Below are 47,595 nucleotides of genomic sequence, written 5' to 3' on the forward strand. Positions count from 1 at the left end.
CTTAACTCCAGTTATCTATCCTGTAGCTGAACTTAAAAACCCAGAACATCCTGAAGCTGCAAAAGCATTCATGGACTTCTTACAAACTAAAGAAGCCAAAGATGTTTTCGTCGAATATGGTTTCACCATCCATGAATAGATTTAGTAATGTATATGTGGTGTGAATAATATAATAACATAAGGAGGTAAAGACATGGCAGTGGATTGGTCACCTATTTTCATTTCAATGAAAACCGCAAGCGTATCAATTTTCATAACCTTTTTCTTAGGTTTGATTGTTGCTTGGGGTCTTGTTAAACTAAAAAATAATTCAATAAAAATAGTACTTGATGGGATTTTTACATTACCTTTGGTATTGCCTCCTACAGTAGTAGGGTTCTTCTTATTGTGGATTTTTGGTATTAGAGGACCTATAGGTAATTTTTTTATAGACTTTTTTGCTGTGAAAATTGTTTTTTCATGGTATGCAACAGTTATTGCTGCAGTAGTCATGTCTTTTCCTTTAATGTATCGTTCCGCTCGAGCTGCATTTGAACAGGTCGACTCTAACTTATTGGATGCCGGCCGTACATTAGGCATGTCAGAGTGGAAGATTTTCTGGAAAATTTTATTTGCAAATGCCTTGCCGGGAATTATTAGTGGTGGAATTCTTGCTTATGCCCGGGGGTTAGGTGAATTCGGAGCTACAGCTATGCTTGCAGGTAATATTGCCGGACAGACTAGAACACTGCCTATGGCGGTTTATTCGGAAGTGGCTGCAGGCAATATGGGTGAAGCCTTTAATTATGTAATAGTCATTATCATCATAGCATTTATAGCTATTTTTATCATGGATTATATTTCCATACGTAAGGAAAAGCAATGGAAAAATTAATAATGGAAAACATATTTTTCATATTGAGAGGGAAGGATTATGAATAATAAGTTGTTAAAAGTAAACATCCAAAAAGAACTTAAAGAATTCAATTTGGATGTTGATTTTGAGTTTAAAAAAGGGTGTCTGGGCATTCTTGGTCCTTCCGGTTGCGGTAAAAGTATGACATTGAAATCCATTGCCGGTATTGAAAACCCGGACACTGGTATCGTAAGTTTAACTACAGATGAAGAAACCGTTTATTTTGATTCTAGTAAAAAAATTAATTTAAAGCCTCAAAAAAGGAATGTAGGTTACCTATTTCAGAATTATGCATTGTTTCCAAACATGACTGTTGAAGAGAATATTGCTATTGGGGTTTCTAAAGATCATGGCGAAAAAAGAGTATATGAAATGATTAAGCGCTTTCATTTAGAAGGGTTAGAAGAAAGATATCCTAGACAATTGTCAGGAGGTCAGCAGCAAAGAGTAGCCCTGGCTCGTATATTGGCTTATGGACCGGATGTAATTTTGTTGGATGAACCGTTTAGTGCAATGGATTCTTTCTTAAAAGAGCAGCTCCGTATTGAACTTCTTAATTTACTAAAAGACTTTGATGGATTTTCTATTTTGGTTACTCATGATCGTGATGAGGTATTCCAGTTTTGTGATGAACTTGTAATATTGGATAAAGGTAAAATTATAGCAAAAGGAGATACTCATGATTTATTTGAGAATCCGAAAAAAGTTCAAGTCGCTAGAATAACAGGTTGTAAAAATATTTCCAAAATTGAAGTTATCGATGATTATCATATAAAATCTTTAGATTGGGGAGTTGTATTTGAAGTATCTGAAAAAGTTTCATCCAATATTACTCATATGGGTATAAGGGCGCATGATTTTTTGCCTGCTGAAAAAGATGATGTAAATGTGTTTGATACTTTTAATTCAACAAAATTCGAAAAGCCTTTTGAATGGGAAGTGACCTTGGCAAACGGTTTATGGTGGAAAGCGGATAAACAGATTCATGAGCATGAATTTGTGGTTCCTGAGTATTTAAAAGTGGATCCTAAAAATATTATCCTGTTGGAAGAGTAGATTAATATTTAAAGCAATTTTTCTCATGGTTGTCAATAATCCCAATTGATTCCAAGTAGGAATAGATTATTGTCGAACCTACAAATTTCATCCCACGTTTTTTCAAATCTTTAGATATATCTTTTGATAAGTCAGATTCGGTTAAATATTCAGCTTTAATAATTTTTTCATCATTAAATCCCCAGATGTATTCATCAAAGCTTCCGAATTCTTCTTGAATTTCAATAAAAACTTTAGCGTTATTTATTGCAGAAGTGATTTTTCCCTTGTGGCGAATTATTCCTTCGTTTAAACGGAGTTCTTCAACTTTGTTTTCATCATAATTAGCTACTTTTTCAACATCAAAGTTATCAAATGCTTTTTTGAAGTTTTCACGTTTTTTTAAAATAGTAATCCATGATAACCCTGCCTGAAAGGATTCTAGAACTAACATTTCAAATAGTTCCTGATCGTCGTGAGTTGGAATTCCCCATTCCTCATCGTGATATTTTACATAAATTTCTTCATTTAAATTAACCCATGAGCAACGATTTTGCTTTTCCATAAGAAATACTTATAATGTATAGTATTTAAATATATTAGTTAATGAAGATTAGTCCTAATAGAATTTTATATTTAGATGAGGTTAGAGGTTTAGCTATTATTTTAGTAGTTTTAGGCCACATTATTAGGTCCTATTCTAAGGGATATTTCACATGGTTGCTCAGTTCAGGAATATTTTCTCTAACCCGTATTGGTGTTCCTCTGTTTTTTACTGTCAGTGGAGCATTACTTTTAACAAAAAGGCATAATCTTGACAGATTTTTAGAAAAAAGGTTTAAAAGGGTGGTTTTACCTTTCGCCTTTTGGATTGTCATATACATCATTCTGGGTGTGGTCATATGGAATTGTGAACTGACCTGGAATTATTGTTTGGATATGGCATTGGGAGCTAATGGATTAGCATCTCCATTTTGGTTTATATGGTCTTTAATTGGAATATATCTCTTAATTCCTGTGGTAAGCAGTTTTATTAGGGATTATAAGTTTTATGGATTTAAATACCTGATTTATTTTACAATTTTATTATCGCTACTCTCGACAATAGGTTTTTTCCAAATACCTCAAGCACAGTATGAATTTAGAGTGGTATACAATTTCTTTTCAGTTTTAGGATTTTTCATAACCGGTTCTTATATTCACAATTGTGGATTCAAATGGTCTAATGGTAAAAATTTCTTATTTGGAATACTATTATTTGTAGTGGGCATTATTGGCCATTTTATACAGATTTATTATGCTGGTTTGGGAGGCACAACATTAATGCCGATTGATTATTACAATATATTTGTATATATGGAAACAGTTGGATTATTCACTGTATTCAAATATGCTGATGTGAAAATGATTTCATCCAAACTCAAACCTTTAAAAGAGCAGAAGTTAGGAGAAATAATACTTTTATTCAGTAGCTGCAGTTTCGGAATCTATTTCTCCCATTATATCATTACATTATACTTATTTAAATTCGGATTCATGCATTCATGGACAAGATACTTTAACAACTTTTACTTATCAAGCATAATCATTATAGGGTTCTGCTGGCTGCTGATATGGACTATGAGTAAAATCCCAATTTTAAAAATTGCAAGTGGAGTAAAATAATTGATTGGACTTTCAATTTCTTAAAGCCCATATATTTCAATGTCTTATTGGATATGCAATAATAACCGGTGATATTAGTTATTGGAAATACCTTTCGTTAGAATATTAGGTGGCAAAGGCATTAAGACTTATATGCTTTGTGATGACGATTTCAGGCATATGTAATTTTATTTTTACATTTTTGAAAATTAATATGCTCTCAATAATTAAAGAATAATTTATTATGTATTGCTGATAAAAATAGTAATATTGAGGAAAATTTAGATTTAAAAGATAGTGTTGTTGTATTTCTACAGCATATGCAAGGTGATGTTTTAAAAAGAGAGGGATTTTATATGACAAATTTAGGTTTTGGAATGATGAGGCTTCCAATCTTGGATGAGAATGATTTTACAAGCATTGATTATGAGCAGGTCAATCAAATGGTAGATTTGTACATGGAAAATGGATTCAATTATTTTGATACAGCATATATCTATCATGGGAATATGGGCGAAATTGCATTTAGAAAATGTGTCGCAGAGAGATATCCTCGCGAATCATTTAAAATTGCAACAAAATTGCCTTTGTTTGTAATTACTGAAGAGTCACAATTGGAGCCGATATTTGCCGAACAGCTCGAAAACTGTGGTGTTGACTACTTCGATTATTATATGCTGCATAACGTAAGCGGTTTCACGGAAACCGCTTGGAAGAATGTTGATTTATACTCATTCATTCAAAGAAAAAAAGAAGAGGGCTACATTAAACATATAGGGTTATCCACCCATGGAAATGCCGAATTTTTAGAAGAGATTCTATTTGAGCATCCTGAATTGGAATTTGTGCTTCTTCAGATAAATTATCTTGACTGGGATGATGAAGGAATTGAATCTAGGAAATGCTTTGAAGTTGCAAAAAAATACGATAAGCAGGTAATGGTTATGGAACCTTATAAGGGAGGATTTTTAGCGGATGTTCCTGAAGAAGCTGAAAAAATCATGAAAGAATATAATCCGGATAAGTCTGTAGTTTCCTGGGCTATGAGATTTGTAGCTAATCTTGATGTTTGTGTTGTTTTAACAGGGGCAAGTACTTTAGAACAGCTTGAAAATAATATCTATGAAATAAAAAATGCAGATCCGTTAAATGATGATGAAATTAAAATCCTTGAAGAGGTTTCAGAAATAATAAACAGCAACATTACCGTTGACTGTACAAAATGCAGGTATTGTGTTGATACATGTACTGAAGAAATTGACATTGCTAAGCTATTTGATTTATACAACAAGCATAAAATGCTTGAAAAGGATGACTGGACACAATTTGGAAATGCTTATCTGAACTATTCAAAGCTTCCGGATGTGGGGATAGCTTCTGACTGTATTGAATGTGAAAATTGCCTTGAAGAATGTCCTCAGCAAATAAACATCCCTGAAGTTCTAAAAGATGTGGCTAAGACTTTTGAAACTGAAATTTATGGATTCAACCAATAATCCATTTTCTTTATTTTTTTAATTTAAGTTAATTTTAATAATAATTAATAATAGATTTATAAATAGTTAATTTATTGAAGGTTTTATTTATGATACCTGGTATGAATAAAAAACAAATGAAACAAATGGAAAGACAAATGAAAAAAATGGGAATGAAAATGGAAGACCTTGAAGGTGTCCGTGAAGTAATTATCCGTTTTGATGATAAAGAGTTAATAATTGACGAGCCTAGTGTAAGTTTAATGAATGTTATGGGTAATGAAACCTATCAGATTGATGGTAAAGCTCGTGAAGTTGAAATCGAATATGAAATTGAAATTCCAGATGAAGATGTTGAAATGGTAGCCAACAGTGCTGGCGTATCTGAAGACGAAGCAAGAGCAGCACTTGAAGAGTGCAAAGGAGATCTTGCAGAAGCTATCATGAAATTAAACGAATAGATAAAATGACTTTAATTGCACATATCTCTGATTTGCATGTCAGCAAAGCTGACTTTGATGAAGAAGTTTTCATGCAGGCCGTAAGTGAAATCAATCACTTAAATCCAGATATGGTTGTTCTGACCGGGGACATTACCAATAATGGTTATTATAAAGAGTTTCAGCAAGCAACAAAATATTTGGAATTGTTTGAAGCCCCATTATTTGCAGTTCCAGGAAACCATGACTCTCGTAACTTGGGTTATCAGTCTTTTGAAGAATTGATTGGAGAGCGAAGCTGGAAACTGACTATTGACAAAGATTTCACAGTCATAGGTCTTGATAGCAGTTCCCCTGATGAGAGCAGAGGACACATTGGAAATCCTCAGCATTTATGGTTGGAACATCAATTGGATGAATGTGTAATTAATGAAAATTTTTCAATAGTTGCTTTACACCATCATATAATCTCCATTCCTCAAACCGGTCGTGAACGCAATGTTTTATCGGATGCGGGAGATATTCTAAAAACTTTAACAACACATGAAGTGGACATGGTTTTGTCAGGACACAAGCATGTTCCAAATATCTGGAGGATAAATGACACACTTGTTGTTAATGCAGGTTCTCTTTGTTCCACTAAGCTTAGAGGAAAAAATATGAACTCCTATAATGTTTACAACATCACTGATGAGGATATTGAGATTTTCTTAAATAATGTTGGCGGAGAGAAATTTTTATTTGGAAAATATCCTAGAAATACAATTTAAAATTAAGTTTAAATAATAGAATACAAAAATATATTATACTGAAATTAAATCAAAATTTACTTTAATATATTATTTTAGGTGATATTATGAAAGTGGTCGTAGATGCTTCTAATGTAGCTTTTTATGCTAAAAATCAAAATGGACAACCTCAAATGTCTAATATTCTTGCTGCTGTTAAAGCATTAGAAGAAGGTGAAGTTGGATTTGTAATTATTGCCGATGCATCACTTCGTCACGAAATTGATGATAAAGAAAAATTCTTGAAGTTGTTGGAAAGTGAAAATGTGGAAGAAGTTCCAGCAGGCAATGATGCAGACCATTTTATTTTAGAAATTGCTACCAACGAAAAAGCTAAAATATTATCTAATGATAAATTCAGAGATTATGCTGCTGAATTCAGAAATATATCTTCAATGAGAATCCCATTTGTCATTGAAAATGGCAGACTCACATTTGGAAGACCAAAAAAACCTAAAAAAGATAAAAATATCCTTCAACACATTTGTGAAGATATTATCAAAGAATTAAACTTTAAAAAATGGGAAATTTATACAGGAAAAGAAGGTTTAGAAATTTCTCCTTTGAATATTGCTAAACAAGCTATTATTCGTATTGATAATGAAAATAATGCAGGATCCAAACTTGAAAACATATTTGCTAAAATACCAATGTTTAACAAAATTGTAGAGATGGTTGATGATGTTGAAATAGCCGCTCCATATGTGATTTTTATTTTGGTGCATCCTAAAGATTATAAAGTCGTTGTTAAAAATGCAGGAAATATTTCTGTAACTGTTGCGGATAGATTAGGTCTTGAGAAAAAACCTTTGATTGCTGTTCGTAATGATTTATTCACTAAACCAGGTACTTTTGAATTAAATATTATGCTGGCTGATGAAGTTACAGAATATGCACCATATAATATTTTAGTTCGCGTAAGTGTTCATGATGAAGTGTTCATTAAAAGAAATTCCAGAAATATTGCAAGTACAATTGCTGGAAGACTTGGTTCATGGAAGTTTCCTTTTGTTTCTGTCAAACCAGACATGCTTTTAGAAAAACCTGGTGAGTTTGAGATAGAGCTGGAAAAAGGAGGAGGCTTAGATGGTTAATTTTTTGACCAAGGCAATTATCAAGCTAACCACTAAATTAAATCCTATTGCCGTTGGAACTAAATTTTTTCCAACCAATTCTCTTGAAACAGAGTATGTAGAGTTGTTTAATTACACTCAAACTATTCTTTTCGAACTTGATAAAGCCGAAATTACTTCTGATTCAATATTGCAGAATCTTATTCGTGATGTAGGGGAGGAAAATTTTCCTAAAGATTACAATTTTTATGAATTGACCCCTGCTGAAAATAGGATTGAAGAATATGCATTAGTTAGTAATATTATTATGGGTAGCGACCGTTATTTCTATATTGAGCTCCCACATCCTTCTCGTTTAATCGATATTTTTGAAAAAATCATTCAAAGTGAAAAAGGCGAAGTAGTGGAAAAAACAGCTACAGAACTTGTTGCGAAAATGTTAAGCAAAAATGATGCAATTCGTGTTGCAATTGAGCTTATTGGTATAGGATTGTCTGAAGGGATTCAAGTAATATCTGCTGTTGGAATGACTGGTGCGGCTTCAATTGAACGTGCTATTAATTATACTAAAAATGTAGGTAGTTTTCCAGGTATTGCATTTACAAAGCTTGGTGGAGAATATGCGCTAGTTTTTGATTCTCCATTCTTGTTACGCGAATCCAAACCAGTTGATTTAGAAAATTATCTATTTATTGATTTAATCGATTCCACTAAATTCATTGGAAAACATGGCAGGAATCAGCTTGTAGATCTAATGACTGGAATCAAAAATTTCATTGAAACTGAGTGTGATGGGGAATTAGAAGGATATCGTGAAGGAGGAGACGATTTTATTGCTAAATTCCCATCTAAAGATTTAGCTATTCGTGCTGGTCTTGATGCCGCATGGTTTGCACTTGATAATGGTGCAAAAATCAGGGCCGGTGTTGGAAGAAGTAGGAGAGAAGCTGGTGAAAGAGCACAGCTGGTTGATAGTTTAGATTCAACTTCTCCATTGTCATTAGTTATATTTGAGTTAGCTAATGGATTATATGCATACAATATTCCATCTGAATTTACAAGAACATTAATTAATTTAATTGAAAATGAAAAAGCAAAGTTAATTGGTGTTTTTGCATTTGTATTTATATTTGCATATGTGTTGTCTGTAATAGGATTGGGAGTATTTAGTTTTGTTGGAGTTATATTTGCTCTTGTTTATGCATTTATAGCCTAATAAATTATAAAGAGAAGTAACATGAGACGAAAAAAAGACAATAAGAGGGTGTTAGTTAGTCCACGTGACACTCGTCGTCAAAATCAAAAAAGGCAGATGAGGCGAAATCCCCCTAAACAAAAGAAAAAATCAAGCGGAATCACATTATTTTTAATGATTTTTGCTTTGTTAGCTTTTGTTATAGGTGCAGGAATTGGAATCTCATTGAGTTTTGACGATGGTCATGATGATGGTCCTCATTTTGAAAACGTTACAAAAGAGATGACTACAAATCTAAACGATACTGAGCCTATTTATTATGAAAAAGATGTTGATGATTTAGATTTTAATGATAATCAAACATTGGAGGAATTCAATGTCACTGAGCCTCCAAGCTATTAATTGTTTTTGTGATTTTTATGGATTTTATTAGAGAATTAGATGGCGGATTTTCTGTTATTGAAAATCTTAAAGTATCCGGAGCACGTGAAGGCAAATATGGAGTGAGTATTATTCTTTGTCCGAATAGTACTGCTTCTGCGGTTTTTACATCAAACAAGGTTGTTGCAGCTCCAGTTAAATATACAAAAGACGTCCTTAAAAAAGGAATTATTTCTGCTGTTTTTGTTAATAGTGGTAATGCAAACTGTTTTACCGGTGAGCAAGGTATTAAAGACTGTGAAACTTTAGTGGAATTGGTATCCAAGGATTTAGAAATACCTTCTGATGAAATAGCTATTTCTTCAACTGGAGTAATTGGTCGTGAGATGCCAATTGATATTATTTCTAAAGTTGCTCACGAGTCTATTTCTAAATTAGGAGATGCTCCTGAAAATTCTCTTGCAGCGGCTAAAGCCATCATGACAACCGATACATTTCCAAAGGAATGTGCAGTTGAAGTGACATTAACTAGTGGAGATACAGTTAAAATTGCAGGAATTACAAAAGGAAGTGGAATGATTGCTCCAAATATGGGAACAATGCTTTCATTCATTGTGACAGATGCAGCAATTCCAGCTTCTGAAATTAAAAAAGCATTAAAACAGGCAGCCGATGTCAGTTTTAACATGATTGTTGTTGATGGTGATGAAAGTACCAATGATACATGCTTAATGATGGCCAATGGCGCATCTGGAGTTGAAGTTTTCAAAGATGGAAAATTGGATTCTAATTTTCAGGAAGCTTTAAATTATTTATGCATTGATTTAGCTAAGAAAATGGCCCGTGATGGTGAAGGAGCCACCAAATTTATTGAAGCTAATATTTCTGGTGCAAAAAGCAATGAAGATGCTAAACTTGCCGCAAAATCAATAATCTCCTCAAGCTTGTTTAAATCTGCAGTATTTGGTGGAGATCCTAACTGGGGAAGGATTGTGTCTGCAATTGGTTATTCCGGTTGTGATTTAAATCCAGATATAGTAACAATCGCCATTGCTAGTGGCGATGATGAAGTGGATCTTGTTAGAAATGGTGAAATTTTAGCATTTGAAGACACTCCTTATCTTGAAAGAGCTGAAAAAATAATGCAGACCAAAAATGTGGTTGTCAATATTGATATGCATTTAGGCGATGGTGAAGCTACCGCTTGGGGTTGTGATTTAACATATGATTATGTTAAAATCAATGCAGAATACACAACTTAAAGAAAACTTTAAATATAGATAAGAACAAATATTTTTTTGTTATAGATTTAATTCTAATTATTTTTATTTAACAATTTGAAGGAGGGAAGAAGATGGCAAAAGTTAAAGGAACTAACAGAAGGACCAGACAAAAAAGAAGTTATACTAAACCTGGTAGTAAAAGAGGAAGAGGAGTTAAACAAACTTGGAAAAAATAATCCTCTTATAACTTTTTTTTATTAATTTTAACTATTTTTCACGTGTTATGAAACATTTATCATATGGCAATTATTAAATACTATTTTTTAAAGATTATTATACGGTGATAATATGAATGGGCACAGAGCTCATGGATTTTCAAGTGTACATTTTTTAGATTCTGATGAAATTATCAACGAATTAAACCTTAAAGGTGATGAAACCTTTATGGATGCAGGCTGCGGTGACGGCCATATCGCAATAAAAGTTGTTGAAGAATATCTTCCTGATGGTACCGTTTATGCTGTAGATGTCTATGATGCATCCATTGAAGATATGGAAACTTATAAAAATGAAAACAATATTGAAAACTTAATCAACATTGAAGCCGATATTACTAAAGGAATTCCCGGTGTTGAAGATGAGTCAATAGATGTTGTTTTGATGGTCAATGTATTCCATGGATTTAAGGCATCTAGAACTATGGATGAAGCCATAGATGAATTTGCAAGGATAATAAAACAAGATGGAAAAATTGCCATTATGGATTATAAAGCATGGGAAGTTCCAAAAGGACCTCCAACAGCATTTAGAAGCACTCCTGCAGAGTTAGAAGAGGTCTTCAGCAATCATAATCTTAAAATGACTTACCTAAATGAAGAAATTGGTGAAGATATTCCTGAAGGTAAATCTCACTATTTCATTGTATTTCAAAAAGAATAATTTTGTTTAAAAATGGGATTAATTCCCAATAATCTATTTTTTTTAAAATTTAAAAAATAAAAAAAGGAGTAAGGTTTCGAAATTTAGTCATGAGACAAGTTATCGAAGTAACCTTGAATAAATATAACTGGTGTTCCTTTATCTCCAGAACCACTGGTTAAATCACATAATGAACCGATTAAATCAGTCAATACTCTTGGTGTAGTTCCTTCGGTAATCATTTGTCCAGTTAAATTATCATCTTTCTGTTTAATCTCATCTTTAATTGCTTCTTTTAATTCTTCACCTTTCAAATCAGCGAATTTATTATCGGAAACATATTTCAATTTGATTTCATTTGGATATCCTATCAATCCGCTTGTATGTGCTGGTGAGACAACAGGGTCTGCTAATTCCCAAATTTTTCCAACAGGATCTTTAAATGCTCCGTCACCGTAAACCATTACTTCTATTTGTTTACCTGTAAGTTCAATTAGTCTGTTTTGTACTTCGATGACTAATGCATCACCAGTTCTTGGGAATAATTTTAATTTTTCTTCTGTTGCTTTGTTAGAACCAAGTAGTCCATATTCAGGATTAAAACCGGAATCTCCAATTGGTTCGGTTAGGATTTCATGTAATCCGTATACATGTGCTCCTTCATCTTTGAGCAATTTTGTGCTTTTTTCTCTTGTATGGATATCACATGTTAAAACATCTGTGTTATAGTCAAGAATTGTTTTTATATCATTTGAAAAGACAAATTCTACTTCACAGTCTTCGTCTTCAATCAATTCTCTGTAAAAGTCAATCATGTTTATTCCGGTAAATGGGTGTATCCATGAACCAAAAGTCTCTTTGTATTGATCTTCAGTGATGGTGCTTCCTAAATGATATTCACTTTCTTCTAGAATATCTTCATCTAAAATTCCGTTTCCAACTTCATCTGATGGGAAAGATGTCAAAAGGGTAATTTTGTCCATTGCTCTTGCAATACCTTTTAAAATGATTGAAAATCTGTTTCTACTTAAAATAGGATTTACTACCCCAATGTTTTTAGATGGGAATTTCATTTCTAAATCTTCGGCAACATCGTCAACAGTTACATAATTTCCTTCTGAAATACCTACAACTGCTTCAGTAATTGCAACGATATCTTTGTCTCGGAATTCAAATCCTTCGCTTTCTTTTGCTGCCATTAATGAATCTACAACTATAGTGGCCAGATCATCGTTTTCTTTAATAATCGGTGTTCTTATTCCACGTACTACTGTACCAACACATCTCATTTTTTATTACTCCTTTAAAAACCATATGTTTGTTGGAATCTATTTCCAACAACCCATATATTTTATATTTTTTAAGTTATTTATAGATTAAGATTTTTTCCAGGGATTTTTCTTGAAAATTATTAAATACTATTTTTTTAATATTATTATCTAAGGTGATAATCATGGAACATAAGCATCATGGAAAATCAAGTGCAAACTTTCTTGATTCTGATGAAATTTTGCAGGAATTGAATTTGAAAGGAAATGAGACTTTCATGGATTTGGGTTGCGGTGACGGTTACATCGCCCTTAAAGCGATTAGTGATTATCTTCCCGATGGCAATGTTTATGCAGTTGATGTTTATGATGTGGCCATTGAAGAGTTAAATGTTTATAAAGAGGAGAATGGCATTGAAAACCTGACTAACATTGAAGCGGATGTTACCAAAGGAATTTGTGAGGTTAATGACAGTTCCATTGATGTTATTTTAATGCTCAATGTGTTCCATGGTTTTAAAGATGATGAAACCAGAGATGATGTAGTTAAAGAATTGTCACGTTTGATAAAAGATGATGGAAGAATTGCAATAATGGAATTCAAGCCAATTGAATGGTCATTTGGCCCGCCGGTTGAAATTAAGTGTTCCCCTAGTGAATTAGAAGAATTGTTTAAAAAGCATGGTCTTAAGAAAGTTCATTTGAATGAAAATATGGGTCAAAAAAGTTCCGAAGGCAATTCCCATTACATGATTATATTTGAAAAGGAGTAATTTCACATGATTTTTGCAGCAATTTTAGCAGGAGGAATCGGATCTAGAATGGGAGGCACAGACACTCCTAAACAATTTTTGACTTTAGGCAATAGACCGGTTATTATTCATACTATTGAAAAATTTGTTATAAATGAAAATATTGATAAAACTATTGTTTTGACACCAAAAAACTTTATCAACCATACTAATCATTTGATTAATGAATTCATTCCAGATAATGAGGACGTTATTGTTATTGAAGGTGGAGAAACTAGAAATGATACATTGATGAACAGTATCAATTACATTAACGAAAATTTTGGAATCGATGAGGACTCAATTATAGTTACACATGATTCTGTGCGTCCATTTGTAACTCATAGAATTATTGAAGACAATATTCAGGCTGCAAAAAAATATGGTGCTTGTGACACTGTTATTCCAGCTACGGATACTATTGTTGAAAGCGTGAATGGTCAGACTATTGAAAGTATTCCTGTGAGGGATTATTATTACCAAGGCCAAACACCACAGAGCTTCAATATAAAGAAACTTTTTAACTTAATCAATAGTTTAACAGAAGAAGAAACTAATATTCTTACAGATGCATGCAAAATCTTTACACTTAAAGATGAACATGTACATCTAGTTAGTGGGGAAGTGACAAATATTAAAATCACATACCCATATGATTTGAAATTAGCCAATACAATACTTGAGGATAAACATGATTAATATTGTTTATAGATTAAAGTCTCCAAAATTCTTTGAAGAGTCAATTGATGAAATTGATTTGGATGGGGTTATTGTAAGGCCAACCTATCTTTCGATTTGTCAAGCGGATCAAAGATACTATCAAGGTTCAAGGCCTGCTGAGATTTTGGAGAAAAAATTGCCTATGGCATTGATTCATGAAGGAATCGGAGAAGTGGTATTTGATAGCAATGGCAATTTTAAATCTGGAGACACAGTTGTAATGATTCCCAACACTCCATTCGGGGAGGATGTTTGCCGTGCCAATTATTCTTATAACTCAGAATTTAGAGGAAGCGGTTTTGATGGATTCACCTCTGATTTAATCAAAATGGATTGTGATAGGCTTGTTAAAATCCCCGATGATTTTAACTTGCAGGTTTCAGCATTCATTGAACTGATTTCTGTAGCTTATCAGGGAATTTCCAAATTCAGTGAATTGGCCATTACTCCAAAAGACAGATTAGGTGTTTGGGGAGATGGAAATCTAGGTTTTATAACTGCATTATTATTAAAGGAAAGATTCCCCGATTCACAGGTTTATGTATTCGGAAAACATCAGGAAAATCTAAATCTGTTTTCATTTGCAGATGGAATTTATCAGATACATAATGTGCCGAGTGATTTGGTAATTGACCATGGATTTGAGTGTGTGGGTTCTGTTGCATCACAATCTGCAATTGAACAAATCATCGATTTGATCAATCCTCAAGGAACAATTAATCTATTTGGTGTAAGCGAATATCCTGTTCCAATTAACACTAGAATGATTTTGGAAAAAGGATTGTCCGTTCAAGGAAATAGCAGGTCTGAAAGAGAAGATTTCATTGGAGTTGTTGAAACTCTCAAGAAAAATCCTCAACTTTTTGAATATCTGGAGAAGTTAATTACCAATGTTTGTGAAATAAACTCTTTAAATGACCTGAAAGAGGCATTTGATAAAGACTATATTTCTAAATTTGGAAAAACCATTTTAAAATGGAATAAATAGTTAATAATTAATTTTATTAATTATCTTTAAATATTCCCTTCTAAAATAATTCCTTTCTTCTTTTTTACACATCATCGGTAAATTCTCTAAAATTTCCAATTCCAATTTCTCAATAGGGTGGTTATTGTTTATTTTATTTTTAATTACATTGAGAAACATGTGTGCAGGACTAGCTTGTGTAGAAGCTATTTTGATTTTAAAGTCTGCATCTGATTTAATAGGGCATTCTTTAACATTAACTCTGACGTTTTCTGGGCAGATAATATAAACGGAAATTTCTTTTTGGTGTTTTTCATACATTGCTTCTGCAAATTCAACATATTTTACAAGCTCATCAACTGTAAAATCTTCAATCTGAAACTCCAAATCAATAAATTCACCGGTTTCGGTAGTGAAGATTTCTCCACCGGAGTAGATATTTTCATCAATTTTTCTATCTTCTTCGCAAGTAATGCACTTTATCTTTCTTGGGTCATTAAAGGTTTCTCTTATAATTTTTTTGCTTATGTTAAATTCTTTTTCATCCATGTTATAACCTTACAAATTTAATTGTATAGGTTATTTTGGTAATGGAGGTTAATAAATTAGTAAGTTATTTTTTAAAGCAATTTTACACGGTAAAATAAATTTTTAGATAAAAATAAAAAAGTTAAGAGTTGTGAAACTCTTAATTTCCAAATTTTGCTCTTGTCCTTTTGACTTCATATCTTGCAAATACGAAGTTAATGACACTGGCTATTGCCCTTCCGATACATAGGCCTAACCAAATTCCCACAAGTCCGAAATTAAACATGAACACGAACATGTAGATTAAAGGAACTACAAAAATAATTTCTCTTAAGATGGTAAACATCAGACTGTAAATTCCCTTTCCAATTCCTTGATAGAAAAAACTTGATGGAATTCCAATACCTGTTAAAATCAGGCAGGGACAAACAATCTGAAGATATTCGGCAATTCCCGGAACTAAATTAGCAGTTTCTGGGGTATAAGCGAATAGTGTAGCAAGAGGAGTTGCAAAAATAATCAATATTAATGTGATTGCAGTACCAAGAGCCAATCCGAATTTGACACCATACATATGAGATCTTGATAGGTAATCTCCGTTTCTAGCACCAAAAGCACTTCCAGAAACCGCAATTACTGCAGATCCAATTGCTGTTAGGGGCATTATTGCGAATAAGTATAATCTCTGACCTGAGGTAAATGTAGCTATTCCATAATCTCCTCCAACTAGGGAGATGGTTATTAAATAAATTGACATTGCAATTGCCATAATCAGCATGTCGAGTGCTGACGGGATTCCAACTTTAAGAATGTCTTTTGCTAATTTTGAGTCAAATTTAAAGTTTTTAAGGGTCACATCAATGTATGTGTCTTTTTTAATCAGAATCCAGTATAAAATTATCAATGCAGCTATTGCAGAGCTAACAACGGTTGCAAGTGATGCACCAGCTGAACCTAAACCAAATGTGTATATGAATATTGGATCTAGAGAGGCATTTAAGATTACGGTAGCGACCACAACATACATTGCACGTTTCATATCACCTTCTCCACGAAGAATTCCACTACATCCATTTCCAAACATCAAAGCGATTAAACCTAAAAATAATGGAGTAGCATAAGCCACTGCTTCTTTTAATGTCTGACCAGTTGCACCATAACTTCTAAGCAATGGTTCCTGTATGATAATAAAGACAATTGTTAGAACAATTGAAGCTATTAAGAAAATGAATAATGCCTGTGTTGCTGATTTTGTAGCCATTTCCTTATTTTTTGCACCAATAAACCTTGAAATACTGCTTGTTGCACCGTTTCCTAGTCCGACACTCGCTCCATTTAACACCATAAATATTGGTGTTACAAATCCTATTCCTGCAATGGCTGTCGGACCAAGTCCAGCAACCCAAATTCCGTCAACGATATTGTATAATGCAGTTAAAATCATTGAAATCATAATTGGAATAGCAAGTTTTTTGACAGCTCTTTCAGGTTCTCCTCTCATCAATTCCACATTTTTATTAGCCATATCAATCCCCTAATTATTCTTTAAGTATTTCTTCACTTTTTCTAGCTATTTGTCTTAATTGTTTTTTTGTTTCATCGTCTAGTTTATCAATTCCAACTTTTGCTTCCCAGGTTTTTAGGTCTTTATCTAATAAAATAGCCAGTTTTTCTCCTTTTTTTGTTGTATTTAAAATGTATTTTCTCCTATTATTCTCATCAATTTTCCTTTCAACATAATCTTTATCTTCTAATTTTCTCAATGCTTTAGCTATTGTTCCTTTGCTCTGCCCAAAAAAATTAGCTAGGTCATCCTGAGATAAATTTTTCCGTTTGTATATTTCCATTAAATAGCGACCTTCATGAAACATATCTATGCGATTCGGATTTTTCATAGAGTATTTTAGCTTATTTCTAGATATGTGATGAATCAATGCAATGAAAGGCATAGAATCAAATTTATCCTCTTCTGGAGTCATGATTTATATTATTTTGATTTCAATATATAAATGTTTCCCAGGAAACTGTTCATCGATAAACATTATTTTAAAATAGATAATTTTTTAAATATGTTTAGTAGGGGATATCATGGATTATGAGGCAATTATTCGAGAAAAGTTTCCAAAATATAATGTTGAAGTTATTCAACCAGATGTCTTTGACCTTGAACATTTAGTTGAATACATTACTGATGATATAACTGTCTATAGACCTCATTCTATCATAATCTACAGACATCTAATCCGATTTATGATGAATGTCAATGTAAGAGGCAAGATGTATTATCTGGAAAATTTCACTAATGAGGATTTGAATGAAATCTATGCGGGAATTAGAAAATTTACCTGGCGAAATGATGTAAAAATAAATATTTTCCCAGATGCCGATCCTGACAGGGACGTTTTGGGAATCAAAGACTAAAAAAATAAGAAATAGAAGTTGATTGTCAACTTCTAGAATAATCCACTTTCATTTAAGCGTTCTTCAAAGTACTTGGATGCTTTATCTGCTTTCTCTTTAATTATTACCGCAACGATAACAGTTGCAATACCAATGGCTAGAAGAATAATCAATGCAGGAATATAATTTGACCAAACCACACCCAGCTGTGCTTCACGTATTAATGTAATTGCATATGTCATTGGCATATATGGATATAATGTTTGGAAGAAAGAATGCATAATCTGAATCGGATAAATTCCTCCAGTTGCAGATATCTGAAGCACTAAAAGAACTACAGCAATACCTTTTCCAACATTTCCGACAGCGGAAATGATTGAATAAATCAATACCATAAATACAACCGATACTAGTATTGCCGAGAATATAAATAGCGGATAATTAGTTATATGAACTCCAAGGAGAATGGCACCTATTATTGTTACGCATGCCTGGAGTATGCTCATTACTACATAGAAGAATAGTTTGCCGGTGTACATTTCAAATGGAGAATATTCAGTTCCCACACTTGATTTTGGCTGAATCATTACACAGGTAATTAAAGCACCAACCCACATGGACAATACGAGATAAAATGGAGCTACATTGGATCCATAATCCGGTACCGGAAATACTTCGTGCCTATCTAATTTTACAGGTGAAAAGAAATATTCTCCAAGAAGGCTCTCATTGACTCCAGTAATCTCTCCAAGGGAATTTGCAGATGCTCCCAATGCACCTGCAGCTGAGAACAATGCCTGGGATGCGGAGCTGGAAAGTAATTGCGCACCTGCTGCAAGGCTCAATGAACCCTCTGCCAGTTCAACTGAACCTCCGGCTACCTGGCTTGCTCCGCCTGCAACATCACTGGCGCCATCAGCTAATTTTGATGAACTTTCTGCAAGCTGAACAGAACCTTCAGCCAATTTAGCTGAACCTTTTGCCACTTCACCACTGCTGTTTGCAAGCTGAATATTGCTTTCTGTATATTGTTTCATAGGTTCCGGCAGTGTTGAAGGGTCAACTGCCTGTTGGAGTTCTTCTGATCCTTGTTGTACTTGATTTGCGCCTTGTGTAACGCTTGCTGAGCCTTGTTTAACTTGGTCTGCACCTTGGCTGACAGCAGAGGAACCTTCCTGTACTTGGCTGGCTCCCTGTTGCACTTGATTTGCACCTTCCTGAAGTTGGCCTGCTCCTGAAGACACTTGGCTTGCACCGGAGGATATCTGTGATGAGCCCGCTGCAAGTTGCTGTCCGCCGCTAGCCAGTTGGCTTGCACCGGAGGCAAGGCCGTCTTTAAGTTCTCCAAGTTTTCCATAAGCTGCAAGATTGATGATTTCAACAATTTTAGCATTAAGTTTGGTGTAAACTGTATTTGCAGCAGTATCGGTTAATTTGGTTGCTACAGGATTTGATTTAACATTCACAATATATTCCAGTTCTGCCTGTTTAGGGTCATCAGTAGTGATTGAGAGAACATTTTTACTCAGGTTTTTGGGTATTATTATACCTGCATAGTATTCTCCATTTTCAACCCCCTCGCGCAATTCATCTTCTGTGACAAATGTCCAATCAAATTTAGTATTGTTCTTCAACTCCTTGACAAGCTCATTTCCAACATTCAGCTTTGTACCTTCATAGTCTGCTCCTTTATCAAGATTAGCTATTGCAAATTGCACTTGGTCAGTATTTCCGTATGGATCCCAGCATGCCTGGATATTCAAAAGGGCATAAAGGGATGGTAGAATGATTATAGCAATAAGTACAATTGTTACAATAGGGTTGGAGAATGATGCTTTGAAATCGTTTTTCATTATCTTAGCGATTTTTCCAATATCTTTCCTACTCATAAAAAACCTCTTCATTAAAATAATTTTTTCGAGTTTTTTTTAAATATTTATACAAAATTCATCATGAAATTTGGTTATTTTAAAAATTTCCCTTTAAAAATTTGTTAAATACATTTTAAACATTTTATATTTTAATTTAATATTTAAAGCCATATAAATCTATAGGCATTGAAAAAACTCATCACAATACTCACAATAATAATTGTAACTTGAATCACAACAATTTCCAATGATTACTTCTCCCTCTAATGAATCAATAGCTAATTCTTCTGTGGGTTCGCCATGGAAGACTTTTTTTAATTTTCTTCCACATTTTGGACAAGTTTTCATATTGTTTAATTTTATTAATCATGAATTTTAAATATTAGTATAGGTGTTTATTATGATGATTAATGTTGGTGCTGAGTTTGGAACACACTTGGAATCAAGCGAAATTGCAGTTGAATTAATTGATATATTAAACAAGCTGCCTGCAGAAGAGTTTATAATTGATTTTAAGGATGTGACATTTGTTACAATGAATTATGCACAAGCTTATTATAATTCTAAATATCAATCTTCAAAAAGAATTTCCGAGATAAACATCTCTGATGAGATTAGTGTTGTAATGGGTGCTGCTGACGAAGCATGCAATCCATGATTCTTATTTTTTAGTATTTGCAGTGGCTATGGATAATCTGTAAAGATTTAGATATTCCTCAGTTAAGGCAAAATATTAAATTAATTGAAAAAGATATAATATTAATATCAAATTTTACTAAAAACGTAAAGGTGTTTAAGTGAGTGAACAAAAATTAGAAGTTTTTAATGTTTTAAATTTTTTAGACCATGGTTATGAACTTGAAGATATCTTAAAGGAAGGTCAATTTGGAACCTTTTCATCCGCTGAGGAGTGTATCAACTATTTGGTTGATGAAGGATATCTTGAAGGTGATGTTCAAGTAAGCACTAATGTGGAAATAACTGCTGAGTACATATCTAAAAAATACATTGTTTCAGAACTTAAAGATATTTTAAGAGAAAATGGATTAAAGGTTTCAGGCAAAAAACAAGAATTGGTTGAAAGAGTATTACCTGTATTGAAAGAAGCGCATGACGCTCGCAATTTAAATGTGGCTGTAGATAAGGAAAACTCCTATGATGATTTAAAATTAACTGATAAAGCACATGAATTCCTAAAAGAAAATGAATGGATAGATTTGTACATGTTTGCTCTTGTAGCATTCAGATTCACAGATTATGAAACTTATGTCGAATCATCATCACTGGGCATGATTGAAACCGGACTCAAATTCTGTGATGAAATCCTCTCAAGGTCATTAGTGGCAAATCAGTTCTTGGTATTTATCGATGCATTGACTGCAAAAGCACATGTTTACGCTTATGATAAGGATTATGAATCATTCCTTGATTATGATTTGCAAAGATACATTTTAGGATTAAATCCAATTGTCATGGATGCGCAAACCTACGCCACCTATACTGTCATTGACGAAGCCAATATCATTAATTTGAGAAATGTCATGGAAAAATTGGAAATGGGTAGCTTAAAGAAAAGATTTGACAGAATCTGGAACAAATCCAGTATTAAGCATACCACTGTACCTAAAAAGACTTGTTTTAAGATATTGCAAAGAGCTATTGATGGTGCAGACATCGAAGAGTTGAACTTCGATGTAAGACAGAAGTACTTTGATAAAAAATATGGAATTTAAATGAAGTCTAAAGTTGCCGGAATCATATTTATAATTGGTAGTCTGTACTATATTATAGCTGAAGCTATTTCTGCAACTTTTTTCAATGCTTCACTTTCCACCACTTATATTTTTCACACCATTTCCGAACTTGGAATCCCAAATGCCAATTCACCATTATTCTGGTTAATGAACTCAGCATTTATTCTGATTGGTTTAACACTTATTTTTTGCAATTTTTATAAATTTAAAGACTTTATAGTTAAAAATAGAATTATATTTTACATATTTACATTAATAACTGGTATTGGTGTCATTATTGTCGGTCTGATTCATGGAGGAAATCCTTTCACCCTAGGATATCACATGTTGGGTGCCATGATGGCAATATTGGGAGGGAATATCATGCTTGTTTTGATTTCAAGATCAATGTCTGAATTTGAGAATTATCAAAAAATAACATTAATCCTAGGAATATTTGGCATAATAATATTCTGGGTAATGTTTTTCAACATGGAAAACATTTACATGCCTGTTTTTGAAAGGCTTTCAGTTTATACCATGATAATTTGGAGTTTTTTGACTGGTGTTTATCTTTTAATAAATTAAATATGGGCAGGTTTATTTTGGATAGTCAATTATCAACTTGACTTTTAAACAGGTTTTGATTCAATATTTTTAATACCTATCTTTTTTTCTAAGAATTATTCTCATATCATCTACATAAAGTATAAAAATTTAAATATCTCATTAATTAATTATAATTAAAGGTGATAATATGGCAAATCTTGATAGGAATACTGAAGAAGAAATCTTAGCAATTGTCGAAAAATATCAAAAAGAAGGCACAAAACTTCTAAACTACCTTATCACTGATGATGAGATTACCTTTTTCTCACCATTGGCAAATGGTAAGGCAATAACTGTAGAAGACTTGCAAAAAGTCGCAGATATCTTGAATGGTTCATTTGAAGGAATGGAAATTGTTAATCAAGAGTACAGATTCAAATTCAAATGTGGATTATAGAGGTTTTTTTACCTCTATTCTTTTTTTAAATACTCCTGAGTTAACTTGCACTCACTCATGCACTTTGTACAGCCCAATCCGCTTTTATACTGGTCCATTATATATTCAAAGCAGGTTTCAATATCAATGATGTCTTCACGATTAAGTCTGTCATTCCATTTTTGCGGATTAATTGCATTGACTGGACAGGCATTCTGACAATTTTCACATTCATCACATTGGGAATCAGTAATAGCATCACCAAATTCCAGTGGCATGTCAGTCAATATCGCTCCCAAAACTACTGCAGAGCCATATTCAGGTGTTACAAATAATGCCGAACGTCCAATCCATCCAAGACCTGATTTTGTAGCTATTGTTTTGTAAGGCAGGATGCTCAATAGCTTTTTCATATCACATTCGTTTCGGCTCATTGTCAGTGCAAATGCATCATATCCAAGGTTTTTAATGTATTCTTCACCTTTAAGAGCCATTTTACTTAACTCAGCAACCTTGCCATGAAAACATGCCCAATAGTTTTCATAATCTTCATCATTGACGTATTCCATAGCTTTTTTAGGCAATTTCAAAACAAGGCTAATTCCATTTGGCAGGTCAACAAATTCATTAGCTATTCCATTGACATCTGCAAAGCCAACTTTGCTGATGCCTAATTCTTTGAGAAAATTTTCCAAATCATCCTGTTTTGACATAATATTTAGTATAGTTTAGTAGGTTATAAATACATTGTATGTAATTTTTGACTTAAACACTTATAAACGATTAAATTTAATATTTAATGTAGTGATAGAATGAAAGATATAGATGTGTTAATTGAAGCTTTACCATATATTAAACAATTTCATGATAATAAGATTTTAATTAAATATGGTGGATATGCTATGGTGGATGATGAAGCAAAGTCTTCCACAGCCCGCGATACTGTTTTACTTAAATATGTCGGAATGAAACCGTTAATTGTGCATGGTGGAGGTCCTGAAATTTCAAGATCAATGGACAAACTCGGAAAAGAGCCAAAGTTCATCAAAGGTTTAAGGGTTACAGATGAAGAGACCATGGAAATTATTGAAATGGTATTGGTTGGTAAAATCTCAACTGAAATCGTATCAGAGCTAATAAAACATGATGGTCAAGCAATAAGTCTATCTGGAAAAGATTCAAGTTTGATATTTGCTCACAGAAAAGGAGCGCATAAAGTCAATGAGGAACTTATTGATTTGGGTCTTGTCGGTGAAGTTGATTGTATTAATACTGATTTGCTTGAAATGTTTTTAGAAAACGATTATATTCCAGTTATCTCTCCAGTTGGTATTGCTGAAGATGGAACAAGCCTAAATCTAAATGCGGATACTGCTGCAGGCGAAGTTGCAAGTGCAATCGGTGCTGAAAAATTAATTATTTTAACTGATGTTCCTGGTGTTTTAAGAGATCCTTCAGACCCAAGTACTTTAATCCAAAAGATTAAAATTGACGAAGTTCCTGGTCTTATTGAAGAGGGTATAATTTCAGGAGGCATGATTCCAAAAATAGAAACCTGTGTACAGGCTATTGAAAATGGAGTTACCTCTTGCCATATTATTGATGGACGTAAAAAACACTCATTGCTTTTAGAAATTTTTACCACTGACGGTATCGGAACTATGATTTTCAAATAATCATAGTTGCTTTTTCTTTTTTTTAAATTTTAAACATTTTTCTTAATTCTCTTCTAAGCAATTTCCATCCATTTACTCTTGGAAGTTCATCGAGTGCAAATATTTTTTTTGGAACTTTATATCTGGATAAGTTTTCACGGGCATATTCGAGTAATCCTTCTTCATCAGCATCATTTTCCCAAACAACTGCTGCAACAGGTATTTCACCCCTATGGCAGTCATTTATACTAAAAATAGCTATTTCTTTAACTGCAGGATATTTAATTAGGACTTCCTCCACTTCTGTCGGATAGATTTTCCATCCGCTCATTACAATCATGTCTTTCTTACGGTCTGTAATGAATAAACGATTGTCTTCATCAAGGTATCCAATGTCTCCTGTTAAAAACCATCCATCTTCTAAAAATGATGCTTTTGTTTTTTCCTCATTACCCCAATATCCCTTGGCAATTGCAGGTCCTCTAAGCGCAATTTCTCCTTGTTCATATTTTGGTATGGTTTTGGAGGCATCATCCTCATCAACGATTTTAACTTCTGAAAAGCAAACTGGATGACCTACGCTTTCAAACCTATCGGCTTCCCAGTAATCTTCAGGCCTGATAACAGTACCAGTTCCGATTACAATGGTTTCTGATAATCCGTAAGCGTTAATGATTGGAATTTGATATGTTTGGTGGAAATCTTTCCATATCTTTTTATGCAGTGGTCCTCCACCTGAAATTATTTCCCGAACGGTTTTCAGGTGTTTTCTAGCATCAATTGTAGTTAATGTGTGTATTACAGGAGGCATTCCGCTTAAAACGGTAACCTTCTCTTTTTCACATAACTCCAAATATTCGTCCATATCGAACTGCTCTATCAGGATATAATAAGCGGCGGCTCTTAGGGCTGAAATTGCCCAGGATAGGCCGACATGGGCCATTGGATAAATTCCTAAAAATATGTCGTCCTGCTTTAATGTCAACACATCACATTCATTGTGGATTGCTGTAAAATAATTTCCATGGGTAAGCATTGCACCTTTAGGTTTGCCTGTAGTTCCGGAGGTGTATTGTAATTGGCATAAATCGTCCCACTCGGTATTTTCAGCTTCTAAGATTTCACAATCCTTAAACTCTACAATATCTCCTGGAATGTAAGTGTCAATGGAAATGATGCCTTCGGCATCTGTATCTGTAATCATTAATTTGGCTTTTGAGTCATCTACAATGTATTCGAGCTCAGCGGCGGTAAATACCCTATTGGTAGGGATGGCTATTGCACCTATTCTCCATATTGCAAAAAGTGAAAATAGATATTCTTCGGAGTTGTGCAGGTAGATTAAAACCCTGTCTCCTTTCCCAATGTCCAAAGCTTTAAGGTCTCGGCCAATTTCAGAAACGATTGATAGGATTTCACCGGATGAGTATTTGTTCCCGGTTGTAGGGTTGTATAAAACATTTTTATCTAAGCGTTTTGAATTTGCATCTAAAAAAGTAGTAATATTCAACATTTAAATTAACTCCCTTACAATGGCTTTTGTAACGTCCATGGTTGATGCATCCCCTCCAAGATCAGGAGTTCTTATTTTGCAGTCTGCCATTACCTTTTCAACTGCGGCTTTGATGTCGTTTGAAACTTCCCATTCTCCTAAATAATCAAGCATCATTGAAGCGGACAATATCATGGAACAAGGGTTTGCAATGTATTTTCCTGCAATGTCCGGTGCTGATCCATGCACTGGTTCGAACAGGCCATTGTGGTCTCCGATATTTCCGGATGGAGCTAATCCTAATCCTCCAACAAGCCCTGCACTTTCATCAGACAAGATGTCTCCAAACAAGTTGGTTGATACAATAACATCGAAGTTTTGAGGTTGGGTTAGTAAATACATTGCCATTGCATCTACATAGTAGTCTTCAGATTTAATTTGAGGATATTCTTTTGCTATTTTGTAGAAACTTTCTTTAAAGACACCATCGGTTTTTTTCAAAACATTGCTTTTGTGAACGCAGGTTACTTTGCTCTGTTCTCTTTTTATGCATAGGTTAAATGCTGCTTTTGATATTCGCTCTGAAGCTTTTCTTGTGATGTGCCTTTCAGCTATCATCTTATTTTCATCGCCGTATTCGACCTGAGAGTATAATCCTTCTGTGTTTTCTCTAACAATTACAAAATCGATGTCGTCTCGAATACAGTTAACTCCTTTGTATGACTTGATAGGCCTGATGTTTGCATATACATTCAACGCTTTTCTTAAGTTAATGATTGGACTAGGCTGTCCTGGTGTTGAAGTTGATGCTCCGAATAGTACTGCATCACTTTTATTGGCAATCTTAACAGTTTCTTCAGGTAATGTAGTGCCATTCTTTTGAAAACAGTCAAAACCGGCTTCACCATGGGTAAAACTAAATTCTAAATCTAGTTTGTCTAGCAAATATTCGCAGGCAGACATCACTTCTCTGCCTATTCCATCTCCACATATTATTGCAATATCATACATTATTTTCCCTTGACACAATTTTGTTTTTATATTAATAATATTAAGTTTACTTCTATATAATGTTAGTTTTATTTTTCTCAAAAATTTGTTCGTATAGTATCGAAATACTTTTATATGACCAAAGTTATAACTAATATTAACTACATATACTAATGTATATTTCCTTATTGAATTGGTGAGGGATTGAAATGGAAAGAAGTATCGATGAGTTAATTGAATTATTGAACGATAAAGATGATTTCGTTGTTGAAGATGTAATGGGAGAATTAGAATTAAGGGGTAATGAAGCACTTGATTCTTTAATTGATGCATTATCAAGCAGAAAAAAAGGCATTAGATTACATGCAGCAACTTTACTTGGTGCAATCAATGAACCAAAAGCAATTCCTGCTTTAATTGAAACTTTAAGAGACAATAATAAATTAGTTAGAAGGGAAGCTTCAACTGCTTTATCCCGTATGGGTGAACCTGCTGTTGACCCTTTAATTGAAACTTTAGCTGATGAAGATTGGAGAGTAAGGGGAGCAGCTGCTTGGGCTCTTGGTAACATCGGTGATGAAAAAGCTATTCCTGCACTTGAAGAATTGCTTGATGATGAAAGCGGTTTTGTAAAACAAGGTGCACAAAGCGCAATAGCTTCTATTAAGAAATAATTATTTATTTCTTATTCCTTTTTTTAATGATACAAAATTATATGTTTTTGAATATTTACTCAATTTTTTTATCTAAATAATTAATTTTTCTGAACATTGTTTAATATATTTTAATTTTTTATAGATTTTTTCAGATTTTTTTCTAGTCGGAAGGTATTTTCCAACACATTTATATACTTGTACTGTTAAAGTATAATACGGAAATAATTTTCCGACTAATGATAATAATATGATGGAGGTTTAAAATTGTGCGGAATAGCTGGAATCGTTTATAAAGATAAAAAATTACATAATATTGGAAATGACATGACAAACATGCTTCACCAATTGCAACACAGAGGGCCTGATTCAGCGGGTTACTCAATTTACGGTGGAACAGGTTTACAGGAAAATGAATACATATTAAAAATCCAAGTTAAAGAAAGTGAAAAATTACTTAATAAAGTCAAAGATGTAATCAATTTTCAAACTCCAATTAAAAATGACGCCATCATACCTTCCGTTGGAGATTCATTCATTTACAAATGTAAAATATCTTTAGATGAATTCAGCCAGCTAAAACCTCTAATTACAAAAATCGATACTTTAGATGATGTAATTGTACTTAACGGAAGCCACGACTTTGAAATGATTAAGGATGTTGGATCCGTACTTGATATCGCAGAGAGATATGATGTAAGAAGTGTAAAAGGAACTCATGCAATAGGTCACACCAGATTTTCAACAGAAAGTGGAGTGGACAGATACCATGCACATCCTTTCCAAACATACATTGTCCGTGATATTTCAGTTGTTCACAATGGACAAATTACAAACTACTGGAAAATCCGTGATCCTCTAGAGAGAAAAGGACACATATTCGAAACATTCAATGATACAGAATGTTTAGTTCACTATATCGCAGATAAACTAAGCATTGGTTATTCTCTTGAAGAAGCACTGGAGCAATCTGTTGAAGACATGGACGGTCCATTCTCATATATTATTGGAACCCCACAGGGAATTGGTATTGCAAAGGATAAGCTTGGTTTAAGGCCAGGTGTAATGGCAGAAACCGATGATGTATTTGCAATAGCATCAGAAGAAGTATCTCTAAGAGAAGTAGTTGACACACACCATGTAGAGCAAATCTCTCCAGGTGAAGTAATGGTATATGAAATATAGGTGATTGATATGGAAGTAAAGGAAATCAATGCAGAAAATTTAACTCCCCGTGAAATTAACTCAATTGTTAAAGATGCTGCAGCAGAATATGATAAAATCATTATTAAAAATCCTAATGCAAAACATTACCTTGCCGCCGGAGTTACAGAAGATGTTGAAATTGAATTCGATGGTTCTGTGGGATATTTTGCAGGGTGCATGTGTGATAAGCCAAAAATCAAAATCAACGGAAATGCCGGTTGGTTTGTAGGAGATAACTTGACTGGTGGAGAAGTGGTAGTTGAAGGATCCGCTGGTGACGGTGCAGGTCAAGGAATATACGATGGATTTGTGGTTGTTAAAGAATCAGTCGGTTCAAGAACTGGGGAAATCATGAAAAACGGAACCATAATAATAGGTGGGAACTCCGGATTCATGACAGGCATTTTCATGATGGGAGGACGTATCATTATCTTGGGAGATGTCGGAGATGATGTGGCCGAGTCCATCATTCGTGGGGTCGTTTATGTTAGAGGCAGCGTTAAAAGCTTAGGTTACAATGCCAAATTCGATGAAATGACCTTTCAAGATTCATTAGAACTTGAAGAAGCACTAAGTAAATATGATTTTGATATTGATGATTATTCAGAATTTAAAAAAATAGTTCCAAAAAGTACAAGACCATTCTATGGTCATTAGGAGTGTTAATATGCCATATAGAGTTGAAAGAAATCCAGATTTATGTAAAAAAAATTTTGGAAGGCCAGGATGCTGCTGGTATTTATGTGATGACAGGGATGAAAAAATCTGCGGAAGATGTTTTTCATGTTTTAATAATTGTCCTCATGGAGTTTATGAAATCATTCAAGGTGATCCATATCCACTAAACCAGGAAAAATGTGTTGGATGTAGAATTTGTCTTGAAATGTGTCCGAACAGGGCAATTGAAGTAAATGCAATACCTGAAGATGCAAGACAAGGCTGGGGATTCTCGGACATTGTTGAAATCGTCAGACAATCACAGACAGCATCATATAAACTCAGAAGTACAGGAGCTTTAAGAAAAATTCCGGACTTTGATGACTTGGTTGTAATTCCGGCACAAGTATCACGTCCGCCAATTGACAAATACAGAGAACCATGTGGAACAGATGTGGTTCTAGGAGACAGATTTGCAGAGAATCCTTTAAAAATTGACACTCCGATTATGATTGGTGCGATGTCTTTTGGAGCACTATCAAAAGAAGCTAAAATGGCATTAGCTATTGGATCATCTCTTGCAGGAACTGTAACAAATACTGGTGAAGGAGGAATGCTTCCAGAAGAGCGTGAACTTGCTGACAAGCTAATAGCACAATATGCATCTGGAAGATTTGGAGTATCAGCCGATTATCTCAAAAAAGGTGATGCAATCGAAATCAAAATTGGTCAGGGCGCAAAATCCGGTATGGGAGGACACTTGCTTGGTGAAAAAGTTACTGCAGAAGTATCAAGAATCAGGAACATTCCTGAAGGGTCCGATGCACTTTCACCTGCAAGACACATGGATATTGTAGGTCCTGAAGATTTAAGTATGAAAATATCACAGTTACGTGAAATAACCGATTGGAAAGTACCAATTATGGTTAAATTTGCTTCAGGTAAAGTTGCTTCAGATGTAAAGATAGCGGCAAAAGGTGGAGCAGATATAATCGTAGTAGATGGTATGCAAGGTGGAACTGGAGCGGGTCCTGAGGTAATCATGGAACACTCCGGAATTCCATCTGTAGCATCAATTGTAGAAGCGGATATGGCACTAAAAGAAATTGGTTTAAGGGATCAAGTCAGTTTAGTTGCTGCTGGAGGAGTCCGTTCAGGTGCTGATTTAGCTAAAGCAATAGCTTTAGGTGCAGATGCAGTCTATATTGCAACAGCAGCTTTAATTTCAATTGGATGTAGAGTCTGTCAAATGTGTTATACTGGAACATGCAGAAAAGGTATAGCTACACAGGATTTATCCTTAAGACACAGGCTTGATTATAAAGAGATGGGTAAAAATGTAGCAAACTACATTAACACAATGACAGATGAAGCTTGTATGCTGGTTCAGCAGGCGGGAAATACTCACATTACCAAACTTGAAAAAGAAAACTTAAGATCACTTACTTTAGAAGCATCAGCATTGACCGGTGTTCCTATGGCAGGTGTAGGTAGAATTTAGAGATTCATTTCTCTAAATATTCTTATTTTTTTTAAAATATTTATTCTTTAAAAAATAATCATTAACTATGGGATTAAAAAAATTCAATAGGTATTTTATTTATATTCTTTCTTTATTTATAATATCTCTAGGGGCTTCATTATCCATTAAAGCTAATCTAGGAACTTCTCCTTTAATTTGCCTTCCTTATGTAAGCAGTCTAATTACAAAATTGACTGTAGGGGAAGTAATGTTTGTTTTTACTCTCATTTTTATTTTTATTCAAATTGTTCTTCTTAGAAAAGATTTCGAAAAAAGGCAATACCTGCAGCTAATTGTTGGAACAATATTTTCTGCTTTTGTTGATTTTTCATTGATGCTTGTTAATTTCATTAATCCGACTGATTACATAAGTCAAATGGCTTTGCTGCTCTTCAGCTGTCTTGTTGTTGCCTTTGGAGTTTTATTGGAAATCCAAACGGAAATCGTTTATCTTCCGGCAGATGGGGTAATTGTAGCAATTTCAAAAGTATTGAAAAAAGAGTTTTCGATTGTAAAACCGTTTGTCGACACTTCAATGGTTGTTCTGGCAGCTATTTTATCTGTAATATTTTTAGGTTATCTTGCGGGTGTTCGTGAAGGTACAGTAATTTCTGCCATAATTATTGGCCCAATCGTGAAAGTCTTAAAGAAATATTTGGATTCCTTCATATTGAAATTAATAGAATGAATCAGCGTTTTCATTTGAAGACAATTGTTTCATAAATCATTTCAATCAATATTTTATTTATTGGATTTTTAAAAGATAATGGATGTTCTTTTTGATAATTTAGGCCAAACGGAAGTACTTGAAAACTGGACATGCATAAATCGGTTGACCTAAGTCCAAAATAAGCTTTGTATTCTCCATCGATAATGTTTACAATTAGTCCGACATCTTCTGTTCGCTCATGACCTGATATTCCTTCTTCAGCATATATCTTGAATTTTTTCACGCAATCTGAGGTAATCAAAACATGCTCTTCAAGATATTCGTATTCGTCTTCATCCAGTTCATATTCATCAAATTCAATTACCTCATCACAGTCATCGTCAGAGATTCTTAAATGTGAAGTGCAGTAGGCAAGTGAAATATATATTCCGTCAAAGTCCAATGATTTTGAAATGATATCATAATATAAATTATCCAAAGGTATTGATTTGTATCTGTCACCCAATATTTCTGGAACTGTGTGTGTAAGGCCCCCATCTTCAATAGCAGTGCAATAAAAGTGTTTTTCTCCTAGATACCCTGCAGTTGTTGCTTTTTCAATTGTTTCTTTAATATCGATATTGTCTGCATGTTCTAGTCTTTTAGCAATATTTAAAGCTTCGCTATCGCTTATCACATTCGCACCTCTAAATATTCAAAAATTTCGTCAATTGTATTGGCTATTTTAAAAATTTCTTCCTGTTTGTATAGAAAGCCTTTTTGAGCCATCTCATCAATCATTTCAAGCATTTTATCATAAAAATTATCAATGTTAAATACTATTATTGGTTGGTTTGCTTGCTTTAACTTTTTAAGGGTTATAATTTCGAAAAATTCGTCCAGGGTTCCAATTCCTCCAGGAGAGATTATAAATGCATCGGAATGTTCTACAAATTTCCTTTTTCTTTCATCCATTGAGTTTACATAAATAAATTCGCTACATTTTTCACACAAAGGTTCAAAGTCATTAATCCACTCTGGAGCTATTCCGATTGATTTTCCGCCATTGTCCTGAACTCCATGGGCACATGCACCCATCATTCCGGTATCGCCACCACCAAAAATAAGGGTATGGCCTTTTTTAGCCATTTCACAACCTAATTTGTATGCTTCGTCAGTAAAAATATTATCTATTTTTGTGCTTCCAGATCCATAAAGGCAGATATTCATAAAATAACTCCTAGATATCGGGTGTTTGCTCAGCTAAACATAAATGACAAATTGCATTAACATTATCTTTTTGATTTTCTTTAACAGGGCAGAAGTATTCTCCGTTTATCTCTTCTACTTTTAAACTTCCCGGGAACTCACTTCCAACGGGATGAATAGGTTCTTCTAAAATAAATGTAGTATATAATGCGGTAATCACATAAATCAATGGAAACTTGTCATCTTTTGAAGCGGTCAACCTTTCCTTTTCAAAAGTTCTCTCAAGCATCGGAAAGGATTCATCAAAAGCTATCTTGTCAATGATTGCATCATGTTCATAATCTTCTTTCATAAGAACTTCTTTCATGCGCATGATAAAATATTTAATATACACTTCCAAGTATTTTTCACGGTAATTGGCATGAACGAACTCTCCATCTTTTCTCATGTGGGCTGTAGCCATCATCAAATCATAGACTGATATGATTGCAGCATATTTTTTAAGAATGTCCATTAGTTCTTTTTTGGTAATGTTTTCTTTTGGAGATAATTCCTTAAGTTCAACTAGGATGCATTCACTTTCCATGATTTTATTATAAAATTCAATAAATAAATATTTTAATATTCAAAAAATAAAAATTAATGTGAGGTAGATGAAATGTCTGAAAATTTTATGGAGATTACAAAAGAGGATATTGAAAATATTGAAAATGCATTAAAAGTCAATGCCGATTACAAATTAAACAATACTAAATTTAACGTTAATTCATTTGAAAAAGGTCAGGATATTAGTTTAACTCAATATGTTGCAAATGTGGAAAACGAATTGGTTTTTCAGACTAAAGAAGAGAACGGAAAGTATTTCATTTCAGACACTTTTGGCTTGTTTATGGACAATATAATAAACGGCAATGTATCAAGGGATGTTTTTCAATCTGTAAACAGTTATTTCCATGAGGTTATTGAAAATGAAGATGCTGATTTTACAGATGAAAAAGAAGAATTGATTAATTTTTTAGTTTTAACTGAAGAATATGATGAAGAACAGCTTAATATTGATTTAGATCCAGATAAAATTCGCAAAGACTATCAAGAAGATTATGATAGGATTTATGGGGATGAATCTTTAAATAGGGTTCAAAAAAGCCTTGCATTAAAGGAATTGCTTCACATGTCCATCTGTCAGGTCGTTAATGATATTGACTTGTTCTTCACAAGGCCTTATGATTTGACTCCAGAAGAGAATGCCGAAAAAAATAGGCAGGAAGCAAAAGCATTGGAAAATGAAATGCAGCTAACATAAGTATAAGTATTATTAATTTAATAATTATTATTATAAATTCGATTGACTGATTATATGATTAACATTACCAAAAATGAAGAAGTGGTTCTAAACCAAATAAAAATATTCAATATTGAATATCCTGAAGGCATTCCTGTAGATGTTTTAAGGAATGATTTGGGGTTCCACGAATATGATTTAATTCAAATTCTGGATGAGCTTCAGGATAAGGAACTGATTATTTTTAAGGACAATAAGGCCAGTTTATCTGAAAGTGAAAAAGAAATCAATACTGTTGATTCCAAGAAGGATGTTGAGGAATTGGAATTAAACATGAAAGAAAAAGAATCATATAAATTAATTCAAGAGTTAGTCGATGATAAAAATTTAATTTCAAAATATACTTTAGAAGGTCATTTGCTCTATGGGGATTTAAAACTCACTAATTTTCGCATGTATCACATAATTTTATCTCTACAGAATAAAGGGCTTCTTAAACTAATTAATAAAGACGATGGGGAATATTATCTCCTTGTAAATTAATATTTTTTTTTAAATTATTATGTATGATAGTAATATTATTTTATCATTTAATCATAATATTTATATAATTTAAAAATTATAGATATATATAATAATTGATATTGATGTGTATTATTATGATGAGAATTAGTATGTCGTTACCAAAAAAACTATTATCTGACTTTGATGAGGTTTTAAAAGAAAGAGGTTATCAGTCCCGTTCAAAAGGAATTCGTGATGCACTTCAAGATTATATTGTAAGGTATCAATGGATGAATTCAATGGAAGGAGAAAGAATTGGAATTATAACAATCATCTATGATCACCATTACACTGGGGTAATGGAAAATCTTGCAGAAATTCAACACAGTTTCAGAAATGAAATCAACACCAGTATGCATATTCACATGACTGACAAATATTGTATGGAGATTGTTGTTGTAAATGGGGATATTGCGGAAATTCGTGATTTAACCGAAAGAATTATGAGACTTAAAGGTGTTGAACACGTAAAACTTACAAGTACTGCTAATGGAGAAGAATTTAGAGAACCTGGTCACTCACATGACCATGACCACCATCACTCCCACTAAATTCTTTTTTTATTATTTTTTTCATGAAATTCAAAACCACTCCGTATCATTCGGATTTGCTTAAGGATAATGATAGATTGTCTGCTTTTTATCATGCTATATTGGAGTATGATTCAAATCATGATTTGGCTTATGATTTAGGATGCGGCAGTGGAGTTTTATCTTATTTTTTAAGTGACTATTTTAAAGAAATAATTGCTATTGAAATCGATAAAAAAGCAAGTGATTGTGCTCGTGAAAATTTATCAGGTTTTAGCAATATTGAAGTAGTCAACAGTGATGTTTTAGAATATAATTTTACAAAGAAAGCGGATTTGATTGTTTGTGAAATGTTGGATACGGCTTTAATCGATGAAGAGGAAGTCCCCGTTTTAAATTATGCTAAAAAATTCTTAAAAGAGGATGGCAAAATTATTCCTCAAGCCATTATTAACACCGTAGAATTGGTAAATCTCGAAAGACATTATATTCATTGGGATGAGGATGTAAATTATGAAGAATTCTCAAAACCAATTGTTTATTCTGAATTTAATCTTCTGGATGACATCAATCCGGAATTTGAAGCTGATTTGTCTTTGAAAGCAAATAAAAACGGCATAATAAATGGATTGAAAATTACAACATACACAAAACTAAACGATAATTTAATCATCGGTCAATCACCTATGCTGAACCCACCATTATTGATTCCATTAGATGAAAAATCAGTAAAAGTAAATGATTTAATAAATGTTAAACTAAAATATATAATGGGAAAAGGGATTGAAAGTATTCAGAGCGAATATTGTTAAGGTGATAAATTGTCTTTTGAAAGTCAATTAGAAGATTTTTTAAATGATTTTAAAAAACTAATTGTATTGGGTGTAGGAAACGAGCTTAAAAGCGATGATGGAGTCGGACCTTTTATAATTAGGAAATTAATTGACGAAGGCATTGAAAATGACAAGATTCTACTTATTAATGCTGAAACTGTCCCTGAAAATTTCACAGGCAAAATCAGAAAAGAAAACCCTTCCCATGTCATCATTGTTGATGCGTGTCTGATGAATTGTGAGCCGGGTGAAATTAGAATCGTGGATAAGAATGATTTTGCAAATATCGGAATTTCAACTCATTCCATGTCCTTATCTTATTTTGTAAAATATTTGGAAAAGGACACAGATTTTAAGGTGATATTTGTTGGAATAGAACCTGAAACAATGGATTGGGGTGAAAAGCTAACTCCAAAAGTTGAAACTGCTGCTTATGAATTTATAAAATTGATTAAAGGGATTGTATTATGAAATTATTATTTATTGGTTCAAGATTATACGATGATATTGATTGGTATGTAAAAAGTAAGAACATTGAAAGTGTTCTCACAGAGTCTAATGAGGAAGCCATTAACTTGGATTTGCCAGACCAGGTATTTATTGTTCCTCGGGGTATGGATGGGCCAAAACAAGTTGCATTAATGCAGAATGTTGACGCTATAGTTCCATTGATTGGAATTGACCCTCCATTAATCGATGTTGCTTACATGAAAGAGGAAGTTGAAGAGGAATATGGAATTCCAGTCATTGCTGCAAACGTTAGGGCAGTTGAGTTAACTTCCGATAAAATCAAAACCAAGGAGTTCTATGAAAGTATTGGTGTTGTAACTCCTAATTATCAAATTTTAAATAGTCCTGATGAGTTAACTCTCGATTTGCCGGTAGTGTTGAAACAGGGCAAAGGACAAGGCGGAAAGGATATTAAAGTTGCAAAGACTATTGAAGAGGTTCAGGAATATTTCAAAGAGTTCGACCAGGCTTTATGTGAAGAGTTCATTGAAGGATCTGAAATTTCAATCGAAGTTTTAGGGTTTAATGGAGAATTTGCTGCCCTGCCTCCAATTTATAAAGGTGAAACAACTCTGGAAGGAGTTCATCCATTAAATAAAGTTAAAACCGGTCCTTGTATAGTTGAGGGATTGGATAACAATCTGGTTCAGCATACTGCTTATAAAGTAGCTAAAAACTTAGGGTCCGACGGTATTTTTGAAATGGATTTCATGTATTCTTCCAAAAAAGACCAGTTATATGCCATTGAAGTTAATACCCGTCCAAACGGAACAAGATATCTGACCACAGCCACTTGCGGCGTTAATTCATTATGTGAATTGGTTAACATGGCAATCGGAGAGTTCAGCTTGGCCAATATATCTGATAAACTGGAATATCATTACTCAACTGAAATTCCAATCGGTAATTATGAAGGGCCTGCCGTAAAAGAGCCTGCAAAGTCTTTTGAGGTTAATGATTTTGTTGTACATGGTCCTGTTGGCTATCAGAGGGTTACAGCTAGAGCCAATTCAAAAGAAGAACTTGAAAAACTAGTTGAAAAATTGATATAAATCTGAGTTATAACTTATAATTAAAATTATATAGTATTACCAATAGATATCTTATTAGTTTAAAGATTTATGTGTGGTAAGATGAATAATTCAGATATGTTAATTCTTTTTTTAATAACATTATGTGCGACAATATTCTTTACCTGGTATGTTAAAAGGATATTGCTTAAAGCAAGGATTGCTGATAATCCTATAGTTAGTGAACATAGGCATAAGAGCGGTACTCCAACAATGGGAGGAATCGCATTCCTATTTACAATTTCCTTAATTATAGCATTGTATTATCAAAACACTCCTATTTTGATTTTAGGATATATCATGCTTGCAGGAGGAATTGTAGGATTAGTTGACGATTTGATAGGTTTAAAAGTTAAGGAAGTTCAAAAAATCGTTGTTAATATTTCAGATGAAGTCATTGCACTTGGAAGATTGGATGTCGAACCTGGTGAAGAAGTTCGTGTAGCTACTCCAAAGGCGAAAGCCGAAGTGGATGATTTGCTTAAGGCAGGTAAAGTTGAGGTAATAGGTGAAGTTCCAATTAAAACTGAACCTGAAGAACTTGAAAAAATCATTTGCCAAATCGTTTTAGGATTATTTTTAGGATTGACTGGAGTAATCACCACAATTGGAGGTTTCCAATTAGGCTTATTGGCTATTCCTGTTGTCATTATTGCAGTTATTGGTTGTATTAATTCAGTTAACTTAATTGACGGTATGGATGGTCTTGCAGCAGGCATTGTCGGAATCGCATCCATAGCATGTTGTGTGTATGGTTATTTATTCGGTCCGGCTACAATAATTCCTCCATTTTTGATTCTTGCGGCATTATGTCTAGGATTTTTAGTATTTAACAAGCATCCTGCCAAAATATTCATGGGAGATACAGGATCATTTGTATTGGGGACAGGTTATGCAGCTGCAGTATTGTTATGCGATATTCCATACTTCGGAGTTCTTGCATTAGGAGTTCCTATCGTTTCTGTCATTGTCAGTTTATTGCACAGAGCACATATTATTAAGTTACCAGTTGAACCGCTACATCATACTTTAAACCATTATGGAATGTCAGAGACAAAAATCGTATTTAGTTACTGGGGCATTACTGTCCTGTTATGTATAATTGGAATACTTGCTAAAATGTATGTCTTTTAAGGAGTGATAAAATGAATATTCAAGAGTTGGCTGATTCTATTGAAGGAGAACTTGTGGGTAATGATGAATATTTCTCAATTGATGGATTTACTGGAAAATTCACTTCATTAACTAAGGCTCATACTGGAGATATTGTAATAAGGGAATGGATAGATTCTAAAGGGGTTGAAATTGCTTTTAGGAAGAATATTGCATGTTTGATTACTCAGACTCCTAAAGATGGTGCTATTGAGATGGCCAGGAGACTTGGTTTTCCTTTGATTATCACAGAAAATATTCAGCTAACAGACTCTTTAGTAGTTTCTCCAACGGTTGAAATAAAGAATATTCAGGATTTGGCAAAATCAGTTGAAGGTAAAATCATAGGCAATGATGAATATTTCTCTATTGATGGTTTTACTGGCAAGTTCACATTTCTAAACGATTCACATACTGGAGACATAGTAATCAGGCATTGGATTAATGCTAAAGGGGTTGAAATTGCTTTTAATAAGAATATTGCATGTTTGATTACTCAGACTCCTAAAGATGGTGCTATTGAGATGGCCAGGAGACTCAATTTCCCATTGATTGTTACAGATAAGATTGAATTGGCTAATGCATTGGCACTTACCCATGCTATTGAAAAGTATTCTCCATATTCTACAAATGTTGTTATTACAGGCACTAACGGCAAATCAACAACATCCCATCTTATTTATCATATTTTAAATAATGCAGGCTATCATGTACTTACAAATACCGATAGCGAATCTGAATTTAACACATTGATAGACCCTATGGTTTCCAAACTCATTTCCGATGAAGTTACAGCTAATGGGGATTTGGATTATCTTGTAATTGAAGTGTCTGAGGTCCAGGGTTGGCTTGGAAAATTGATGAAAAATCATGCCGCATTGATGAGCGAAGCCATAAGGCCGAAAGTCGGAGTCATCACAAATATTGCAATGGACCATATTGGTCTTGTAAACTCCATTGATGAAGTCTTTGATGAAATTAAAGCAGTTCCAGAAGCTATTGGTAATGGAACATGTGTATTAAATCATGATGATGAGCGCGTAATGAAACTAGATGCTCAAAATCCGTTTTATACTTCAATGTCCAAATTGAATGAAGCCAATTCCGTTTACTTTGATGATGGAAATATAATTTATCAGGATAAGGCCATATTATCTGTTGATGAACTTCCATTTAAAGGAAATCATTTCATTCAAAATATCCTATCAGCTATTGGGGCATGCATCTCTTTAGGCTTGGATATGGATGATATAATTAATGGGGTTAAATCATATAAAGCATTGAACAGACGTTTTGCGAAATTGAATGATGAACCGTTAATTATTGATGACTTTGCACATAATCCTGATGGAATTAAGGCAACAATTTCTGAAACTCTAAAATTGCTTGACCCAAATCAGACATTATATGTCGTATGTGCCATAAGAGGCTCAAGAGGTGTTGAAATCAATCAGCTAAATGTTGAAGCGCTTGTGGAATCTATGGACGACAATATAGAATTGATTTTATCTTCAAGCAGCGATGTTGTCAATGATTTGAATTTTGTTGAAGACGATGAAAGAGAGGTATTTTTCAATGTTTTAAACCAAAATGACATTGAATTCACTCATTATGAAAGTCTAAAGGAATGTTTAACTGCAGTATATGATAAAGCAGATAAAAACGACATTATTCTTTTAATCGGCGCTCAAGGAATGGATCCTGCCGAGTCAATATTAAATAACATTCTATAAATTTAAATATCATATTAATTTAATATAATAAATGAATAAATTTATTCTTTCTTAGAATATTGTAACAAGAGGAAACGAACATGTTTATAAAGATTAGGAGAGACACATTAATAATTTTATTATTAGCATTTATTTTAATTGTTTGTGGTCGTTTAATCACTTATGTGGCTTTCGCATCTTCTGATGATATAAATGATGGTATCCCTATCTCTGGAGTAATTATTAAAGGAAATGACATTGTTCCGGTAGATACAATCAGGTCTAATGTTATGCAGGCCGGTTTCAGGGAAGGTAGTGTAATATATGGGGATATTTTAAAAACTTCCAAAAGAGAAGTTTCGCTGCAAGATGCAATTCAGACGGCTCAAGAATTTGCTACACGGTCAACAGTACCAGGTACATCTGTTCAACCTATTACAGCGGCAGATGTTCAAGTAGACAAGAATACTGGTGTTGTTACAGTTACAGTTATAGAAGACTTTTCTTCAGTTGAATTAGACAATAAAACATTGAATGCAGGTGGATGAAAGTGAGGAAGTTAAAAATTGCACTTGTAATGTTTGTTATTTTATTGATGACAATGAGTAGTGTTGCAGCTACTTGTAACATTATTGTTATTACAGACCCTACAGGTCAGGATCCTAACGGGGCTGCAGCAGGAAGTATGTCATATGCAGACAACATGTTCCAATCTACATTCTTAATGTCTAAGAACAATCACTTTGCAGTACTCTCAGGGGGTACTGGTAGTTCCGATACTAGGCTGGATTCCATCGTTGATGCAGTAGCGAATTTAGAAAACAATGCTTCAGCAGCTTCAGCAGCTTCAATCGCATCCCAATATAAAGGAGCTCGTCTTGTAGTCGGTGGTCCAACTATTGGTGCAGCTATTGGAGGTTCTTTCAATGCTTATGTAATTACTGTTGATGATGTAAGTAATGAAGTTAAAGTAACTCCATATAACAGTGGGGTAGCTACTTTGCCACCTGGTCAAAAAGGAGCTATTATTCACTTAAGGAATACTGCTGGAAACCCATTATATGGTACTGCGGATTCCGTAAGAAAAGAAACTGCAATCAATATTGGAAAAATGATTAGGGATGGTTATCCTGCAACCACCATTCTTTCTGAGGCTATGGGAGAAGTAGCCAGAGATTCAGGAGAAAAATACGGTGGTGGTGGAGTAAACCTCATATCCGGTATTTCAACAGATGACATGTTCACTCCTAAAGAAATGAATGCCACCGGTTATCCGATGGACGAGGAATATTCAAAAGTTTGTGATGATTGTGGATGGGCGTTGGGTTATCCTGCAGCCGAAGCGTATGGTAAATGTCCTGTTTGTGGTGGTGAAATTAGAACTGTTTACGCATATGAGGCATTAGGTGCCGCTTTAACAGTTAGTTCTAATGCAGTAAGTGTTTCTGTTTATGGTAGTGACAGGCCAGGTCTGGCGGCTACTACTAAAGAGATTGTAGAAGCATCCGTTGCTAAATATGGATATGATGCATCAGCTATTGCAGGTTCCATTAATAGAGGTATTGATAATGGTCTTTTAATGGGAGTTGACCATGTTGAACCTAAAGATATTAACGTAAAACAAGGTTCAAAGGCTGTTGGTGTTTATTATAATTCACTTCCAGGCGATAGGTCTTCTCCGGCATGGGATTTACCAATTGATGGAAATATTTTAACTATATTGGGTAGTATTCAAACGGCTGTCGGTATTATCTTGATATTGCTTGTTGTATTTAGAAGTAGACTATTAAAATCTTTCCAAGATAGGTGATTTTCACCTATAATTTTTTTTATAGTGGTTTATATGGCTTTGATTTTAGTTAGAGGAGAAAATAATACAAAATTGCTTAGTGCTATTTCAGACATGGAACGCCATGCCAGTTTAAATTTAGTATCAAATCCAAAAGTTATTAGTGCTGAATTTGCAGATTCTTTAGTAGAAGAGATTTTAAATTCAAAACTTAGAACAAAATCCAATGTTGCTACTGCATTTTTTGTAAAGGAAGATCCTACATTAAGCATTATGCAGATTAAAAAAATTCATCCTCCAGCTCATGTAGTAGTTGTCAGTGATGAATATGAAGGTTATGAGAAGTTAAACAATAAATTAGACTCATCTGATCTGTTTCCAGGATATAATTCTCATAAAGCCCGCAATGATGGTTTAATTGACTATAAAATCCAGGGTAAGGATCGTTATATAAAAAATGATAAATTAAATAGCTATATGAAATAGCTATTTCCTTTTGATTTTCATTATGTTTCCTAAGGTACGTTCGCCTGAGGTGTTACTAACAAATTGATTCAAATCTATATCATTCACCTTTTCAAGAAGTTTTATGTTTAAGGCTTTTTCAAATTTCTTTGTAAGCTTTAAGTCAGGGGTCATTTTACCGGTTTCGATTCTTGTAATTACAGAAACTCTTTCATTAATTTTCCTGCCTAAATCTTCACGGGACCAGTCTTTTGATTCTCTAGCGTTTCTTATTTTTAAAGCAAAGTCTTCGACTAGTTCTTCTGTAGGTTCGTCTCTTCTTGAATAGTTTCTTTTTCTGGCGTTAGTGGTTTTTCTTCCCTTTTCATTCTGCCTTACAAATTTTGGTTTTGGAGGTGCTTTTTGGATTTTACCAAGTTTTGAACACTCCTTACAAACAACCATAACTGACCCTTCAATTTTTGCTCTTATTGGATTGTTTTCAGGTACTGGTTTACCACAAATTTCGCATTCCATTTTAATTTTTCCCCCAAAGTATTTCTATTTAATTATATAATATTAAGTTATTAATATTTGTTAGTATGCTGTAAAATGAATACCTTTAAATACTTTAAAGTTACTAATTGTTATTAAAGTAACATGTTGTAAAAAAATTTTGTACTAACTGGAGATGATTCACATGGATGATTTTAATGATTTGGAAAATTCTTCTAAAGAACAGTTAATTAAAAAGGTAGAATCACTACAAGATGAAATTGAATTAATGAGGGAAGAAAGATCCAAAACTAAAAGTAACTTAATGTGGAAAGTTAGGAAATTAGAAAAAGATAAAGTCTTAATTGAAAATGAAAAGATTAGGCTAGAAAGGGAAACCAAATCCTTACGTTCTGAAGTTGACAGGTTTAGGTCCCCTCCTTTAGTATTGGCTACTATTACTGAAGTATTAGATGATCACAGAATGACTGTTAAAAGTAGCACCGGTCCTAGTTTTCTTGTTAATTACTCAAAATTCTTAGATGAAAAATTATTAGTACCTGGTTCAAGGGTAGCATTAAATCAACAAACATTCGGTATTGTTGAAGTATTGCCATCAGAAAAAGATGCTAATGTTTCTGGAATGGAAATTGAAACCAAACCAGATATTACTTATGAACAAATTGGCGGTCTAGAAGACCAAATACTCGAAGTTAAAGAAACCGTAGAATTGCCATTAACAGAGCCTGAGTTATTTGAAAAGGTAGGTATTGAACCTCCTAAAGGAATATTGTTATATGGTCCGCCTGGAACTGGAAAAACTTTGCTTGCTAAGGCTGTAGCTAATGAAACCAACGCTACATTTATCAAGATTGTAGCATCAGAATTTGTTAAAAAGTACATTGGTGAAGGAGCAAGACTTGTTCGTGAAGTATTTGAACTTGCTAAAGAAAAGGCCCCGGCTATCATTTTCATAGATGAACTTGATGCTGTTGCAGCTAAAAGACTTAAAAGTTCCACTAGTGGAGATAGAGAAGTTCAAAGGACTTTAATGCAACTTTTAGCAGAACTTGACGGTTTTGAATCTAGAGGCGACATTGGTATTATTGGTGCAACAAATAGGCCTGATATCTTAGACCCTGCACTTTTACGTCCGGGCCGTTTCGACAGATTTATTGAAGTTCCGCTTCCAAATGTTGATGGAAGACGTGAAATTCTTAAAATTCACACTAAAAACATGTCTTTAGATGATGAAGTCAGCATTGACTCACTTGCTGAGATTACTGAAGATTTGTCTGGTGCTGACTTGAAGGCTGTATGTACTGAAGCCGGTATGTTTGCAATTCGTGAAAAACGTGATAAAATCACTGTAAATGACTTTATGGATGCTATTGAAAAGGTCATGAATAAAACTAAAGAAGACGAAATGTTCAACACTGAAGCCGGTGTGATGTTCGGTTAATTTCATAAAAAATATAAGCCGATGATGAACCCTATGAGCTCTGATATGTGATGAATGATGGGCGAGCTGAGGCTTATTTTTTTAATCTTTTTTTCTAAAACTTTATTTAAAAGTAAATTCTAATACTATAATTATGTTATTTAATAAAAATGATGATAGAGTTAATGAAAGAATTCTTTATCAAACAAAACCTAATATGATTTTAGGATGCAAGAAAGCAATTTTCGGCGTAATCCTATTAGGTGTTGTTTTATTTGTTTCTCCAATGATTATAAAATTCATCGGTGAGATGCAGGTATATATGATATCTTATGTAAAGCTTTCTTTGACTAGATATTCAGCCATTGCCCTTTTTGTCGTCATTCTTATTATTGTACTTTATATAATCTGGCAATTGATTGCATGGCATTCAATTGAATATACGCTGACGGATTCTAGAATTATCGTTAAATCCGGCGTTCTATCTACTAAAAAAACTTATATGCCTTATTCCACTATTCAGGATGTAAATACTTCTCAAAGTATTCTTGCCAAGTTGTTTAATGTGGGATCAGTTTCTGTCTTTAGCGCATATGACAATAATCTGATGGAATTGTCAAACATTTCAAATCCTTCAAAGGCTGAAGAGATTATATTTTCCCATATTGTTGGGCCTAGAAATTTTCAGACTCAGGTTCCTAGATACAATCAACCATCAATACCTCAGGAAAGAGGATATTTCGATGAGGATGATGAGTATTTGGGTAGAAATGAATATTATGATGATTTTGATGTAATTACTCCCATAACCCATGAAAAATATGCCAACCAAAGGAGAGAATATGACTATTATCCGGAAAATTTGAGCTTTGATGAAAGTCCAGTTCATAATTATGAATACGAGCCATATGACAATGGATTTGGAAGGGATATCAAAACTCAAAACCAGTATCCTCAAGATAGTTATTATAATGAAGTAAGGGATGAGTATTCTTATGGTAATGATGATTACTATCATGATAATTCCTCTCAAAATCAATATGATGGAAGTTATGGCGAAGTCTCCAAAAATGATGCGGATAATGTAGATGATATAGAAGATTCTCCACAAAAAGTTATTAGAAGACACTTCGATAAATTTAAAAAATAAGGTTTTTTGCATGAATTTTGATTATGACGTTGTAATAATAGGTGGGGGTCCGGTAGGATCTACTATTGCATATTATCTTTCCAGCAATGATTTATCCGTCTGCATTATAGAGAAAAAAACACAAATTGGTTTTCCTCTTCAATGTGCAGGAATTTTAAGCAATCATATTTTTGAATTAAATGAGCTTCCAGAAAATATTATCCTAAATAGGGTTAAGGGAGCATTCCTTCACACCAGAAATCGAATTTTAAATATAGAAAAAGATGAAACCGTTGCATATATTATAGATAGGGTAGCATATGATGACTTTTTATTCAATAAGGCTTTAAAAAATAATGTGGATTTTATTAATCAAAAGGCTATTGATTTTGATTTTGAAAAGGGAATTGTATTTCTTCAGAACAATCAGGAAATTAAATCCAAGATTATTGTAGGGTGTGACGGCTATAAATCAGGCGTATCTAATAAGATGGGCAATGTTCAAAAGAACTTCAACGCTTCCCAAATGCTTGTAAAAATTGATGAGGACAATATTAATAAATTCAGAAGTTCCGATAGCGAATGTGCAGACTTTGTTGATGCATATATGTTTGAAGAAATCGTACCTGGTTTTTTATGGCTAATTCCACTAAAGAATAATTTATATAGGGTAGGATTGTTTTCCGACGATTCACATAAAAAACAGAATGAGTTTTTAGAGGATTTCCTAAATGAAAACTTTGAATATGAGATAGTTGAGAAATACAAAGGCTTCATACCAATATTCAATGATAAAAACAATATGGTCTACTCAAGAGCATTACTGATTGGGGATGCGGCAGCACAAGTAAAACCAACTTCAGGCGGAGGTTTATTAATTGCATTTGATGCTTGTAAAATGGCATCTAGATGGATTGTTGAAGCTATTGCAACAGACAATATAAAAATATTAAAGGAGTATCAAAAGGAATTTAATAAGAAATATTCAAGGGAGTTCAATTATCAATTTAAAGTTCAAAAGGCTTTTAAAATATTTTCAGATGATGATTTAGATTATTTATTTTTAAAACTTAAAGAAAATGATGGGGAATATCTGGTTTCAGAGTATGGGGATATGGACACTCAATCAACACTTGTAAAAGAAGTAATAAAAAGGGGATTAATATTTAAAATTGTTCCATCATTTCTTTTCAAAAAAGTTGGAAAAATTTTTGGGTTAAGGTGAGTTACAATGGAATTGTTATGCATACAATCACAGGAACATCCTGAGTTGCCTCAAGCGGAATTAAAAGCAGTAATGGAATGTGAAGACATAGACGCCACTATGGATGTGATTACCCATGGGTTAGTTATATTGAAAGACATATCTCAGGACAATATTGATGCATATTATAAAATTCTAACAAAAAGATTGGGTTATACTCATGAGGTTCATGAAGTAATATTGAAATCCGATGTGGATAATTTCGAAAAGGATGTTTCAGGTATTGATTGGTCACAATACATTAAAGAAACATTTGCCGTTCGTGTAAAAAGATTCCATTCAGACATTGATACTGTAGGATATGAAAGAAAAGCAGGCTCTTTGATACTTGCAAATTGCGAGGATATAAAAGTTAATTTGACTAAACCGAAATCATTAGTCAGAATAGTCGCTTTTGGTGATGAGCTATTCATAGCTATTGAAAAAATTAAATTGAATAAGAAACACTTTGAAGAGAGTAAACCTCATAAAAGACCATTTTTCTATCCGGGTTCCATGAGTCCTAAGTTAGCGAGATGCATGGTGAATCTGTCAAGAGTTAAAGAAGGGCAATTGCTTTTGGATCCGTTTTGTGGAACTGGAGGAATATTGATTGAAGCAGGATTAATAGGCTGTAAGGTAGTAGGTTCGGATATCTATTGGAAAATGAAGAATGGGGCTGCCGTCAATCTTGATTATTATGGCATCAAAGATTACAGGACATTTAATTTGGACGTTCGTGAACTTAAAATGTATGAAAAGGTGTCCAGTGTTGTAACTGATCCGCCTTATGGAATATCTACTTCAACTGGGGATATTGAAGGTGAAGATATTTTTAAAGAATTTTTTAAATCAATCTATGATAACATGAGAGATGATGCATTATTATGTATGGCTAGTCCTCACTATGTAGATTTAAAACCAATGGCCGATGAAGTGGGCTTTGAGATTATAGAGCAGTATGGTATTAAAATGCATAGAAGTTTAACCAGGATTATTTCAGTAATTCGTAAAAAGTTATAGAAAAATAGTTACATT

The 47,595-nt window shown here is 33.5% G+C and carries 55 protein-coding genes; 41 read left to right on the top strand and 14 right to left on the bottom strand.

What is annotated here, in order from left to right:
* Positions 1-13 precede the first annotated feature (13 nt).
* From ACKI3D_RS02985 to ACKI3D_RS02995, 3 genes are read left to right on the top strand one after another with little or no spacing between them, the layout of a single operon-like run.
* Positions 14-139, top strand: a complete 126-nt coding sequence (locus ACKI3D_RS02985) for a molybdate ABC transporter substrate-binding protein (protein ID WP_407392320.1) — start codon at positions 14-16, stop codon at positions 137-139.
* A gap of 54 nt (positions 140-193) precedes the next feature.
* Positions 194-874 (top strand): molybdate ABC transporter permease subunit, encoded by a 681-nt coding sequence (gene modB / locus ACKI3D_RS02990; protein WP_407392219.1) that lies wholly within the window; start codon positions 194-196, stop codon positions 872-874.
* Positions 875-913: 39 nt separating this feature from the next.
* A complete protein-coding gene (locus tag ACKI3D_RS02995) occupies positions 914-1,951 on the top strand; it encodes a sulfate/molybdate ABC transporter ATP-binding protein (protein ID WP_407392221.1) in 1,038 nt (345 codons plus the stop codon).
* A 1-nt stretch (position 1,952) separates the two neighbouring features.
* Here the strand turns inward: ACKI3D_RS02995 and ACKI3D_RS03000 are convergent, their stop codons facing one another.
* Positions 1,953-2,495 carry a DNA-3-methyladenine glycosylase I gene (locus ACKI3D_RS03000; RefSeq protein WP_407392223.1) on the bottom strand — a complete coding sequence of 181 codons (543 nt, stop codon included), beginning with the start codon at positions 2,493-2,495 and terminating at the stop codon, positions 1,953-1,955.
* A 41-nt stretch (positions 2,496-2,536) separates the two neighbouring features.
* Here ACKI3D_RS03000 and ACKI3D_RS03005 point away from each other — a divergent pair, with 41 nt between their 5' ends.
* From ACKI3D_RS03005 to ACKI3D_RS03045, 9 genes are all read left to right on the top strand, one after another.
* The gene (locus ACKI3D_RS03005; protein ID WP_407392225.1) at positions 2,537-3,595 is read left to right on the top strand and encodes an acyltransferase; all 1,059 of its coding nucleotides are present in this window, start codon (positions 2,537-2,539) and stop codon (positions 3,593-3,595) included.
* A gap of 335 nt (positions 3,596-3,930) precedes the next feature.
* A complete protein-coding gene (locus ACKI3D_RS03010) occupies positions 3,931-5,070 on the top strand; it encodes an aldo/keto reductase (RefSeq protein WP_407392227.1) in 1,140 nt (379 codons plus the stop codon).
* Between the two features lie 89 nt (positions 5,071-5,159).
* Positions 5,160-5,510: a nascent polypeptide-associated complex protein gene (locus ACKI3D_RS03015; protein ID WP_407392229.1), complete on the top strand. Its 351-nt coding sequence runs from the start codon at positions 5,160-5,162 to the stop codon at positions 5,508-5,510.
* A 5-nt stretch (positions 5,511-5,515) separates the two neighbouring features.
* Positions 5,516-6,259: a metallophosphoesterase family protein gene (locus ACKI3D_RS03020; RefSeq protein ID WP_407392231.1), complete on the top strand. Its 744-nt coding sequence runs from the start codon at positions 5,516-5,518 to the stop codon at positions 6,257-6,259.
* An 86-nt stretch (positions 6,260-6,345) separates the two neighbouring features.
* Positions 6,346-7,371, top strand: a complete 1,026-nt coding sequence (locus tag ACKI3D_RS03025; protein ID WP_407392233.1) for an NYN domain-containing protein — start codon at positions 6,346-6,348, stop codon at positions 7,369-7,371.
* Entirely contained in the window at positions 7,364-8,566 is a 1,203-nt protein-coding gene (locus ACKI3D_RS03030; protein ID WP_407392235.1) for a hypothetical protein, read from the top strand. Before ACKI3D_RS03025 ends, ACKI3D_RS03030 begins: the two co-directional genes overlap by 8 nt.
* Positions 8,567-8,587: 21 nt before the next feature.
* The gene (locus ACKI3D_RS03035; RefSeq protein ID WP_407392237.1) at positions 8,588-8,947 is read left to right on the top strand and encodes a hypothetical protein; all 360 of its coding nucleotides are present in this window, start codon (positions 8,588-8,590) and stop codon (positions 8,945-8,947) included.
* 17 nt (positions 8,948-8,964) lie between these two features.
* Positions 8,965-10,188, top strand: coding sequence for a bifunctional ornithine acetyltransferase/N-acetylglutamate synthase (gene argJ, locus ACKI3D_RS03040; RefSeq protein ID WP_407392239.1), 1,224 nt, complete (start codon positions 8,965-8,967; stop codon positions 10,186-10,188).
* Between the two features lie 309 nt (positions 10,189-10,497).
* Positions 10,498-11,088 carry a class I SAM-dependent methyltransferase gene (locus ACKI3D_RS03045; protein ID WP_407392241.1) on the top strand — a complete coding sequence of 197 codons (591 nt, stop codon included), beginning with the start codon at positions 10,498-10,500 and terminating at the stop codon, positions 11,086-11,088.
* Between the two features lie 83 nt (positions 11,089-11,171).
* Here the strand turns inward: ACKI3D_RS03045 and ACKI3D_RS03050 are convergent, their stop codons facing one another.
* Positions 11,172-12,356, bottom strand: a complete 1,185-nt coding sequence (locus ACKI3D_RS03050; protein ID WP_407392243.1) for a coenzyme F420-0:L-glutamate ligase — start codon at positions 12,354-12,356, stop codon at positions 11,172-11,174.
* A 164-nt stretch (positions 12,357-12,520) separates the two neighbouring features.
* Here ACKI3D_RS03050 and ACKI3D_RS03055 point away from each other — a divergent pair, with 164 nt between their 5' ends.
* From ACKI3D_RS03055 to ACKI3D_RS03065, 3 genes are read left to right on the top strand one after another with little or no spacing between them, the layout of a single operon-like run.
* Positions 12,521-13,108, top strand: a complete 588-nt coding sequence (locus ACKI3D_RS03055) for a class I SAM-dependent methyltransferase (RefSeq protein WP_407392245.1) — start codon at positions 12,521-12,523, stop codon at positions 13,106-13,108.
* Between the two features lie 6 nt (positions 13,109-13,114).
* The gene (locus ACKI3D_RS03060) at positions 13,115-13,825 is read left to right on the top strand and encodes a 2-C-methyl-D-erythritol 4-phosphate cytidylyltransferase (protein ID WP_407392247.1); all 711 of its coding nucleotides are present in this window, start codon (positions 13,115-13,117) and stop codon (positions 13,823-13,825) included.
* A complete protein-coding gene (locus ACKI3D_RS03065) occupies positions 13,818-14,834 on the top strand; it encodes an alcohol dehydrogenase catalytic domain-containing protein (protein WP_407392249.1) in 1,017 nt (338 codons plus the stop codon). Before ACKI3D_RS03060 ends, ACKI3D_RS03065 begins: the two co-directional genes overlap by 8 nt.
* On the opposite strand, the gene ACKI3D_RS03070 is transcribed toward ACKI3D_RS03065, so the two are convergent.
* The 3 genes from ACKI3D_RS03070 to ACKI3D_RS03080 form a co-directional block, all read right to left on the bottom strand.
* Positions 14,835-15,362: a hypothetical protein gene (locus ACKI3D_RS03070; protein ID WP_407392251.1), complete on the bottom strand. Its 528-nt coding sequence runs from the start codon at positions 15,360-15,362 to the stop codon at positions 14,835-14,837. It lies immediately after the preceding gene.
* Between the two features lie 139 nt (positions 15,363-15,501).
* Positions 15,502-16,866: an MATE family efflux transporter gene (locus ACKI3D_RS03075; protein WP_407392253.1), complete on the bottom strand. Its 1,365-nt coding sequence runs from the start codon at positions 16,864-16,866 to the stop codon at positions 15,502-15,504.
* A gap of 13 nt (positions 16,867-16,879) precedes the next feature.
* Positions 16,880-17,320 carry a MarR family winged helix-turn-helix transcriptional regulator gene (locus ACKI3D_RS03080; protein WP_407392255.1) on the bottom strand — a complete coding sequence of 147 codons (441 nt, stop codon included), beginning with the start codon at positions 17,318-17,320 and terminating at the stop codon, positions 16,880-16,882.
* A gap of 109 nt (positions 17,321-17,429) precedes the next feature.
* Here ACKI3D_RS03080 and ACKI3D_RS03085 point away from each other — a divergent pair, with 109 nt between their 5' ends.
* Complete coding sequence (locus ACKI3D_RS03085; protein ID WP_407392257.1) at positions 17,430-17,762, top strand: hypothetical protein; 333 nt, start codon at positions 17,430-17,432, stop codon at positions 17,760-17,762.
* A 32-nt stretch (positions 17,763-17,794) separates the two neighbouring features.
* Here the strand turns inward: ACKI3D_RS03085 and ACKI3D_RS03090 are convergent, their stop codons facing one another.
* Positions 17,795-19,630: a YhgE/Pip family protein gene (locus ACKI3D_RS03090; protein ID WP_407392259.1), complete on the bottom strand. Its 1,836-nt coding sequence runs from the start codon at positions 19,628-19,630 to the stop codon at positions 17,795-17,797.
* Between the two features lie 159 nt (positions 19,631-19,789).
* Complete coding sequence (locus ACKI3D_RS03095) at positions 19,790-19,960, bottom strand: hypothetical protein (RefSeq protein ID WP_407392261.1); 171 nt, start codon at positions 19,958-19,960, stop codon at positions 19,790-19,792.
* Positions 19,961-20,012: 52 nt separating this feature from the next.
* Between ACKI3D_RS03095 and ACKI3D_RS03100 the strand changes: the two genes are divergently transcribed.
* The 4 genes from ACKI3D_RS03100 to ACKI3D_RS03115 all read left to right on the top strand — a co-directional run bounded on the left by ACKI3D_RS03100 (position 20,013) and on the right by ACKI3D_RS03115 (position 22,351).
* Positions 20,013-20,270, top strand: coding sequence for a hypothetical protein (locus ACKI3D_RS03100; RefSeq protein ID WP_407392263.1), 258 nt, complete (start codon positions 20,013-20,015; stop codon positions 20,268-20,270).
* Positions 20,271-20,409: 139 nt separating this feature from the next.
* Positions 20,410-21,345, top strand: a complete 936-nt coding sequence (locus tag ACKI3D_RS03105; RefSeq protein WP_407392265.1) for an SAP domain-containing protein — start codon at positions 20,410-20,412, stop codon at positions 21,343-21,345.
* Complete coding sequence (locus ACKI3D_RS03110; RefSeq protein ID WP_407392267.1) at positions 21,346-21,933, top strand: DUF998 domain-containing protein; 588 nt, start codon at positions 21,346-21,348, stop codon at positions 21,931-21,933. It abuts the gene before it with no gap.
* Positions 21,934-22,102: 169 nt separating this feature from the next.
* A complete protein-coding gene (locus tag ACKI3D_RS03115; protein ID WP_407392269.1) occupies positions 22,103-22,351 on the top strand; it encodes a hypothetical protein in 249 nt (82 codons plus the stop codon).
* A gap of 14 nt (positions 22,352-22,365) precedes the next feature.
* Here ACKI3D_RS03115 and ACKI3D_RS03120 read toward each other — a convergent pair whose 3' ends face one another.
* Positions 22,366-23,043 carry a hypothetical protein gene (locus ACKI3D_RS03120; RefSeq protein ID WP_407392271.1) on the bottom strand — a complete coding sequence of 226 codons (678 nt, stop codon included), beginning with the start codon at positions 23,041-23,043 and terminating at the stop codon, positions 22,366-22,368.
* A 99-nt stretch (positions 23,044-23,142) separates the two neighbouring features.
* On the opposite strand from ACKI3D_RS03120, the gene argB reads away from it, so the two are divergent.
* Positions 23,143-24,006 (top strand): acetylglutamate kinase, encoded by an 864-nt coding sequence (gene argB / locus ACKI3D_RS03125; RefSeq protein ID WP_407392273.1) that lies wholly within the window; start codon positions 23,143-23,145, stop codon positions 24,004-24,006.
* Between the two features lie 22 nt (positions 24,007-24,028).
* Here argB and ACKI3D_RS03130 read toward each other — a convergent pair whose 3' ends face one another.
* Entirely contained in the window at positions 24,029-25,498 is a 1,470-nt protein-coding gene (locus ACKI3D_RS03130; protein ID WP_407392275.1) for a class I adenylate-forming enzyme family protein, read from the bottom strand.
* Complete coding sequence (gene aksF, locus ACKI3D_RS03135) at positions 25,499-26,488, bottom strand: homoisocitrate dehydrogenase (RefSeq protein ID WP_407392277.1); 990 nt, start codon at positions 26,486-26,488, stop codon at positions 25,499-25,501.
* A 188-nt stretch (positions 26,489-26,676) separates the two neighbouring features.
* On the opposite strand from aksF, the gene ACKI3D_RS03140 reads away from it, so the two are divergent.
* From ACKI3D_RS03140 to ACKI3D_RS03160, 5 genes are all read left to right on the top strand, one after another.
* Entirely contained in the window at positions 26,677-27,141 is a 465-nt protein-coding gene (locus tag ACKI3D_RS03140; RefSeq protein WP_407392279.1) for a HEAT repeat domain-containing protein, read from the top strand.
* 246 nt (positions 27,142-27,387) lie between these two features.
* Positions 27,388-28,305, top strand: coding sequence for a class II glutamine amidotransferase (locus tag ACKI3D_RS03145; RefSeq protein WP_407392281.1), 918 nt, complete (start codon positions 27,388-27,390; stop codon positions 28,303-28,305).
* A 9-nt stretch (positions 28,306-28,314) separates the two neighbouring features.
* Positions 28,315-28,983, top strand: coding sequence for a tributyrin esterase (locus tag ACKI3D_RS03150; protein ID WP_407392283.1), 669 nt, complete (start codon positions 28,315-28,317; stop codon positions 28,981-28,983).
* 10 nt (positions 28,984-28,993) lie between these two features.
* On the top strand, positions 28,994-30,484 hold the full coding sequence (locus tag ACKI3D_RS03155) for a glutamate synthase-related protein (protein WP_407392285.1): 1,491 nt from the start codon (positions 28,994-28,996) through the stop codon (positions 30,482-30,484).
* Positions 30,485-30,551: 67 nt separating this feature from the next.
* Positions 30,552-31,193, top strand: a complete 642-nt coding sequence (locus ACKI3D_RS03160) for a YczE/YyaS/YitT family protein (RefSeq protein ID WP_407392287.1) — start codon at positions 30,552-30,554, stop codon at positions 31,191-31,193.
* Between the two features lie 10 nt (positions 31,194-31,203).
* On the opposite strand, the gene ACKI3D_RS03165 is transcribed toward ACKI3D_RS03160, so the two are convergent.
* The 3 genes from ACKI3D_RS03165 to ACKI3D_RS03175 are packed head-to-tail and all read right to left on the bottom strand — an operon-like array spanning position 31,204 to position 32,949.
* Positions 31,204-31,851: a hypothetical protein gene (locus ACKI3D_RS03165; protein WP_407392288.1), complete on the bottom strand. Its 648-nt coding sequence runs from the start codon at positions 31,849-31,851 to the stop codon at positions 31,204-31,206.
* A complete protein-coding gene (locus ACKI3D_RS03170) occupies positions 31,848-32,384 on the bottom strand; it encodes a TIGR00730 family Rossman fold protein (protein ID WP_407392290.1) in 537 nt (178 codons plus the stop codon). Before ACKI3D_RS03170 ends, ACKI3D_RS03165 begins: the two co-directional genes overlap by 4 nt.
* A gap of 10 nt (positions 32,385-32,394) precedes the next feature.
* Positions 32,395-32,949: a DUF2115 domain-containing protein gene (locus ACKI3D_RS03175; RefSeq protein WP_407392292.1), complete on the bottom strand. Its 555-nt coding sequence runs from the start codon at positions 32,947-32,949 to the stop codon at positions 32,395-32,397.
* A 72-nt stretch (positions 32,950-33,021) separates the two neighbouring features.
* Here ACKI3D_RS03175 and ACKI3D_RS03180 point away from each other — a divergent pair, with 72 nt between their 5' ends.
* The 11 genes from ACKI3D_RS03180 to ACKI3D_RS03230 all read left to right on the top strand — a co-directional run bounded on the left by ACKI3D_RS03180 (position 33,022) and on the right by ACKI3D_RS03230 (position 42,291).
* Positions 33,022-33,666, top strand: coding sequence for a hypothetical protein (locus ACKI3D_RS03180; RefSeq protein ID WP_407392294.1), 645 nt, complete (start codon positions 33,022-33,024; stop codon positions 33,664-33,666).
* 54 nt (positions 33,667-33,720) lie between these two features.
* The gene (locus ACKI3D_RS03185) at positions 33,721-34,188 is read left to right on the top strand and encodes a hypothetical protein (protein WP_407392296.1); all 468 of its coding nucleotides are present in this window, start codon (positions 33,721-33,723) and stop codon (positions 34,186-34,188) included.
* 116 nt (positions 34,189-34,304) lie between these two features.
* On the top strand, positions 34,305-34,760 hold the full coding sequence (gene nikR, locus ACKI3D_RS03190) for a nickel-responsive transcriptional regulator NikR (protein ID WP_407392298.1): 456 nt from the start codon (positions 34,305-34,307) through the stop codon (positions 34,758-34,760).
* Between the two features lie 23 nt (positions 34,761-34,783).
* A complete protein-coding gene (locus ACKI3D_RS03195; protein WP_407392300.1) occupies positions 34,784-35,551 on the top strand; it encodes a methyltransferase domain-containing protein in 768 nt (255 codons plus the stop codon).
* A 66-nt stretch (positions 35,552-35,617) separates the two neighbouring features.
* On the top strand, positions 35,618-36,043 hold the full coding sequence (gene hycI, locus ACKI3D_RS03200) for a hydrogenase maturation peptidase HycI (RefSeq protein ID WP_407392322.1): 426 nt from the start codon (positions 35,618-35,620) through the stop codon (positions 36,041-36,043).
* Positions 36,040-37,134 carry an acetyl-CoA carboxylase biotin carboxylase subunit family protein gene (locus ACKI3D_RS03205; protein ID WP_407392302.1) on the top strand — a complete coding sequence of 365 codons (1,095 nt, stop codon included), beginning with the start codon at positions 36,040-36,042 and terminating at the stop codon, positions 37,132-37,134. The genes hycI and ACKI3D_RS03205 overlap by 4 nt, the downstream gene beginning before the upstream one ends.
* A gap of 69 nt (positions 37,135-37,203) precedes the next feature.
* Entirely contained in the window at positions 37,204-38,286 is a 1,083-nt protein-coding gene (locus tag ACKI3D_RS03210; RefSeq protein ID WP_407392304.1) for a glycosyltransferase family 4 protein, read from the top strand.
* Between the two features lie 11 nt (positions 38,287-38,297).
* A complete protein-coding gene (locus tag ACKI3D_RS03215) occupies positions 38,298-40,037 on the top strand; it encodes a Mur ligase family protein (protein WP_407392306.1) in 1,740 nt (579 codons plus the stop codon).
* Positions 40,038-40,117: 80 nt separating this feature from the next.
* On the top strand, positions 40,118-40,564 hold the full coding sequence (locus ACKI3D_RS03220; RefSeq protein WP_407392308.1) for a hypothetical protein: 447 nt from the start codon (positions 40,118-40,120) through the stop codon (positions 40,562-40,564).
* A 44-nt stretch (positions 40,565-40,608) separates the two neighbouring features.
* Positions 40,609-41,826: a hypothetical protein gene (locus ACKI3D_RS03225; protein WP_407392324.1), complete on the top strand. Its 1,218-nt coding sequence runs from the start codon at positions 40,609-40,611 to the stop codon at positions 41,824-41,826.
* Positions 41,827-41,859: 33 nt separating this feature from the next.
* The gene (locus ACKI3D_RS03230; protein WP_407392325.1) at positions 41,860-42,291 is read left to right on the top strand and encodes a DUF356 domain-containing protein; all 432 of its coding nucleotides are present in this window, start codon (positions 41,860-41,862) and stop codon (positions 42,289-42,291) included.
* Here the strand turns inward: ACKI3D_RS03230 and ACKI3D_RS03235 are convergent, their stop codons facing one another.
* Entirely contained in the window at positions 42,292-42,786 is a 495-nt protein-coding gene (locus tag ACKI3D_RS03235) for a multiprotein bridging factor aMBF1 (protein ID WP_407392310.1), read from the bottom strand.
* Positions 42,787-42,940: 154 nt separating this feature from the next.
* Here ACKI3D_RS03235 and ACKI3D_RS03240 point away from each other — a divergent pair, with 154 nt between their 5' ends.
* The 4 genes from ACKI3D_RS03240 to ACKI3D_RS03255 all read left to right on the top strand — a co-directional run bounded on the left by ACKI3D_RS03240 (position 42,941) and on the right by ACKI3D_RS03255 (position 47,580).
* A complete protein-coding gene (locus tag ACKI3D_RS03240) occupies positions 42,941-44,206 on the top strand; it encodes a proteasome-activating nucleotidase (RefSeq protein ID WP_407392312.1) in 1,266 nt (421 codons plus the stop codon).
* A gap of 133 nt (positions 44,207-44,339) precedes the next feature.
* Entirely contained in the window at positions 44,340-45,335 is a 996-nt protein-coding gene (locus ACKI3D_RS03245) for a PH domain-containing protein (protein WP_407392314.1), read from the top strand.
* 10 nt (positions 45,336-45,345) lie between these two features.
* Entirely contained in the window at positions 45,346-46,539 is a 1,194-nt protein-coding gene (locus ACKI3D_RS03250; protein ID WP_407392316.1) for a geranylgeranyl reductase family protein, read from the top strand.
* A 6-nt stretch (positions 46,540-46,545) separates the two neighbouring features.
* Positions 46,546-47,580 (top strand): TIGR01177 family methyltransferase, encoded by a 1,035-nt coding sequence (locus ACKI3D_RS03255; protein WP_407392318.1) that lies wholly within the window; start codon positions 46,546-46,548, stop codon positions 47,578-47,580.
* The last annotated feature ends 15 nt before the right edge of the window (positions 47,581-47,595 follow it).

The sequence above is a fragment of the Methanobrevibacter sp. genome (assembly GCF_045586545.1).
In the GTDB taxonomy this organism is placed as follows: Archaea; Methanobacteriota; Methanobacteria; order Methanobacteriales; family Methanobacteriaceae; genus Methanocatella.

Bases quoted from the DNA above. Each gene is read 5' to 3' on its own strand.
- ACKI3D_RS03245 (WP_407392314.1), top strand. From the start codon at position 44,340: ATGTTATTTAATAAAAATGATGATAGAGTTAATGAAAGAATTCTTTAT.
- ACKI3D_RS03070 (WP_407392251.1), bottom strand. From the start codon at position 15,362: ATGGATGAAAAAGAATTTAACATAAGCAAAAAAATTATAAGAGAAACC.
- ACKI3D_RS03130 (WP_407392275.1), bottom strand. From the start codon at position 25,498: ATGTTGAATATTACTACTTTTTTAGATGCAAATTCAAAACGCTTAGAT.
- ACKI3D_RS03060 (WP_407392247.1), top strand. From the start codon at position 13,115: ATGATTTTTGCAGCAATTTTAGCAGGAGGAATCGGATCTAGAATGGGA.
- ACKI3D_RS03160 (WP_407392287.1), top strand. From the start codon at position 30,552: ATGGGATTAAAAAAATTCAATAGGTATTTTATTTATATTCTTTCTTTA.
- argJ (WP_407392239.1), top strand. From the start codon at position 8,965: ATGGATTTTATTAGAGAATTAGATGGCGGATTTTCTGTTATTGAAAAT.
- ACKI3D_RS03055 (WP_407392245.1), top strand. From the start codon at position 12,521: ATGGAACATAAGCATCATGGAAAATCAAGTGCAAACTTTCTTGATTCT.
- ACKI3D_RS03090 (WP_407392259.1), bottom strand. From the start codon at position 19,630: ATGAGTAGGAAAGATATTGGAAAAATCGCTAAGATAATGAAAAACGAT.
- ACKI3D_RS03140 (WP_407392279.1), top strand. From the start codon at position 26,677: ATGGAAAGAAGTATCGATGAGTTAATTGAATTATTGAACGATAAAGAT.
- ACKI3D_RS03000 (WP_407392223.1), bottom strand. From the start codon at position 2,495: ATGGAAAAGCAAAATCGTTGCTCATGGGTTAATTTAAATGAAGAAATT.
- aksF (WP_407392277.1), bottom strand. From the start codon at position 26,488: ATGTATGATATTGCAATAATATGTGGAGATGGAATAGGCAGAGAAGTG.
- ACKI3D_RS03240 (WP_407392312.1), top strand. From the start codon at position 42,941: ATGATTCACATGGATGATTTTAATGATTTGGAAAATTCTTCTAAAGAA.
- ACKI3D_RS03120 (WP_407392271.1), bottom strand. From the start codon at position 23,043: ATGTCAAAACAGGATGATTTGGAAAATTTTCTCAAAGAATTAGGCATC.
- ACKI3D_RS03015 (WP_407392229.1), top strand. From the start codon at position 5,160: ATGATACCTGGTATGAATAAAAAACAAATGAAACAAATGGAAAGACAA.
- ACKI3D_RS03210 (WP_407392304.1), top strand. From the start codon at position 37,204: ATGTGTGGTAAGATGAATAATTCAGATATGTTAATTCTTTTTTTAATA.
- ACKI3D_RS03110 (WP_407392267.1), top strand. From the start codon at position 21,346: ATGAAGTCTAAAGTTGCCGGAATCATATTTATAATTGGTAGTCTGTAC.
- ACKI3D_RS03065 (WP_407392249.1), top strand. From the start codon at position 13,818: ATGATTAATATTGTTTATAGATTAAAGTCTCCAAAATTCTTTGAAGAG.
- ACKI3D_RS03020 (WP_407392231.1), top strand. From the start codon at position 5,516: ATGACTTTAATTGCACATATCTCTGATTTGCATGTCAGCAAAGCTGAC.
- ACKI3D_RS03025 (WP_407392233.1), top strand. From the start codon at position 6,346: ATGAAAGTGGTCGTAGATGCTTCTAATGTAGCTTTTTATGCTAAAAAT.
- modB (WP_407392219.1), top strand. From the start codon at position 194: ATGGCAGTGGATTGGTCACCTATTTTCATTTCAATGAAAACCGCAAGC.
- ACKI3D_RS03050 (WP_407392243.1), bottom strand. From the start codon at position 12,356: ATGAGATGTGTTGGTACAGTAGTACGTGGAATAAGAACACCGATTATT.
- ACKI3D_RS03095 (WP_407392261.1), bottom strand. From the start codon at position 19,960: ATGAAAACTTGTCCAAAATGTGGAAGAAAATTAAAAAAAGTCTTCCAT.
- ACKI3D_RS03220 (WP_407392308.1), top strand. From the start codon at position 40,118: ATGTTTATAAAGATTAGGAGAGACACATTAATAATTTTATTATTAGCA.
- ACKI3D_RS03255 (WP_407392318.1), top strand. From the start codon at position 46,546: ATGGAATTGTTATGCATACAATCACAGGAACATCCTGAGTTGCCTCAA.
- ACKI3D_RS03230 (WP_407392325.1), top strand. From the start codon at position 41,860: ATGGCTTTGATTTTAGTTAGAGGAGAAAATAATACAAAATTGCTTAGT.
- ACKI3D_RS03100 (WP_407392263.1), top strand. From the start codon at position 20,013: ATGATGATTAATGTTGGTGCTGAGTTTGGAACACACTTGGAATCAAGC.
- ACKI3D_RS03235 (WP_407392310.1), bottom strand. From the start codon at position 42,786: ATGGAATGCGAAATTTGTGGTAAACCAGTACCTGAAAACAATCCAATA.
- ACKI3D_RS03185 (WP_407392296.1), top strand. From the start codon at position 33,721: ATGATTAACATTACCAAAAATGAAGAAGTGGTTCTAAACCAAATAAAA.
- argB (WP_407392273.1), top strand. From the start codon at position 23,143: ATGAAAGATATAGATGTGTTAATTGAAGCTTTACCATATATTAAACAA.
- ACKI3D_RS02995 (WP_407392221.1), top strand. From the start codon at position 914: ATGAATAATAAGTTGTTAAAAGTAAACATCCAAAAAGAACTTAAAGAA.
- ACKI3D_RS03205 (WP_407392302.1), top strand. From the start codon at position 36,040: ATGAAATTATTATTTATTGGTTCAAGATTATACGATGATATTGATTGG.
- ACKI3D_RS03155 (WP_407392285.1), top strand. From the start codon at position 28,994: ATGCCATATAGAGTTGAAAGAAATCCAGATTTATGTAAAAAAAATTTT.
- ACKI3D_RS03215 (WP_407392306.1), top strand. From the start codon at position 38,298: ATGAATATTCAAGAGTTGGCTGATTCTATTGAAGGAGAACTTGTGGGT.
- ACKI3D_RS03080 (WP_407392255.1), bottom strand. From the start codon at position 17,320: ATGACTCCAGAAGAGGATAAATTTGATTCTATGCCTTTCATTGCATTG.
- ACKI3D_RS03150 (WP_407392283.1), top strand. From the start codon at position 28,315: ATGGAAGTAAAGGAAATCAATGCAGAAAATTTAACTCCCCGTGAAATT.
- ACKI3D_RS03195 (WP_407392300.1), top strand. From the start codon at position 34,784: ATGAAATTCAAAACCACTCCGTATCATTCGGATTTGCTTAAGGATAAT.
- ACKI3D_RS03075 (WP_407392253.1), bottom strand. From the start codon at position 16,866: ATGGCTAATAAAAATGTGGAATTGATGAGAGGAGAACCTGAAAGAGCT.
- ACKI3D_RS03045 (WP_407392241.1), top strand. From the start codon at position 10,498: ATGAATGGGCACAGAGCTCATGGATTTTCAAGTGTACATTTTTTAGAT.
- nikR (WP_407392298.1), top strand. From the start codon at position 34,305: ATGATGAGAATTAGTATGTCGTTACCAAAAAAACTATTATCTGACTTT.
- ACKI3D_RS03005 (WP_407392225.1), top strand. From the start codon at position 2,537: ATGAAGATTAGTCCTAATAGAATTTTATATTTAGATGAGGTTAGAGGT.
- ACKI3D_RS03085 (WP_407392257.1), top strand. From the start codon at position 17,430: ATGGATTATGAGGCAATTATTCGAGAAAAGTTTCCAAAATATAATGTT.
- ACKI3D_RS03175 (WP_407392292.1), bottom strand. From the start codon at position 32,949: ATGGAAAGTGAATGCATCCTAGTTGAACTTAAGGAATTATCTCCAAAA.
- ACKI3D_RS03180 (WP_407392294.1), top strand. From the start codon at position 33,022: ATGTCTGAAAATTTTATGGAGATTACAAAAGAGGATATTGAAAATATT.
- ACKI3D_RS03030 (WP_407392235.1), top strand. From the start codon at position 7,364: ATGGTTAATTTTTTGACCAAGGCAATTATCAAGCTAACCACTAAATTA.
- ACKI3D_RS03010 (WP_407392227.1), top strand. From the start codon at position 3,931: ATGACAAATTTAGGTTTTGGAATGATGAGGCTTCCAATCTTGGATGAG.
- ACKI3D_RS03170 (WP_407392290.1), bottom strand. From the start codon at position 32,384: ATGAATATCTGCCTTTATGGATCTGGAAGCACAAAAATAGATAATATT.
- ACKI3D_RS03035 (WP_407392237.1), top strand. From the start codon at position 8,588: ATGAGACGAAAAAAAGACAATAAGAGGGTGTTAGTTAGTCCACGTGAC.
- ACKI3D_RS03250 (WP_407392316.1), top strand. From the start codon at position 45,346: ATGAATTTTGATTATGACGTTGTAATAATAGGTGGGGGTCCGGTAGGA.
- ACKI3D_RS03115 (WP_407392269.1), top strand. From the start codon at position 22,103: ATGGCAAATCTTGATAGGAATACTGAAGAAGAAATCTTAGCAATTGTC.